Annotated in this window: 48 protein-coding genes and 1 tRNA gene (1 of these 49 only partly in view); 23 read left to right on the top strand and 26 right to left on the bottom strand. The window is 66.2% G+C overall.

Annotation, left to right across the window (positions count from 1 at the left end):
- Positions 1-22: 22 nt before the first annotated feature.
- On the top strand, positions 23-211 hold the full coding sequence (locus ACZ9BC_RS08240) for a YegP family protein (RefSeq protein ID WP_476245502.1): 189 nt from the start codon (positions 23-25) through the stop codon (positions 209-211).
- 91 nt (positions 212-302) lie between these two features.
- Here the strand turns inward: ACZ9BC_RS08240 and ACZ9BC_RS08245 are convergent, their stop codons facing one another.
- The 3 genes from ACZ9BC_RS08245 to ACZ9BC_RS08255 all read right to left on the bottom strand — a co-directional run bounded on the left by ACZ9BC_RS08245 (position 303) and on the right by ACZ9BC_RS08255 (position 3204).
- Positions 303-980, bottom strand: coding sequence for an NUDIX hydrolase (locus ACZ9BC_RS08245; RefSeq protein ID WP_476245503.1), 678 nt, complete (start codon positions 978-980; stop codon positions 303-305).
- Positions 977-1771: an endonuclease III gene (gene nth, locus ACZ9BC_RS08250; protein ID WP_476245970.1), complete on the bottom strand. Its 795-nt coding sequence runs from the start codon at positions 1769-1771 to the stop codon at positions 977-979. The genes ACZ9BC_RS08245 and nth overlap by 4 nt, the downstream gene beginning before the upstream one ends.
- A 62-nt stretch (positions 1772-1833) precedes the next feature.
- Positions 1834-3204, bottom strand: coding sequence for an energy-coupling factor transporter transmembrane component T family protein (locus ACZ9BC_RS08255; RefSeq protein ID WP_476245504.1), 1371 nt, complete (start codon positions 3202-3204; stop codon positions 1834-1836).
- A gap of 410 nt (positions 3205-3614) precedes the next feature.
- On the opposite strand from ACZ9BC_RS08255, the gene acs reads away from it, so the two are divergent.
- Together acs and ACZ9BC_RS08265 are read left to right on the top strand one after the other, a co-directional pair.
- Positions 3615-5615, top strand: a complete 2001-nt coding sequence (gene acs, locus ACZ9BC_RS08260) for an acetate--CoA ligase (RefSeq protein WP_476245971.1) — start codon at positions 3615-3617, stop codon at positions 5613-5615.
- Between the two features lie 92 nt (positions 5616-5707).
- A complete protein-coding gene (locus ACZ9BC_RS08265; RefSeq protein WP_476245505.1) occupies positions 5708-6496 on the top strand; it encodes a DeoR/GlpR family DNA-binding transcription regulator in 789 nt (262 codons plus the stop codon).
- A 9-nt stretch (positions 6497-6505) separates the two neighbouring features.
- Here ACZ9BC_RS08265 and ACZ9BC_RS08270 read toward each other — a convergent pair whose 3' ends face one another.
- Together ACZ9BC_RS08270 and ACZ9BC_RS08275 are read right to left on the bottom strand one after the other, a co-directional pair.
- Positions 6506-7525 (bottom strand): LacI family DNA-binding transcriptional regulator, encoded by a 1020-nt coding sequence (locus ACZ9BC_RS08270; protein WP_476245506.1) that lies wholly within the window; start codon positions 7523-7525, stop codon positions 6506-6508.
- 10 nt (positions 7526-7535) lie between these two features.
- Complete coding sequence (locus tag ACZ9BC_RS08275; RefSeq protein WP_476245507.1) at positions 7536-8741, bottom strand: Gfo/Idh/MocA family protein; 1206 nt, start codon at positions 8739-8741, stop codon at positions 7536-7538.
- Positions 8742-8950: 209 nt separating this feature from the next.
- On the opposite strand from ACZ9BC_RS08275, the gene ACZ9BC_RS08280 reads away from it, so the two are divergent.
- From ACZ9BC_RS08280 to aroQ, 5 genes are all read left to right on the top strand, one after another.
- Positions 8951-9892, top strand: a complete 942-nt coding sequence (locus ACZ9BC_RS08280) for a carbohydrate ABC transporter permease (protein WP_476245508.1) — start codon at positions 8951-8953, stop codon at positions 9890-9892.
- A 9-nt stretch (positions 9893-9901) separates the two neighbouring features.
- Entirely contained in the window at positions 9902-10828 is a 927-nt protein-coding gene (locus ACZ9BC_RS08285; protein ID WP_115524850.1) for a carbohydrate ABC transporter permease, read from the top strand.
- A 48-nt stretch (positions 10829-10876) separates the two neighbouring features.
- Positions 10877-12217: an ABC transporter substrate-binding protein gene (locus tag ACZ9BC_RS08290; RefSeq protein ID WP_476245509.1), complete on the top strand. Its 1341-nt coding sequence runs from the start codon at positions 10877-10879 to the stop codon at positions 12215-12217.
- Between the two features lie 162 nt (positions 12218-12379).
- Positions 12380-14590 carry an alpha-galactosidase gene (locus ACZ9BC_RS08295; RefSeq protein WP_476245510.1) on the top strand — a complete coding sequence of 737 codons (2211 nt, stop codon included), beginning with the start codon at positions 12380-12382 and terminating at the stop codon, positions 14588-14590.
- A 75-nt stretch (positions 14591-14665) separates the two neighbouring features.
- Positions 14666-15130 carry a type II 3-dehydroquinate dehydratase gene (gene aroQ, locus ACZ9BC_RS08300; protein WP_079597573.1) on the top strand — a complete coding sequence of 155 codons (465 nt, stop codon included), beginning with the start codon at positions 14666-14668 and terminating at the stop codon, positions 15128-15130.
- On the opposite strand, the gene ACZ9BC_RS08305 is transcribed toward aroQ, so the two are convergent.
- On the bottom strand, positions 15127-16254 hold the full coding sequence (locus tag ACZ9BC_RS08305) for an acyltransferase family protein (protein WP_476245511.1): 1128 nt from the start codon (positions 16252-16254) through the stop codon (positions 15127-15129). The genes aroQ and ACZ9BC_RS08305 overlap by 4 nt on opposite strands.
- Positions 16255-16507: 253 nt before the next feature.
- Between ACZ9BC_RS08305 and ACZ9BC_RS08310 the strand changes: the two genes are divergently transcribed.
- A complete protein-coding gene (locus tag ACZ9BC_RS08310) occupies positions 16508-17290 on the top strand; it encodes a polysaccharide deacetylase family protein (protein WP_476245512.1) in 783 nt (260 codons plus the stop codon).
- A gap of 21 nt (positions 17291-17311) precedes the next feature.
- Here ACZ9BC_RS08310 and ACZ9BC_RS08315 read toward each other — a convergent pair whose 3' ends face one another.
- Positions 17312-18496: a MarP family serine protease gene (locus ACZ9BC_RS08315; RefSeq protein WP_476245513.1), complete on the bottom strand. Its 1185-nt coding sequence runs from the start codon at positions 18494-18496 to the stop codon at positions 17312-17314.
- 251 nt (positions 18497-18747) lie between these two features.
- On the opposite strand from ACZ9BC_RS08315, the gene ACZ9BC_RS08320 reads away from it, so the two are divergent.
- On the top strand, positions 18748-19425 hold the full coding sequence (locus ACZ9BC_RS08320; protein WP_009359192.1) for a Crp/Fnr family transcriptional regulator: 678 nt from the start codon (positions 18748-18750) through the stop codon (positions 19423-19425).
- 174 nt (positions 19426-19599) lie between these two features.
- Positions 19600-19776, top strand: coding sequence for a hypothetical protein (locus tag ACZ9BC_RS08325; protein ID WP_476245514.1), 177 nt, complete (start codon positions 19600-19602; stop codon positions 19774-19776).
- 19 nt (positions 19777-19795) lie between these two features.
- Here ACZ9BC_RS08325 and ACZ9BC_RS08330 read toward each other — a convergent pair whose 3' ends face one another.
- From ACZ9BC_RS08330 to ACZ9BC_RS08340, 3 genes are read right to left on the bottom strand one after another with little or no spacing between them, the layout of a single operon-like run.
- Positions 19796-20707 carry an NUDIX hydrolase gene (locus ACZ9BC_RS08330; RefSeq protein WP_476245515.1) on the bottom strand — a complete coding sequence of 304 codons (912 nt, stop codon included), beginning with the start codon at positions 20705-20707 and terminating at the stop codon, positions 19796-19798.
- 15 nt (positions 20708-20722) lie between these two features.
- A complete protein-coding gene (locus ACZ9BC_RS08335; RefSeq protein WP_476245516.1) occupies positions 20723-21256 on the bottom strand; it encodes a RidA family protein in 534 nt (177 codons plus the stop codon).
- 2 nt (positions 21257-21258) lie between these two features.
- Entirely contained in the window at positions 21259-21414 is a 156-nt protein-coding gene (locus ACZ9BC_RS08340) for a DUF4177 domain-containing protein (protein WP_009359196.1), read from the bottom strand.
- Positions 21415-21451: 37 nt separating this feature from the next.
- Between ACZ9BC_RS08340 and ACZ9BC_RS08345 the strand changes: the two genes are divergently transcribed.
- The 6 genes from ACZ9BC_RS08345 to ACZ9BC_RS08370 all read left to right on the top strand — a co-directional run bounded on the left by ACZ9BC_RS08345 (position 21452) and on the right by ACZ9BC_RS08370 (position 29401).
- Complete coding sequence (locus ACZ9BC_RS08345; protein ID WP_476245517.1) at positions 21452-23758, top strand: transglycosylase domain-containing protein; 2307 nt, start codon at positions 21452-21454, stop codon at positions 23756-23758.
- 6 nt (positions 23759-23764) lie between these two features.
- Positions 23765-24709 carry a metallophosphoesterase gene (locus tag ACZ9BC_RS08350; RefSeq protein WP_476245518.1) on the top strand — a complete coding sequence of 315 codons (945 nt, stop codon included), beginning with the start codon at positions 23765-23767 and terminating at the stop codon, positions 24707-24709.
- A gap of 141 nt (positions 24710-24850) precedes the next feature.
- Positions 24851-26659, top strand: a complete 1809-nt coding sequence (locus tag ACZ9BC_RS08355) for an ABC transporter ATP-binding protein (RefSeq protein ID WP_476245519.1) — start codon at positions 24851-24853, stop codon at positions 26657-26659.
- A complete protein-coding gene (locus tag ACZ9BC_RS08360; protein WP_476245520.1) occupies positions 26656-28482 on the top strand; it encodes an ABC transporter ATP-binding protein in 1827 nt (608 codons plus the stop codon). The genes ACZ9BC_RS08355 and ACZ9BC_RS08360 overlap by 4 nt, the downstream gene beginning before the upstream one ends.
- A gap of 76 nt (positions 28483-28558) precedes the next feature.
- Positions 28559-29248, top strand: coding sequence for a GntR family transcriptional regulator (locus ACZ9BC_RS08365; RefSeq protein ID WP_476245521.1), 690 nt, complete (start codon positions 28559-28561; stop codon positions 29246-29248).
- A gap of 76 nt (positions 29249-29324) precedes the next feature.
- Positions 29325-29401, top strand: a tRNA-Pro gene (locus tag ACZ9BC_RS08370).
- 144 nt (positions 29402-29545) lie between these two features.
- On the opposite strand, the gene ACZ9BC_RS08375 is transcribed toward ACZ9BC_RS08370, so the two are convergent.
- On the bottom strand, positions 29546-29767 hold the full coding sequence (locus ACZ9BC_RS08375) for a hypothetical protein (RefSeq protein WP_476245522.1): 222 nt from the start codon (positions 29765-29767) through the stop codon (positions 29546-29548).
- A gap of 140 nt (positions 29768-29907) precedes the next feature.
- Here ACZ9BC_RS08375 and ACZ9BC_RS08380 point away from each other — a divergent pair, with 140 nt between their 5' ends.
- Positions 29908-31173 carry a helix-turn-helix domain-containing protein gene (locus tag ACZ9BC_RS08380; RefSeq protein ID WP_476245523.1) on the top strand — a complete coding sequence of 422 codons (1266 nt, stop codon included), beginning with the start codon at positions 29908-29910 and terminating at the stop codon, positions 31171-31173.
- 36 nt (positions 31174-31209) lie between these two features.
- On the opposite strand, the gene ACZ9BC_RS08385 is transcribed toward ACZ9BC_RS08380, so the two are convergent.
- Together ACZ9BC_RS08385 and purD are read right to left on the bottom strand one after the other, a co-directional pair.
- A complete protein-coding gene (locus ACZ9BC_RS08385) occupies positions 31210-32148 on the bottom strand; it encodes a phosphoribosylaminoimidazolesuccinocarboxamide synthase (protein WP_476245524.1) in 939 nt (312 codons plus the stop codon).
- 1 nt (position 32149) lies between these two features.
- Positions 32150-33466: a phosphoribosylamine--glycine ligase gene (purD, locus tag ACZ9BC_RS08390; RefSeq protein ID WP_476245972.1), complete on the bottom strand. Its 1317-nt coding sequence runs from the start codon at positions 33464-33466 to the stop codon at positions 32150-32152.
- Between the two features lie 99 nt (positions 33467-33565).
- Here purD and ACZ9BC_RS08395 point away from each other — a divergent pair, with 99 nt between their 5' ends.
- Entirely contained in the window at positions 33566-35140 is a 1575-nt protein-coding gene (locus ACZ9BC_RS08395; RefSeq protein WP_476245525.1) for a molybdopterin-dependent oxidoreductase, read from the top strand.
- Positions 35141-35177: 37 nt separating this feature from the next.
- Positions 35178-36194 (top strand): asparaginase, encoded by a 1017-nt coding sequence (locus ACZ9BC_RS08400; protein ID WP_476245526.1) that lies wholly within the window; start codon positions 35178-35180, stop codon positions 36192-36194.
- A gap of 32 nt (positions 36195-36226) precedes the next feature.
- Here ACZ9BC_RS08400 and ACZ9BC_RS08405 read toward each other — a convergent pair whose 3' ends face one another.
- From ACZ9BC_RS08405 to ACZ9BC_RS08420, 4 genes are all read right to left on the bottom strand, one after another.
- Positions 36227-37642 carry a UDP-glucose dehydrogenase family protein gene (locus tag ACZ9BC_RS08405; protein ID WP_476245527.1) on the bottom strand — a complete coding sequence of 472 codons (1416 nt, stop codon included), beginning with the start codon at positions 37640-37642 and terminating at the stop codon, positions 36227-36229.
- A gap of 63 nt (positions 37643-37705) precedes the next feature.
- A complete protein-coding gene (locus ACZ9BC_RS08410) occupies positions 37706-38779 on the bottom strand; it encodes a right-handed parallel beta-helix repeat-containing protein (RefSeq protein WP_476245528.1) in 1074 nt (357 codons plus the stop codon).
- Positions 38776-40638, bottom strand: coding sequence for a right-handed parallel beta-helix repeat-containing protein (locus ACZ9BC_RS08415; protein ID WP_476245529.1), 1863 nt, complete (start codon positions 40636-40638; stop codon positions 38776-38778). Before ACZ9BC_RS08415 ends, ACZ9BC_RS08410 begins: the two co-directional genes overlap by 4 nt.
- Positions 40635-41951 (bottom strand): glycosyltransferase, encoded by a 1317-nt coding sequence (locus ACZ9BC_RS08420; protein ID WP_476245530.1) that lies wholly within the window; start codon positions 41949-41951, stop codon positions 40635-40637. The genes ACZ9BC_RS08415 and ACZ9BC_RS08420 overlap by 4 nt, the downstream gene beginning before the upstream one ends.
- Before the next feature lie 299 nt (positions 41952-42250).
- Here ACZ9BC_RS08420 and ACZ9BC_RS08425 point away from each other — a divergent pair, with 299 nt between their 5' ends.
- The gene (locus ACZ9BC_RS08425; RefSeq protein WP_476245531.1) at positions 42251-42628 is read left to right on the top strand and encodes a sterol carrier family protein; all 378 of its coding nucleotides are present in this window, start codon (positions 42251-42253) and stop codon (positions 42626-42628) included.
- Between the two features lie 61 nt (positions 42629-42689).
- Here the strand turns inward: ACZ9BC_RS08425 and ACZ9BC_RS08430 are convergent, their stop codons facing one another.
- The 3 genes from ACZ9BC_RS08430 to ACZ9BC_RS08440 are packed head-to-tail and all read right to left on the bottom strand — an operon-like array spanning position 42690 to position 45838.
- Positions 42690-43451: an SDR family oxidoreductase gene (locus ACZ9BC_RS08430; protein WP_476245532.1), complete on the bottom strand. Its 762-nt coding sequence runs from the start codon at positions 43449-43451 to the stop codon at positions 42690-42692.
- A 23-nt stretch (positions 43452-43474) separates the two neighbouring features.
- Entirely contained in the window at positions 43475-44218 is a 744-nt protein-coding gene (locus tag ACZ9BC_RS08435) for an aspartate/glutamate racemase family protein (RefSeq protein ID WP_476245533.1), read from the bottom strand.
- A gap of 51 nt (positions 44219-44269) precedes the next feature.
- Positions 44270-45838, bottom strand: coding sequence for an NCS1 family nucleobase:cation symporter-1 (locus ACZ9BC_RS08440; protein ID WP_476245534.1), 1569 nt, complete (start codon positions 45836-45838; stop codon positions 44270-44272).
- Positions 45839-46145: 307 nt separating this feature from the next.
- Here ACZ9BC_RS08440 and aceE point away from each other — a divergent pair, with 307 nt between their 5' ends.
- Positions 46146-48887 (top strand): pyruvate dehydrogenase (acetyl-transferring), homodimeric type, encoded by a 2742-nt coding sequence (aceE, locus tag ACZ9BC_RS08445; protein WP_476245535.1) that lies wholly within the window; start codon positions 46146-46148, stop codon positions 48885-48887.
- 81 nt (positions 48888-48968) lie between these two features.
- Positions 48969-49649: a nicotine blue oxidoreductase gene (gene nboR, locus ACZ9BC_RS08450; RefSeq protein WP_476245536.1), complete on the top strand. Its 681-nt coding sequence runs from the start codon at positions 48969-48971 to the stop codon at positions 49647-49649.
- Positions 49650-49711: 62 nt separating this feature from the next.
- Here nboR and ACZ9BC_RS08455 read toward each other — a convergent pair whose 3' ends face one another.
- The 6 genes from ACZ9BC_RS08455 to ACZ9BC_RS08480 form a co-directional block, all read right to left on the bottom strand.
- On the bottom strand, positions 49712-51235 hold the full coding sequence (locus ACZ9BC_RS08455; RefSeq protein ID WP_476245537.1) for an HNH endonuclease signature motif containing protein: 1524 nt from the start codon (positions 51233-51235) through the stop codon (positions 49712-49714).
- A 95-nt stretch (positions 51236-51330) separates the two neighbouring features.
- Positions 51331-51687 carry a DUF5655 domain-containing protein gene (locus ACZ9BC_RS08460; protein WP_476245538.1) on the bottom strand — a complete coding sequence of 119 codons (357 nt, stop codon included), beginning with the start codon at positions 51685-51687 and terminating at the stop codon, positions 51331-51333.
- Between the two features lie 29 nt (positions 51688-51716).
- Complete coding sequence (locus ACZ9BC_RS08465) at positions 51717-52364, bottom strand: uracil-DNA glycosylase (RefSeq protein ID WP_476245539.1); 648 nt, start codon at positions 52362-52364, stop codon at positions 51717-51719.
- A gap of 85 nt (positions 52365-52449) precedes the next feature.
- Positions 52450-53430: an aldo/keto reductase gene (locus ACZ9BC_RS08470; protein WP_476245540.1), complete on the bottom strand. Its 981-nt coding sequence runs from the start codon at positions 53428-53430 to the stop codon at positions 52450-52452.
- An 87-nt stretch (positions 53431-53517) separates the two neighbouring features.
- Positions 53518-56349, bottom strand: coding sequence for a molybdopterin-dependent oxidoreductase (locus tag ACZ9BC_RS08475; RefSeq protein ID WP_476245541.1), 2832 nt, complete (start codon positions 56347-56349; stop codon positions 53518-53520).
- Between the two features lie 2 nt (positions 56350-56351).
- A protein-coding gene (locus ACZ9BC_RS08480; RefSeq protein ID WP_476245542.1) for an FAD binding domain-containing protein crosses the window boundary here: on the bottom strand, positions 56352-56812 show its final stretch. Its footprint extends 478 nt past the window's final position; only the last 461 of its 939 coding nucleotides appear in the window; the start codon falls outside the window, past its right edge; it ends in the stop codon at positions 56352-56354.

Below are 56812 nucleotides of genomic sequence, written 5' to 3' on the forward strand. Positions count from 1 at the left end.
ATACCCAGGGGAGGTCCGACATATGGCGGGCAGGTTTGAAATTCATCGAGTAGGAGACGAGTCGTACCGGCTGCGGCTCACAGACGCTGAAGGCAACATTGTTGCCGTTTCACCCAACTTCAAGTCGCTGAACACACTGGTCGACGGCATCAAGGCGATGCGGGAGAACGCAGCAACAGGCGTAGTGGTGGACCTGCGGCAGCAGGCCTAAGCCTTGAGTTTTACGGGCGCCCGGCACCAAAACGGGCGCCCGCACCAGACCGGGCAGCCGCGCTCAAAGGCGCGCGTGGCTCCCTTACTCTTTACACCCCCATCGGATGCAGGCGGTTCCGGTCCCACGGAACGGACCAGCCAAGCTGGTCGAAAAGCCCGCTCAGGACAATCCCGGTAAACCCCCATACCACCACGCCGTTGACGGTGAAGGCGGGGCTGTCGAAGATTCGGCCGGCCCGGTGGACGGTAGCCATCACGCGGTTGTCCGGGTCCAGCAGGTCCCGGACGGGAATCCTGAAAACCTGCGCGGATTCCGCATAGTCCACCACCCGCACAGGTGACGGGGACCGCCACCAGCCCAGCACCGGGGTCACCAGGAAATTGCTGTGCGCCAGGCCGAGTTGCTGGAGCGTTCCCAGGACTTCGACCCCGCGTGAGTCAAGCCCGGTTTCCTCTACTGCTTCCCGGAGCGCTGCCTCCACGGCAGTTTCGTTGGCATCGATGCTGCCGCCGGGAAACGCCACCTGCCCCGGGTGTGATCCCAAAGTGTGGGCCCGTTCCAGGAGCAGCACATCGAGGTCGGCGGGCGCCAGCGGCTTGCCGGAGGCAGCGGGAACATCGTCCAGCGCGCCGAAGAGCATCAGGACGGCGGCCCTGCGCGCCCGCTCCTCGTCCACCGTCAGGGCAGCCCACCGGGGATCAGGGGCGGCGGCTGACCCGGATTCGGCCCGGCGGGCCAGTTCCAGCAGGTCTTCGCGGGCGCTCACAGGGCCCGCTTCCGGGAGGCCATCCGGATTTCGGCGGCACGGTGGGTTTCAGCCCGCAGCTCCGCCAACAGCCCCTCACTGCCGGGTGCGAGCTCGTACTTGAGGAGTTTGGCCGCCTTCACCGGATCCGTTTCGCCCATGCCGTAACTGGGGCACCAGTTGGCCACCGGGCACGCCCCGCACGCCGGTTTCCGGGAGTGGCAGACCCTCCGGCCGTGGAACACCACGCGGTGCGAAAGCATGGTCCAGTCCTTCGGCTCGAAGAGTTCGGCCACGTCAGACTCGATCTGCACGGGGTCTTCCGATTGCGTCCAGCCGAACCTGCGGGCCAGCCGTCCGAAATGGGTGTCCACCGTGATGCCGGGGATGCCGAACGCGTTCCCGAGCACCACGTTGGCGGTCTTGCGCCCAACCCCCGGAAGGGTGACAAGGTCCTCGAGCCGGCCGGGCACCACGCCGTTGAACTCGTCCACCAGCCGGGTGGCCAGTGCAATGAGGTTCCGGGACTTGGCCCGGAAGAAGCCGGTGGGCTTGATGATCTCTTCCAGCCGGGAGGGATCGGCCTCGGCCATGGCCCGCGCATCCGGGTAGTTCTGAAAGAGCAGCGGCGTGATCTGGTTGACCGTCACATCCGTGGTCTGGGCCGAGAGCACGGTAGCCACCAGCAGCTCGAAAGGGTTGGTGAAATCCAGCTCCGCGTGCGCGTACGGGTACTTTTCGGCCAAAGCCCTGTTGATGCGCCGCGCCCGCCGCTTCAGGGCGAGCACCGACTCGGAGGAAACCACCGGCATGCCGGCGGCCTGGCCGGCAGCCTTCCCTCCGCCGGCCTTGGCCCGGGGCGCGGCCATGGGCGTTAGCCGCGCTCGATGTTGCTGAGGTCCCGCAGGACGCCCAGCCGCCCGTCGGTGTGCTGGACCAGGAACTCGTGGCCGCGGTCCTCAAGGGCAAGGACCCACCCGCCCGGTTCAATGACGAAGGCCGGGGCCCCGGTGCGGGGGTCATAGGCGGTACGGTGCTGGGCGACAGCGAACCAGAACGCCTCATGGATGGGCAGTTCGTCCGATGCGTCGTGCCGGCTGGCAGGGTCCACGGTGGCCCCAATGGGTTCCTCGGAGCGGACCTGCTGGTGGACGGCAGTTGCCGCCGGCGGTTCCCACGTGCTCCTCGCCGCGGAGGCAGCCGGCTGCGCGCCGCCGTCGTGATGGGACGTCGCGGACGAACCGCCCGCCCCCGCACCTACGTGCACATCCCCGAACTGCGTCTCTTCTGCGGCAGGCGCGGAGGCGGGACGGACGACGTCGGCTGCCTGGGTTGGCGGACCGGCGTCAACCTCGGGCGCCCGGTCGGACACTTCGGGGGCGGTGGATACAGGACCACCGGCGGCGGGCCCGCCGGCCGCAGCGACGCCGGTGGATGGGACGTTGGCGGATGGGACGGCGGCTGTAGCAGGTGAATGCGGCGCGGCTGCCGTGGGGACGGCCGCAGTGGCCGGCGCGTGGTGGGAGGGTCCGGGCTGGACCGCCGAGGATCCGGCGCCGGCACCGCCGAACAGCTTTCCGCCGGCAGCGCCCAGCAGCTTCCCGCCGCCGGGCTTGGATGCGGACTCGGGCTTGGGCTGCTTGGGTGCACGGGGCTTCTGGACCGGCGCGGCCGCCTCACGGGCCACCACATGCGCCGGCACTTCCGTGCGGTCCTTGAAGTCACCCGAAAGATACGGCAGGAAGCGGCCCAGGACCGTTGCAGCGAACAGGATCAGGGAGCCGATCAGGCCCGCCAGCAGGCTGGGCACGTACGCGCCTGCCACGGACAGGAAGAAGAAAGCGACGGCGAAGCAGGCCACTACCGACGCGAACTGGTCGATGGAGAGGGAGCCGATACGGATTTTGGTGGCGGGGGCCAGCCTGCGCGCGGCGAAAAGGGCGCTGACGATGAGGGGAAGGATGATGCCCAATCCCAGGAAGAAAAGGTTGTTCAGGTTCCACAGGTTGTAGCGGCCGCCGAAGATGGGCAGCAGCGAAGCGATGAACAGGATGAGGGTGGCGGCAAACACGGCCAGGTCCCGCACAGTGAACGGACCGAGCACTGCCTGGTTGGCGTCCTTGGCAAGGCCTGCCGGCTTCCCTGCGAACGTGGCCTGCTCGCCTGCCCCGGTGGCGGTTCCGGCGGCGCCGGAACCTGCCGCGGTATCGGGGCCGGTCTTCTGGCCAAAGCTTTGCTGGTTCATTCTGTTCTCCTTAGCGTGGCGGCACCGGGGCCGGCATGGCCCCGATATCGTGCCGTCGTAACACCGGTTCCGCCGCGGCCACGCGCAGTTGCGCCTGCCCGCAGCGGTCCGAAGTGAAGTCACAATTCCATTTCAGCCTAGTCAACAGCCGGGCTGATCACTAGCTGAACGGCGCCGCCGGGGGCGTCCTCCCGACGGCGGGCCCAACCATTCACCGCTTAATGGACGCCGCTCGCGGGTACGTCTGTGACAGGGCACACATGTATGTCCGGGCAAGCATTAGTCTTGATTCCGGAACAGCTCTTTGCGGTATGTCCGTGATCGGCCGGTGCCCAACGTCGTGCGTGCGGCGGAGCCCGGCCGGCAGCCAACATGCCGCGCAGCAAAGATCGATGAATGATGAGGTTCATATGTCCCAGGACACTCCAAGCTCCACGGCCACCGTTCCCGCAGGCTCGGCACAGCAGGGCGATGCCTTTGAAAACCTGCTCCATGAGACCCGGACCTTCCCGCCTTCGCCGGAGTTCGCGGCCAACGCCGTGGTCACCGCGCAGGAGTACCAGGAGGCCGACGCCGACCGGCCGGCTTTCTGGGCGAAGCAGGCGCGGGAGCTGCTCACCTGGAGCAAGGACTTCGATGAGGCGCTGGACTGGTCCAACCCGCCGTTCGCCAAGTGGTTCGTGGGCGGCGAGGTCAACGCGGCCTACAACGCGCTGGACCGGCATGTGGAGAACGGCCGGGGCGACCGGGTGGCCATCCACTTCGAGGGCGAACCCGGCGATACCCGCTCCTACACCTACGCGCAGCTGACCGAGGAGGTGAAGAAGGCAGCGAACGCCTTCGAATCCCTCGGCGTGACCAAGGGCGACAGGGTGGCCGTCTACCTGCCGATGATCCCCGAAGCCGTGATCACGCTGCTGGCGTGCGCCCGGATTGGTGCTGTGCACTCGGTGGTGTTCGGCGGCTTCTCGGCCGACGCGCTGCGGTCCCGCATCGATGACGCCGAGGCCAAGCTCGTGGTCACCGCCGACGGCACCTACCGCCGCGGCAAGCCCAGCGCCCTGAAACCCGCCGTGGACGAGGCCCTCGCCAAGGCCGGCCACACGGTGCAGAACGTGGTGGTGGTCAAGCGCAACGGCCAGGACGTGGACTGGACCGAGGGCCGGGACCACTGGTGGGCCGACACGGTCGAGGCAGCCTCCACCGAGCACACCGCCGTCGGGCATGACTCCGAGCACCCGCTGTTCATCCTCTACACCTCCGGGACCACCGGCAAGCCCAAGGGCATCCTGCACACCACCGGCGGCTACCTCACCCAGACCGCCTACACTCACAAGGCCGTGTTCGACCTGCACCCCGAGACGGACGTGTACTGGTGCACGGCCGACGTCGGCTGGGTCACCGGCCACTCCTACGTCACCTACGCCCCGCTCATCAACGGCGCCACCCAGGTCATGTACGAGGGCACCCCGGACTCCCCGCACCAGGGCCGCTGGTGGGAGATCATCGAAAAGTACAAGGTCTCCATCCTCTACACCGCGCCCACCGCCATCAGGACGTTCATGAAGTGGGGCCGGGAGATCCCGGACAAGTACGATCTCACCTCCCTCCGCGTGCTCGGCTCCGTTGGCGAACCCATCAACCCCGAAGCCTGGATGTGGTACCGGAACGTCATCGGCGGGGACGAGACCCCCATCGTGGACACCTGGTGGCAGACCGAGACCGGCGCCCAGATGATCGCCCCGCTGCCCGGCGTCACCGCCGCCAAGCCCGGCTCGGCCCAGGTGCCCCTGCCTGGCATCGCCGTGGACGTGGTGGATGAGATGGGCGAATCGGTGCCCAACGGCCACGGCGGGTTCCTGGTGATCCGCGAACCCTGGCCCGCCATGCTCCGCGGCATCTGGGGCGACCCGGAGCGCTTCAAGGACACCTACTGGTCCCGCTTCGAAACCATGTACTTCGCCGGCGACGGCGCCAAGAAGGACGAAGACGGCGACGTCTGGCTGCTGGGCCGGGTGGACGACGTCATGAACGTCTCCGGGCACCGGCTCTCCACCACCGAGATCGAATCGGCCCTGGTCTCCCACCCCGCCGTGGCCGAAGCCGCTGTCGTCGGTGCCGCGGACGAAACCACCGGCCAGGCCGTCGTCGCGTTCGTCATCCTCCGCGGCGACGCGGTCAACGGCGGCGACGACACGGTCCAGGAACTCCGGAACCATGTGGGCAAGGAAATCGGGCCCATCGCCAAACCGAAGAACATCCTAGTGGTCCCCGAACTGCCCAAGACCCGGTCCGGCAAAATCATGCGCCGCCTCCTCAAGGACGTCGCAGAAGGCCGCGATCCCGGCGACGCCACCACCCTCTCCGACCCGACGATCATGCAACAGATCGCCCAGTCGCTCAGGAAATAGAAGCCCGCGACGACGGCGCTGCCCACTTGGTGGGCGGCGCCGTCGCCGTATGCTGGGAGCAGCCCCGTCACCTGCCCGAAGGAACCGCCCAGATGCTCGCCGTCGCACGCCACCAGGCCATTTTGGACGCCCTCCAGCGCGAACGGGTGGTCAGGGTCTCGGACCTGGCCCAGCAACTCGGCGTTTCCCTGATGACGGTGCGCCGCGACATTGAGGTGCTTGAAGAGGGCGGGCGCCTTGAGCGCATTCACGGCGGAGCTAAGGTCCCGGGCGACACCAGCACCCATGAGCCGGGATTCGACCTGAAGTCCACCCAGTTGACCGACGAGAAAAAGGCCATCGCAGTTGAGGCGGCCGGCTTGGTGCAGGAAGGCATGGCGGTGGGCCTGAGCGCCGGAACCACCACGTGGGCGCTGGCCAAGGAACTCACCGTGGGGCCTCGAATCACTGTTGTCACCAACTCGGTACGCATCGCGGACCTGTTCCACCACGCCGCGTCCGCCGGCTCCGCCCGCTATGCCTCCACAGTCATCCTGATAGGCGGCGAGCGAACGCCGTCGGATGCGCTGGTGGGCCCCATCGCCACGGGCGCGCTGAAGCAGCTGCACCTCGACGTTTTGTTCCTCGGCGTCCATGGGATGGATGCCGACGCCGGGTTCACCACTCCCAACCTGCTGGAGGCGGAAACGGACCGCGCCTTCGTAGCGGCTGCGCGCAAGACAGTGGTCCTGGCCGACCACACGAAGTGGGGCCTGCTGGGCATCAGCTCCATCGCTTCCCTGGAGGAAGTCGACGAAGTCATCAGCGACGAAGGCCTGGGCGTGGAGGCCCAGCGCATCCTCGAGGAACGGGTGGGCCGGCTGAGGCTCGCCGGCCTCTGACGAAAACCTTCAGGGGCAGCCGCAGGATTGGCGGATGTGCAGTTTCGTAGGGAAGATCCGGTGCTGCGGCTTTTCCCCGCGGCTGGCTCCCACCAGTGCCGCCACCGCGGCTTCCGCCATCACGGCCACCGGCTGCTCCACCGTGGTCAGCGGGGGCCAGGAGTATTCGGATTCGGCGGAACCGTCGAAGGAGGCTACCGCAATGTCGCCGGGGATGGACAGCCCTGCTTCGTGCACTGCCCGCAACAGGCCGATCGCCTGCATGTCGGACGTGGCGAAGATCGCCGTCGGCCGGTTGACGGAAGCCAGCAGCCGCTGGCCGGCGAGATAGCCGCCGGGCCGGGTGAAGGCATGGTAGACAATCGGCCCTTCGGGCAGGCCCGCGTCCTGCAGAGCCTCCCGCCAACCCACTTCACGGCCGTCGGTATTGCCGGAAACGTTGGTGCCCATGGCCAGGCCAATATTGGTGTGCCCGTGGCTGATCAGGTGTTCAACGGCCATCCTGGCGCCCGCCGCGAGATCCACTCCGATGCTGTTGAACCCCGGCGCATCCCGCTCCTGGTTGAGCAGGACCGAGGGAATGTCCGCCGTTTCCAGGACCTCCAGGTCCGGCTCGAAGAGGACGCTGGCCAGGAGCACGCCGTCCACTTGCCGGGCGGCAAGGTTGCGGATATTCCGCCGCTCCTTGGCCAGGTTCCCGTCCGAGTTGCTCAACACCAGGGCGTATCCCAGTTCTGCCGCGGCATCCTCCACGGCATGGGAGAAAAGCGAGAAGAACGGGTTGGAAATATCCGGAACCACAAGCCCCAGCGTCTCGCTGGAGCCCAGCTTGAGCGCACGGGCCGCCGCGTTGGGACGGTAGCCCAGGACGCGGATGGCGTCCTGGACCTTGGCTTCGGTGGCAGGCGCCACCTTCTTGGGCCCGCCGTTGACAACGTAACTGACGACGGCGGTGCTCACGCCGGCGTATCGCGCCACGTCCTTACGGGTCACGGGGCCCCGTGTGGCCTGCGCTGCCGGAGAAGTCATGCTGTCCATGTTAGGTACAAGTACCCGGCGCATCGCCGAAGTCACGGATGGGAAGCCGTGCGCCGCTCTGCAAAGCTGACTGGTGCGCCACGATTCCGGGGAGGGTGAAGCGGGCCGCCACCCAGGCGTTCACCGGCGGCAGGGTGCGGTGGTTGACGGCTGTGACGAAGTCATCCACCAGGAAGTGGTGGCTTCCCTCGTGCCCGTTCGGCGCGCCGCGGAACTCCTGCGGAAGCCGTTCCGGGTCGTGGACCGGTGCCAGGCCGGAGACGAAGGCATCCCTCAGCTCCGGCGCCACATTGGCGAGCGAAGGATCGTCCAGGGAAATGCTGGGCCGGGTCTCGAGTTGCTCGGAGATGTCGTGGACGTTGCGCTTGTCCTGCCACACAGTGACTTTTGCGAGCTGTTCGAAGCTGGCTTCAGTGCCGAAGAAACGGAACCGCGACTCCCGGATGTGAGAGGGGTAGCCCACCCGGCGCATCTCGTTGGTGCGCATGACCCCGCCGTCGTTCAGCTCAAACAGGGCCGTGGCGTTGGAGAAGTCATTGCCGAACATGCTGACGTCCTTGTCAAAGACGCCGTCGTTGCGGTCATCCTTGACTCCGACGCAGCTGACGCTGACGGCATGGGCGGGAACGGCACCGAGTACTCCGCCCACGGCGTGGGTTGGATAGAGCATGGGCGGGTAGCTGGCCGTTTCCTTCCAGCGGTCCCCGCCGCTGTACTGGTAGGCCTCGTAGAAGCCCAGGTCCATGTCGTGGACGTAGTCGCCTTCGGCATAGAAGATCCGGCCGAACTTCCCCTCAGCGAGTTGCTTGCGCGCGTAGACGGTGGCGGGGTTGTAGTAGCTGGTCTCCCCCATCATGTAGACCAGCCCGGTGTCACGGACAGCCTCGATGATGCGGGCAATCTCGTCCTCGGAAACAGCCATAGGGACCGCGGAGTACACGTGCTTGCCGGCGCGAAGCGCCTGCTCCACCAGGGGACCGTGCGTCCAGCGCTGCGTAAAGATCGCAACGGCGTCGACGTCGGAGGCCAGCAGCTCTTCAAAGCTCGCCTGTGAACCCGCCAGCCCATAGCGGTCCACCGCTTCCGCAGCCCGCTCCGGAAGCTCGTCCACCACGTGCACGGCACTGACGCCGGGGTGCAGGTTGAACAGGTGGGCGAACTGGCAGCCAAACTGGCCGGCTCCTACTACGCCGATTGAGAACGTCATTGTCTTCCTTCCGGGAAGTCCTGGCAGCGCCGGGCAAGCGCTGTCCTTCGGGAAGGCAAGTGTTTCACCCGGATCTACTCGAGTCAACAGACCATCGAATGGAAAATTCCTCTTACTTCCGAGAAAAAACAAAAGCTTGCCCCTCCAAATCTACTCGTGTAGATTACGTGGCAGTTGTTACTCACATCACAGTCAGGAAAGGGTCGAAGATGACCACCCTTGCCAAACACCCCAGATCGGCGTCGCCAGCATCGGCTTCGCCCAAGCCGCAAGGCAGCTACCGCCGGTTCGGGGACCTCAGGATCGCGCTGCTCTTCATCGCCCCGGCATTGATCGGCTTCGTCTTTTTCTACGTTGTGCCAACCATCCGCGGCATCTACCTGAGCTTCACGGAATACAACATCCTCGGTGATCCGGAATGGATCGGCCTGGACAACTACACGGGCATCGCCAAGGATCCGCTGTTCTGGAATTCACTGGCCGTTACAGGACAGTACGTCTTCCTGAACATCCTCCTCCAGACGGCCCTGGCCCTGGGCCTGGCCCTCCTGATGCACCAGGTGGCAAAGTCCACGATCATCCGCGGGGCACTGCTGCTGCCCTACCTGATGTCCAACGTCATCGCCGCACTCTTATGGTTCTGGATGCTGGACTACCAGATCGGCGTGGTGAACCAGTTCATCGAGTGGAGCGGGCTGCCCCGGGTCGCCTTTTTCGGAAGCGAAGGGTGGGCCATTCCCACCCAGGCCCTGATCAATACCTGGCGCCATATGGGCTACACGGCGCTGCTGATCTTTGCCGGGCTGCAGGCCATCCCGGGCCACGTTTATGAGGTGGCCAAACTGGACGGCGCCTCAGCATTCCAGACCTTCCGGAAGATCACCATCCCGCTGTTGCGCCCGGTCCTGGTCCTGGTCCTCGTGGTGACGGTGATCGGTTCGTTCCAGGTCTTCGACACCGTCGCAGTGACCACCGCGGGCGGCCCTGTCAACGCGACCCGCGTCATCCAGTACTACATCTACCAGCGCGCCTTCACTGAGTCGGACTTCGGCTACGGATCCGCCATCGCCGTCATTCTCTTCCTCATCCTCGCCCTGGTGGCCTTCATCCAGATGAAGTTCCTCAAGGGCAACGAATCGGACCTGGACTAGGAGTCCCGCATGACCACCACCGCAAGCCGCGCAACGCTGCCGGCCGGAACCCGCCGCCGTCGTCCGTTCAACGCCCGCCGCGCCGGCGCCTGGGCCCTCCTGGTCCTCGCCATCGCCGTCTCCGTCCTGCCCTTCCTCTGGGTGCTGAGGACAGCACTGTCCACCAACAATGCCCTGGCTTCCAGCGCCGCCAGCCTGCTGCCGGCGGAGTTCACCTTCGGCGCCTTCAAACGGGTCTTCGGGCTGCAGTCACCGGCGGAAGCCGTGGCCGAAGGCGGCTCCGGTGCCGCCATCGACTTCTGGCTCTACCTACGGAACTCGATCATCTTTTCCTCCATCACCACCGCCGGCGCCGTGTTCTTCAGCGCGATGGCCGCCTACGCCTTCGCCCGGCTGCGCTGGAAGGGCCGCAACGCAGTCTTCAGCCTCTTCCTCGGTACCATGCTGGTCCCGCCGATCTTCACGGCGCTCCCCAACTTCCTGCTGATCAAGAACCTGGACCTGCTCAACACGATGCTCGGCATGGTCCTGCCGTACGTCTTCATGACGCCGTTTGCCATCTTCTTCCTGCGCCAGTTCTTCCTGAACATGTCCCGCGAGGTGGAGGAAGCGGCCATGCTCGACGGCGCCAAGCACCTCCGGATCTTCTTCCAGATTGTGCTTCCCAACGCCGCCGCCCCCATCGCCACGCTTGCCCTCCTCACCTTCATCGGCCAGTGGAACGAATACTTCTGGCCCCTGCTGGTCGGTTCCCAGGATGACGTCCGTGTCCTTCAGGTGGGGCTCGGCGTGTTCAAGTCCCAGTCACCGCAGGGCGCACCGGACTGGTCCGGACTCATGGCGGCAACCCTCATCTCAGCCCTGCCGGTGCTGATCCTGTTCGCGGCCTTCGGCAAGAAGATCGTCAACTCCATTGGATTCTCCGGCATCAAATAAGCACTCCCCCGATCCCGCAAGTAACCTCCCCGAACGGAAAGTAGAACCATGAAGAAATCCCTCGGCGCCGTTGCCGTCGCCGCAGCCGTGGCACTCTCCCTGTCCGCCTGCAGCGGATCCTCCTCCTCCGAAGAAAGCGCCAAGGGCGAGATCAGCTACTGGCTCTGGGACGCCAACCAGCTCCCCGCCTACCAGCAGTGTGCCGACGACTTCACAAAGGCGAACCCGGATATCCCGGTCAAGATCACCCAGCGCGGCTGGGACGACTACTGGAGCACCCTCACCAACGGCTTTGTCGGCGGCACGGCCCCGGACGTCTTCACCAACCACCTGGGCCGCTACGGCGAGCTGGCCGAGAACAAGCAACTGCTGGCCATCGATGAGGCCGTCGAAAAGGACAACGTGGACCTTTCCGCCTACAACGAGGGCCTCGCTGACCTCTGGGTCGGCCAGGACGGCAAGCGCTACGGCCTTCCCAAGGACTGGGACACCATCGGCCTGTTCTATAACAAGGCCATGCTGGCCGGCGCCGGGATCACCGAGGACCAGATGAAGGACCTCACGTGGAACCCCGAAGACGGCGGCACCTACGAGAAGGTCATCGCCCACCTCACCGTGGACAAAAACGGAAAACGCGGCGATGAGCCAGGCTTCGACAAGAACAACGTCGACGTCTACGGGCTGGGCCTGAATGGCGGCGGCGACTCCTCCGGCCAGACGGAGTGGAGCTACCTGACGAACACCACCGGCTGGTCCCACACGGACAAGAACCCGTGGGGCACCAAGTACAACTACGACGACCCCAAGTTCCAGGAGAGCATGGACTGGTTCGCCGGGCTGGCCGAGAAGGGCTATATGCCCAAGCTTGAGACCACCGTGGGCGCGGCCATGGCGGACACCTTCGCAGCCGGCAAGTCCGCAATCAACGCGCACGGCTCCTGGATGATCGGCCAGTACACCGGCTACAAGGGCATTGAGGTGGGAATCGCTCCCACCCCCGTTGGCCCCGAAGGCGAGCGCGCGTCGATGTTCAACGGCCTGGCCGATTCCATCTGGGCCGGGACCGAGAAGAAGGACGCAGCCATCAAGTGGGTCGAATACCTCGCGTCCGCCGACTGCCAGGATGTCGTCGCGTCCAACGCCGTGGTCTTCCCCGCACTCAAGGCGTCCTCGGACAAGGCCGCCGAAGCTTTCAAGGCCAAGGGCGTGGATGTCACCGCGTTCACGGAGCACGTCAAGGACAAGACCACGTTCCTGTACCCCATCACGGACAACACCGCCAAGGTCAAGGGCATCATGGAGCCCGCCATGGACGCCGTGGTCTCCGGCAAGGCGCCGGCCAGCTCCTTGACCGCAGCCAATGAGCAGGTCAACGCCCTCTTCAAGTAAGCCCTCCCCCGAAGCGTGGCTGCGTTTGTGGTCGCAGCCACCGGGCCGGATGCCGCCGTCCCATCCTCGCGGCGGCGGCATCCGGCCACCCCTTCCCGGCTACCAAAACACTCCGTACCGCGTCTTCCGGCGCACAGCACAACGACGAAAGAGACTTTCCCTATGGATCCCCTGCACCTCCGTTCCGCCGGCACCAGCCTGGTGATCAGCTTCGACAGCGGGGAGGCTGAGGTCATCCATTGGGGCGCGGACCTCGGCGCAACCCTGCCGGACCTGGCCATCCTCACCAGCCCCGTTCCCCACTCCGCCATCGACGCCCGTGTCCCCGCCGGCCTCCTCCCCCAGGCCTCATCCTCCTGGCGCGGACGTCCCGCCTTCCGCGGCTCCCGGATCACCGACGGCGGCTCCGGCCTGGACTTCTCCTCCCGCCTCCGCACCATGTCAGTCACCGCAGAAGGCGCCCGTGCACAGATTGTCCAGGCCGACGCTGATACCGGCATCAGCGTCTCGTCCAACCTGACGCTGCACGACGGCGGCCTGCTGGAACTGCGCCACACCGTCACCAATGACGGCACTACCCCCTTCCAGGTGGACGAACTGGCCACCGTCCTCCCGGTTGCGCCGGACGCGGTCGAACTCCTTGACCTGACCGGCCGCTGGTGCCGCGAGCGCCACCCGCAGCGGCGGGCCATCCAGCAGGGCACCTGGGTCCGCACCGGCCGGCACGGCCGCACGGGCCACGATTCCTCCCTGCTGTTCGCCGCCGGCACACCGGGCTTCGGCAACCGCCACGGCAAGGTGTGGGCCACCCACCTGGCCTGGAGCGGCAACCATGAGCAGTTCGCGGACACCATCGGTGACGGCCGGACCATGATCGGCGGCTCGGAACTCCTGGGACCCGCCGAGGTGGTCCTTGCACCGGGCGGCAGCTACACCACCCCGGCACTGTTCGCCGCCTACTCGGAATCAGGGCTGGACGGGATCACCGAAGCCTTCTATAGCTGGTTCCGGTCCCGCCCGCACCACGTGCTCCCCGCCGCGTCCACCGGCCTGCCTGCAGGCAAGCCCCGCCCGGTGGTGCTCAACACCTGGGAAGCCGTCTACTTTGACCACAACCTGGACACGCTGATCGAGCTGGCCGAATCCGCGGCCGATCTTGGCGTGGAGCGCTTCGTCCTCGACGACGGCTGGTTCCGCGGCCGCCGCGACGACCAGGCCGGCCTCGGCGACTGGTACGTGGATGAAACCCTGTGGCCGAACGGCCTGACGCCGCTGATTGATGCGGTGACCTCCCGCGGGATGGAGTTCGGCCTGTGGGTGGAGCCGGAAATGATCAACCTGGACTCGGACATTGCCCGGGCGCATCCGGACTGGATCGTTGGCCCCTCAGCCATCCAGCACAAGGACGGCGGCCGGCTGCCCCTGGAATGGCGCAACCAGCACATCATCGACCTGGTCAACCCTGAGGCCTGGCAGTACATCTACGACCGCATCGACGCCCTGCTGGCCGGCAACAACATCAGCTACCTCAAATGGGACCAGAACAGGGACCTGCTGGAGCACGGCCACGCCGGCCGCTCCTCGGTCCACGAACAGACCCTCGCCGCGTACCGACTGTTCGATGAGCTCCGCAAGGCGCACCCCGGCGTCGAAATTGAAAGCTGCTCCTCCGGCGGCGCCCGGGTGGACCTGGGCATCCTGGAACGGACCGACCGGATCTGGGGGTCGGACTGCAACGATGCCCTGGAACGGCAGACCATCCAGCGCTGGACCGGGGCCGTGGTCCCGCCGGAAATGGTGGGCAGCCACATCGGCCCCACCACGTCCCACACCACTGCCCGCACGCACGATCTGTCCTTCCGCGCCATCACTGCCCTGTTCGGCCACTTCGGCATGGAGTGGGACGTCCGCAGCGTGCAGGGCGAGGAGCGTGAGGAACTGCGGCGCCTGGTGGGCCTGTACAAGGAGCACCGGGACCTGATCCACAGCGGCCGCCGGGTCCACGCCGACGTCGCTTCCGACGCGCTTCTGCTGCACGGCGTTGTTGCGGGCGCACCTGCCACAGAAGGCACACCTTCTCCTGAAGGCACGACGGCGGCCCTGTTCGCTTTGGTCAGCACCGGCACCTCCGCGGCCGAGGAACCCGGGCGGATCGGCCTCCCCGGCCTCGACGCGGAACGCAGCTACCGGGTGGAGGCAATCTTCCCCGCGCCGGGCGACGTCGACTACGTGCACACCTTCACCCAGGTCCAGCCGCCGGCGTGGCTGTCCGACGGTGCGGCGGCAAGCGGCAGGTTCCTTGCCGAGGTGGGCCTTCCCATGCCCATCCTCAACCCTGAGCACGCACTGCTGTTGAAGGTCACCGCCCTCTAGATGTTGGCACCGCCTGCCGGGCGTTCTGGACGTAAGAATGCGCGGCAGGCGGACCCAGCCGATAGATTTGCCTCCATGACTGAAGCCTCCTCCGCCGTCGACGCCGGCCGCGGCACCATCCTTGTAATCAATGGCCCCAACCTGAACCTCCTGGGCACCCGCGAGCCGGAAAAGTACGGCACCTCAACCCTCGCAGACGTGGAGCAGCTGGCCGCCGCCGCAGCGAAGGCCCATGGCTTCGACGTGGAATGTGTCCAGTCCAACCATGAAGGCGTCCTGCTGGATGTCATCCACGCGGCCCGGGGCACGGCCGCGGGTATCGTGATCAACGCCGGCGCTTTTACCCACACGTCCGTGGCACTCCGTGACGCCCTCGCCGCCGTGCAGCTTCCCGCCGTCGAGGTGCACATCACCAACGTGCACCAGCGCGAGGAATTCCGGCACCATTCGTACCTCTCGCCCGTGTGCGCGGCGGTCATCGTGGGGGCAGGCGTCACCGGGTACCGGCTGGCCATCGACTACCTGGGCGAAGTCCTCTAGCTGCGTGTTGCGGTCCGTGCGGGCCAGAGCCGTGGTGTCCTGCCGGCGGCGAGGTCTTCCACCCAGCCCACGCACAGGATGGCCACTCCCAGGAGCGGCCAGACCATGAGGAACAGCAGCCAGTCGCTTTCCAGCAGCCAGGGAAAGGCCTCGCTGAGGACCGGGTTTTCCCAGCCGAGGTCAATGAGCGGGACCGCGGCGACGAGCAGCAGGTTATGCCACAGGTAGATGGTGATGGCCCGGTTGTTGAGGAGCGTTACGACGCCGTCGAGGATCTTCATCCGCCCGGGCAACGCCGGCCACACCGGGGAAAGCCGCAAAAGCACCGCGCAGTACCCCAAGGACCACAGGGCCTGGGCGAGCGGGATCTCGTTCAGGTTCCAGCCTTCCTCACTCGGGTGGGTGGCCGCCCAGGCGAGTCCGAGCACCATGAGGGCCAGGGCAAGGACCACCACGACAGGGAACCGCAGTTTGCGCAGCAGGCCATCGTGGTGGGCGAAGCCGAGGATCCAGCACGAACCGAAGGTGATGAAGTCGGTGACGGGATTGTTCGCCCATTCCGGCAATGCCGCGTTTTCAAGGGTCAGGACAGCCAGAAGTCCAAGCGGGGCCAGCAAGGTAACCCAGGGAAACCGGCGGAACGCCTTGAGCAGCAGCGGCGAGAGCAGCATGAACCAGAAGTAGGCCCGGATGTACCACAGGATCTCCTCGGCCTGGAAACCCCATGTGGAGTCCGTCAGGACATCATTTGTTCCCGCGCTTTCCGGGAACGGCGGGGTGCCCACCGGGACGAACCACAATGCAAGGTCCAGCCAGTAGCCTTCCTCCTCCTGCCATGGCCGCCAGCCCGTGAGGAACAGCAGGCCCAGCACGGTGACGGCGTAGAGCCAGAGCGGAAGCAGCAGCCGCCGGGCCCGGCTTTTCAGGACCCCCGCAGCCGGCCGGTCCAGCGAACGGGCCATCAGGGCCCCTGCCAGGGCGAACATCACGCCCATTGAGGGAAACACGAGGCTCATCCACACGGCACCCGAGAAGCTGTGGAAGGCAACCACCCGGGCCAGTGCCACCGCACGCAGGGTATCCAGGTACCGGTCCCGCCCGGGTGCCTGGATACCAGTTGACATGGGTTCCTTCCTCCCGGTTGCCACCTTGCCTCCGCACAACAGTAGAAGCACCGGCGGACACGGGCATCTGTAGGAAGTACTCGAAGTTTTCCCTTGCCATACCTGCATCTCCGGCCATGCGGCGCAGGCGGGCGGGAACTCCCCTTCTTTGGGATTGGGTAGCCCAGGCCCTCGATCCCAAAAGCACGTGCAGAATACTATTTGTTTACGCCGGGCAGCCGCCGGTGCACATGTCAGGCCTTCGGGGTACCCCATGCGAAAACTGCTTGTTCTGCTGACGTCCGTGTTTTTGGTGCTGACCCTCGGCGGCTTCACCGGGGATGCCGGCTTCAGCCGCGGCATGGTCAGCGTCACGTTCGACGACGGCTGGGCCAGCCAGCACCGGAATGCGCTGCCCATCCTGGACAAGTATGGAATTCCGGCCACCATGTACATCCACTCCGGAGCCATTGACGAACAGCCCACGTACATGACGCAGGAGCAGATCCAGGACTTTGCGGACCGGGGCCATGAGATCGCGTCCCACTCGGTGACGCACGCGCACCTTCGAGAGGTCCCGGCCGGCCAGCTCGACGCGGAGCTGAGGGAAAGCCAGGCTACGCTGCGGCAGTTGTTCGGACCGGCGGCGGCCACCAGTTTCGCCTCGCCCTATGCCGAATACAACGACGCCACCTTGGCGGCCATCAGGCAGGTCTACTCCAACCAGCGGGCCTATGACGACGACGGGACGGACGACTCCGGCTTCAACACCCGCCTCAACTATGACCCCTATAACTTGAGGGTGAAGTTCGTTGACGCCACCACGACCACGGCAACCGTGCAGGGGTGGATCGATTCCGCCAAGTTCTACAACGCCTGGCTGATCCTGGGCTACCACGAAGTGGGCGAGAACATCGGCGGCGGCGTCTACACCACGGACACCGCCGTACTCGATGCCGACATGAAAGCCGTCAGGGATAGCGGCCTTGGCATCGTCACGGTCGCTGATGGCGCCGCCGAAGCCTTGCCGCAGGCATCAGTAAACCTACCAGGCTGACCCGCCACCTGCGCGGGCTGGCTATTTCTGGATGCACTGCCCGGAGGAAACAGGCGACGTCAGCGCCGAGGCCTGCGCGACGACCGGATTCAGGTCATCCATGGTGATGGCGAAACCCATGTCCGTGTCCGAGGTGGCCTTGGCGAAGATGACGCCCGCCACCTGGCCCTCCGTTGTGAGCAGCGGTCCGCCGGAATTACCTGGCTGCACGTCGCCGGCCAGCCGGTAGATCTCCTCCGGGGTCGGGTTGCTGCCGTAGATGTCCGGGACCAGCACGGTGGTGATGTCCTGCACAGTGGCCGGCTTCGATTGGAAGGGACCGCCGTGCGGGTAGCCGGCGAAAGCCGCCGGGCTGCCGCCGGGCAGGTCGGTGCTCAGGGGCAGCGGCTGCGACGGCAGGTCCTCCACGGCCAGTACCGCGAGGTCATGCTTGGTGTCGAAGTAGACCACGCGGCCCGGCATCGCGCCGCCGTCGGGCAATTCCACCACCGGCTGCGACACGCCCGCCACAACGTGCGCGTTCGTCACCACGCGATCCTCGGAAACCACGAAGCCCGTGCCGGTCTGGTTTTGCCCGCATTCGTAGGCCGTGCCCGCAATTCTGAGGACGGACTCGGCCGCCCTATTCAAGGCAGGGGTGTCGGTGCTGGCATTGGGCACGGGAACTACAGGGCCCTGTTCCAGCCCCTCAATGAGGGTGGGAATTCCGTTGCCAATAACTGCCGAGCGCAATTGCGCCATGGTTGCCTTGACCGGGGTGGGGGTCAGCCCGTCGATGAACCGGATGACCTTGGATTCCGCCAGCTGCTGGGAAACGAGCGGCACACCCAGTGAACTGATGCTGAACGCGAGCATGGACATGACCAGCGCGGAAACCACAACATTGGCGGCGCCGCCCACCAGCCGGTCCGCTGCCCGCAGGGGCCGGATCCGCATGGCGCCGCGGATTTGCCGGCCCACCATGGTGCCCAGGCCATGTCCCAGGACCACCAGGACGACGGCGGCCGCCACGATGGCGGTCAGCCTCCATCCGGAGTCCTCAACGAAGCCGCTGACCAGGGGAACAGCGAAAAAGGCCGCCACGGCGCCGGCAGCAAAACCGGCGATGCCGCCCGCCGTCACGAGGAAGCCGTTGCGGAGGCCGTAGACCAGGTAGGACAGCAGGGCCAGGATCAAGATCAGGTCCAGGACAGTCAAGCCGACCACGAAGGCTCCTTATAAACAGTTGAAACCTCATTCTAATGGCGGTGGCTGACAATCATCTGTGGGTTCGCTTCTGCTGCCGGGCACCCGCATGGCGCTCCCGGACGGGCCGTAACGGGTCAGTGAAAAGCGTCCGCTCGCACCGTTTGAGCCCGTCATAGGGGCGTTTCGGCTGCCAAGTTCGTCACAGAACCTTGAAAATTCTGAAACAATGGCACAAGCGCCACAGCCGATACTTTTACTCAGGAGATTTTATGGACATCGAGGTACTGCGCCGAGCACCCCTTTTCGCCACGCTCGACGACGACGCATTCCGTCTGCTGACGGACGAGCTCACCGAGGTGGACCTTTCCCGCGGCGCATCCGTCTTCCGCGAGGGCGACCAGGGTGACCAGCTTTACTTCATCGTTTCCGGCAAGGTGAAGCTGGGACGCACCTCCCCGGACGGCCGCGAATCACTCCTGGCCATCCTCGGCCCGGGTGAACTGTTCGGCGAAATGGCGCTGTTCGATCCCAGCCCCCGCACCGCCACGGCAACCGCGGTCTCCGAGACCCGGCTGGCCGGATTGAAGAACGAGAGCCTGAACAACCTGCTCCGCACGCGCCCCGAGGTTTCGGCCCAGCTCCTGCAGGCTTTGGCCCGCCGCCTGCGCCGCACCAACGACTCCCTCTCGGACCTGGTGTTCTCCGACGTTCCCGGCCGCGTCGCCAAAGCACTGCTGGACCTGGCCGACCGCTTTGGCCGCCCCGCCACCGACGGTGTCCTCGTGGCCCACGAGCTTACACAGGAAGAGCTGGCGCAGCTGGTGGGCGCCTCCCGCGAAACCGTGAATAAGGCCCTCGCCGAGTTCGTCCAGCGCGGCTGGCTCCGCCTGGAGGCCCGCGCCGTAGTCATCCTGGACATGCAGCGCCTCCGCCAGCGCTCCCGCTAAGCACCGCAAGAAGGCCGCCCCTCGGGGCGGCCTTTTGCATGCTGTTCGGTGGTTGAGCCTGTCGAAACCCAGAACCGGTGGTTGAGCCGACAAGCTCAACCACCGGAACGTACTTCGGTTTCGACTGCTCAGCCACCGAAGGGGCGGTAAAATTGAGCCTAGAGGTGCATGGCGATGTCTGTGGCTCTGGCGGTCTTCCTGATCCTGCTGGGCCTGGCGTCCCTGGCTGCCATTGCCGGGACGGTGGCCCTGGTGATCCGCGACGGCCGCGGGCAGATTCCGCTGGAGCCTTCTATCCGGCCCTGGACTGCGGGGGGTGCTTCCCAGCCGCCCCTACTCCACGCTCCCTAAGATCTAGCCTCGGCGGGACCTAGCGTTCGCGTTGGGGATCGCCGGGCGTGGTCTTCGCGGCCTCCACCTCCAGGAGGAGCCTGCCGTCCTCCTGGACAAGGCTGGGCTGGTACACGTGGGCTTTGCGCTTGTAGCTCAGGTAGGCGATGCAGCCGTTGGCCGAGGCCATCTTTTCAAGCATGATCTCGGAGCCCGGCACCAGGAGCTCGCCGAGGGTCCTGCGCACCGTGTTCTCCTGGCCCACTTCATCGCCCAACGCGGTGCTATCACGGTCTTCGATGATCCTGGCGGCGTTCACCCACCTGCCCCAGACGCCCTTGCCTTCCAGAAGGGTGGGCTCCTGGCTCAGCGGCACGGTGGCCGCGAAGTAGCGGGTGTCGAACCTGCGGTGCGCGAAGTCCGGGCTGCGCCAGTTGACCAGGGACTTCAGCAGGTCGGTCCGGAGCAGGAGGCCCCGCTTTTCCAGGACCTGCGCGAGCGTCTTCTCCTGTTCGGCGACGGCGATGCGGGCACGCATCCAGTCAGCCGTGGATGTGGCTTCGACGGTACTGGACATGTCCGGCCCCGCCAGCAGCACGCCCGTTTCTTCGAAGAGTTCCCGGATGGCGCCCACCACGTGGCGCCGCGCCAGCCCAACGTCGTCCGTTCCCATCTGCTCAGCCCAATGCTGCGGGGACGGGCCCAGCCAGCCGATGGGGTCGTCGTCGGCGGCGTCAAGCGAGCCGCCCGGGAACGCAAGAACCCCCAGCGGCGAGGAACCGGGCCGGTAGGCCAGCCAGGTTTCCAGGCCCGTGGGGGAATCCCGCAGCAGGACCACGGAGGACGCGAGGCGCGCAGCCCGCGGGGTCCGTTCGCCGTGTTCAAGCCAGCTGTGCGCTGCCCCTTCGAGATCCTGGGGAAGTGCAAAAAGGCGTCGGGCGAGTTGAGGCAAGGGAAGCGACCGGCCTTAGCTGAATTCGGCGATCAGTTCGACTTCCACAGGAGAGTCGAGCGGAAGGACAGCAACGCCGACGGCGGAACGGGCGTGCTGGCCTGCGTCGCCAAGGACGCGTCCCAGCAGTTCGGAGGCGCCGTTGATGACGGCGGGCTGGCCGGTGAAGGACGCCTCCGACGAGACGAAGCCCACTACCTTGACGATGCGGGTGATGCGGTCCAGGTCCCCGATCACGCTCTTGACGGCGGCCAATGCGTTGACGGCGCACACGGCGGCGTAGCGCTGGGCGTCTTCCGGGGAAACAGTGGGCTCGTCGGCGAAGGCCTCACTGCCCGCCGAGACCTTGCCGGTAGCTTCGAGTTTGCCGTTAATAAAAGGCAGCTGCCCGGAGGTGTAGACATGGTTGCCGGAGATCACCGCCGGGACGTAGGAGGCCACCGGGGCAGCCACCTCGGGAAGGGTGATTCCGAGTTCGGCGAGGCGCTGCTCAACAGCGGAAACGGGGGCTGCGGCTGTGCCGGACTGGGCTTCTGCGGGCGTGCTCATTACTACTGCTTCTCCCTCTTAAGGTAGGCAACCAGGCCGTTTCCATCAGGGCCGGGGACAACCTGGACGAGCTCCCAGCCGTCCTCTCCCCACTGGTCCAGGATCTGCTTTGTGGCGTGAATAATGAGCGGAATCGTCGCGTACTCCCATTTGGTCATGAGAGAAAGACTAGTCCTTGCCGGTAAAGTGGAAAACATGGCGACTCGTAAGAACCCCTTATTCGATACTGCCACCACCCTCGGAAAGATCCTCGTTTTCCTTGGCGTGAGTGCGATTTGTGGTGTCCTGGTAGCTGGCCTGCTGGTCCCGGCGGCCGCCGTTTCGGGCAGCGCAGCAAGCGGTTCCATCGAGTTCTTCGACACACTTCCGGCCGAGCTGAAGGTTGATCCGCCCAACCAGACCACCAGGATCCTGGCGGCTGACGGAAGCGAGATCGCCAGCGTCTACACGGAGAACCGCACCAAGGTTGCCCTGGACCAGATTTCGCCGTTCGTGAAAGAGGCTGTCATCGCCGTCGAGGACAGCCGTTTCTATGACCACGGCGGTGTGGACACCACGGGTATCCTCCGTGCACTGGTGAGCACCGCGCGCGGCAACCGGCAGGGCGCCTCCACCATCACGCAGCAGTACGTGAACAACGTCCTCAACGCCAACCTCGCCGCCGAGGGCAACGAGGACCAGATCAAGCTCAACGGCGTCAACAAGGGCGTGGGCGACAAGCTCCGCGAGATGAAGCTGGCCATCGCCCTGGAGAAGGAGTTCAGCAAGGAGCAGATCCTTGAGGGCTACCTGAACATCGTGTTCTTCAACCGTGACGCCTATGGCATCGAAACCGCCTCCAGGTTCTTCTTCAGCACCTCCTCCAAGGACCTGACCCTCCCCCAGGCTGCGCTGCTCGCCGGCCTGGTCAACAGCCCGTCCGCATTCGACCCCATCAACAACCCGGAGAGCTCCAAGCAGCGCCGCGACCTGGTGCTCGGACTCATGCGGGACCAGGGCAAGATCACCCAGGCGGACTACGACGCCGCGGTTGCCACCCCCGTCGAAACCAAGGTGACGCAGCCCAAGCAGGGCTGCGCATACGCTTCCACCGCCCCGTACTTCTGTGACTATGTGCTCCACCTCCTGGAGAACAACCCCGCCTACGGCGCGGAACTGGATGAGCGCAAGCGCCTCATCTACGGCGGCGGCCTGACCATCACCACAACGCTTGACCCGAGCGCCCAGGCTGCTGCCCAAGAGCAGGTCAACGCCTCCGCCGGCGCCAACCCGGACAAATGGGGCGCGGCCATGGTCTCCGTACAGCCCAACTCGGGCAAGATCGTCTCGATGGCCCAGAACACCACCTTCCTGCCGGCCGAAGGCTCCTTCGACTCGCAGGTGAACTTCAACGTGGACAAGCTGGACAAGGACGGCAACGACCTCAACGGACTGGGCGGCGCACAGCCGGGCTCCACCATGAAGCCGTTCACGTTCGCCCAGTGGCTCAATGAGGGCAAGTCCATGAACACCGTGGTCAACGCCGCGCAGCGCAAGTACCCGCTGAACTTCCGCTGGCGCAACTCCTGCGGCGTGGTGACGGGCGCTTACAACACGGCCGAGAAGGGCCTCGGCGCCGCTGACGACCTGCAGAACGCAGAGCCGCAGTGGTACCGGCCCCTGTCCGTCCTTGAAGGCCTTTACAACTCCATCAACACCGTGACCTTTGCGTCCGCGGCCCAGCTGGACTTCTGCGGCATCCAGAAGATCGTGGACGCTGTGGGCCTGCATGGCGGCCTCCCGGCTGACGGCGACCCGAACCCGAAGATCAACATGTCCACGCTGGCAAACCTGCTGGGCTCCACGCAGACCGCACCGCTGACCATGGCGAGCGCCTTCGCCACGTTCGCCAATGACGGAAAGTACTGCGAGCCCATTGCCATCACGTCGGTGACGGACCAGACCGGGGCAACCCTGCCCGCCCAGTCCACCAACTGCCGGGATGCGATCAAGCCCGAGGTGGCCCGCGGCGTCAACTACGCGCTGCAGGAGACGCTGAACCGCGGCTCCGGCTCGCTGATCCAGCCCAGGATCTCCACCCGCACCAGCTTCCCCATCGGCGCCAAGACCGGTACGTCCAACAACAACGGCTCCACCTGGGTTGTTGGCCACACCACCGGCCTGGCAACCGCTGCCTGGTTCGGTGACGCCCTGGGCTCCCAACAGCGGCCAGGCCAGAACGTCACCGTCAACGGCAAGTTCTACCAGGGGATCGATGGTTACATGATCGCCGGGCCCATGTTCTCGAACTTCATGACCCGGATTGCCCCGGCGTACGGTACCGAGCCGTTCCCGGCACCGCCGAGCAACTTGCTGGGCGGCGGCGGAACCACGCGGAACACCACACCCGCCACCACGGCTCCCCAGGCCACCCAGGCGCCGGCACCCTCCTCACCGGCCGCCACGCAGCCCGCCCCTGAGCCCAGCAGCAACGGGAACGGCAACGGAAACGGGAACGGCTAGCCGCCGATGACCATGACCACCTTGGCCAGCCGCGTCCGCACCGTCGGGCGCGGCTTTGCCGTCACCGCAGGAGCCGGTACAGCCGCCGGTATGGCCGCATTCGGCTACGGGCTCTGGGAAAAGAACCAGTTTGTCCTCCGGGAAGAGACCCTGGACATCCTGCCTCCCGGCCGGAATCCGTTCCGGATCCTTCACCTGAGCGACATCCACTTCGTACCCGGCCAGAAGAAAAAGGCGGCCTGGCTGGAGTCTTTGGCCGGCCTGGAACCGGACCTGGTGGTGAACACCGGAGACAACCTCAGCCACGCCCAGGCGGTGGATCCCCTCCTGGCCGCTCTCCGCCCGCTGCTGGAGTTTCCGGGCGTTTTTGTCCCCGGCTCCAACGACTACTTCGCGCCGAGCCTGAAGAACCCTGCCACCTACCTGCTTGGCCCGTCGAAGGTGAAGCCAAAGCCCGTCCCGCTGGACTGGCCGCGGCTGCGTTCGGGATTCGGGATGGGCGGCTGGGTTGACCTGACCAACCGCCACCAGTCGCTGGTCCTGAACGGCATGCGTTTCGATTTTTCCGGGGTGGATGATCCGCACCTGAACCGTGAGCGCTATGCAGGGTGGCCCCGCGGAACCATCAACCAGGACTCCAACGACCACCTCAAGGTGGCCGTCATCCACGCGCCCTATCAGCGGGTGCTGGACCACTTCACCGAGAACGGGGCGGACCTACTGCTCGCCGGTCATACGCACGGCGGCCAGTTGTGCATCCCGGGTTACGGTGCCCTCGTATCCAACTGCGACCTCCCCACATGGCGCGCCAAAGGCCTGAATGATTGGCAGAACAACGGACGCACGACGCCGGTGAACGTCTCGGGCGGCATCGGCACCTCCCGCTTCGCCCCGGTAAGGATCGCCTGCAAGCCCGAAGCTGTCCTGCTGACCCTCACCTCCCCCAGCTAGCGCCGGGCCGCAGGACAATTACGGACTGCAATAAGTGGGCAAGCACCCAAACCCGGTTCGATCCCTGTGAATCGTCTCACCCCATGGCATAGGGTAGTTGCTACGGGAAACTACATTCGATTTAGAGCTTGAGAAGCGGGCATGGCCAAGCAAACTCCATTCTTCAGATCCATCAGCCGTATCTACCCCCATGTCCGCCCCATCATTCCCCGGCTCCTGCTTGGGCTGCTGTGCGCGCTCCTGGCCAGCGTTGTTGCCCTCGCCATCCCCCAGGTGTTGCGGGTCCTGGTCAATGAATCGCTGAAGTCCGGCGGCGCCACCGAGGCGGTCTGGATCTCCGCGGGCATCATCCTGGTCCTGGGCGTGGCCGAAGCCGGACTCGTCGCCCTGCGCCGGCAGTTCGTGATCAATCCCGCCACAACGGTGGAAACCCGGATGCGGGTGTCACTTTACGGCCATTTGCAGGACCTCACGGTCTCCTTCCACGACCGCTGGGGCTCCGGCCAGCTGCTCTCCCGCGCCATGACGGACCTGAACTTCCTGCGCCGCTGGATGGCCTTCGGCGCCATCATGCTGGTGGTCACCACCCTCACCGTCATCATCGGCATCTCCGTCATGTTTGCCATGAGCTGGCAGCTGGCCCTCATCTTCCTGGCCGCTGCCGTGCCCATCATGGCGTACAGTTTCCGCTTCCGTACCCGCTTCAGCAAGGTTGCCCGCCGCAGCCAGGACCAGGCCGGCGACCTTGCCACCACGGTGGAGGAATCCGTCCACGGCATCCGCGTCCTGAAGGCCTTCGGCCGGAGCAGGGAGGCGCTGGAAAACTTCAACGAACAGGCCGAGGAACTGCGGCAGACCGAGATTGAAAAGGCCCGCCACCAGGCCATGTTCACCCTGGTGGTCACGCTCCTGCCCGAGCTCGCCCTCGGCGCCGGCCTGGTGGTCGGCGTTATGCTCTGCGCCAGCGGCCAGCTGGACATCGGCGCCCTGGTGGCGTTCTTCGCCACCGCGGCCGTGATGGCCTCCCCCGTGGAATTCTCCGGGATGCTGCTGGCCATGGCACTCACCGCCAAGACCGCCGTCGACCGCCACTACGAGGTGATGGACTCGGAAAACACCATCACCAGTCCCCCGGCCCCGCGGCGTCCCGCCCGGCTGGCTGGCTCCCTGACGTTCCGCAACGCCTCCTTCGCGTTCGACGATGCACCGGACAAGCCCATCCTGAAGGACATCACCCTTGACGTCCGGCCCGGCGAGACCATGGCCCTGGTGGGCATCACGGGCAGCGGCAAGAGCGCCCTGATCCAGCTGGTGCCCCGGCTCTATGACGTGACCGAAGGTGCCATCACCATCGACGGCGTGGACCTGCGGGACTTCGACGTGGAGGAACTCCGGCAGATCGTGGGCGTGGCCTTCGAGGACACCACGCTGTTTTCCAGTTCGGTACGCGACAACGTCCTGCTGGGCGCCCGCGAACGGAGTGACGACGTGCTGGAAGAAGCACTCGACGTGGCACAGGCGCACTTCGCCTACTCGCTGCCAGAGGGTGTGGACACCCTGATCGGCGAGGAAGGGCTCAGCCTTTCCGGCGGGCAGCGGCAGCGGATCGCCCTGGCACGTGCCATCGCGGCCCGCCCGCGGGTCCTGGTCCTGGACGATCCCCTGTCCGCCCTGGACGTCCACACCGAGGAACTCGTGGAGACCCGCCTGAGGGAAGTGCTGAAGGACACCACCACCCTCATCGTGGCCCACCGGCCGTCCACCGTGGCCCTCGCCGACAGGGTGGCGCTGCTTGAGGAAGGCCGGATCACCGCCGTCGGAACCCATACGGAACTGCTGGCAAGCAACCACCATTACCGCTACGTCATCGCCAGCCTGGACCGGGAACCCCGGGACCTGGACTCCGAACTGTCGGCGCTTGAGGACCAGACAGAGGAAGTCACCCGATGAGCACGGCAACGTTCGGCACGGCCAATGAAGACAACGCCCACCTCAGCAAAAGCGACAGCAGGGCAGTACGACGGCGGTCGCTCGCCTTGCTGCGCTCCCTCATCCGTCCCGTACGGGTGCGGTTCTGGCTGACCATCGCCATGGTGGTCCTCTCCCAGGCCGCGCGTGTTGCCGGGCCGGCGCTCATCGCCTTCGGCATCGACCACGCCCTGCCGGCGCTGCAGGCCGGGGACAACCTTCCGCTGGTCTTCACCGGCGTCGCCTACCTCCTGGCAGCCATCGCGACGGCGGGGCTCACGGCCCTCTATGTCACGTCCACCGCCAGGCTCAGCCAGTCCATGCTGCTGGACCTCCGGGTCAGGGTATTCCGCCATACGCAGCGGCTCAGCCTGGAATTCCACGAAAAATACACGTCTGGGCGGATCATCGCCCGGCAGACCTCCGACCTTGAAGCCCTTCGTGAGCTCCTTGACTCGGGCGTGAGTTCGCTGGCATCGGGCCTGCTGTTCATGATCTTCACGGCCGTCACCGTTTTCGCCCTGGACTGGCGCAGCGGGCTGCTGGTCCTGGCCGCCGGCGTTCCCATGTTCTTCCTGGCCCGCTGGTACCAGAAGCACTCCCAGATTGTCTTCCGGGAATCCCGGGTGGTGTCCGCCCGGCTGATCGTGCATTTTGTGGAGACCATGACCGGCATCCGCGCCGTCAAGGCGTTCCGCAAGGAGAAGGAAAACGCGGAAACCTACGGGCAGCTGGCCGAGGAATACCGGCAGGTGACCGTCCGGTCCATCAACCTCAACGGCATCTTCCAGCCCGGGCTGGTCCTGACCGGCAACGTGTGCGTGGCCGTGGTGCTGCTGTTCGGCGGCTTCCGGGTGCTCACCGGGGACCTGGCGGTGGGTGTGCTGCTGGCACTGATGCTTTCCACCAAGCGCTTCTTCCAGCCGGTGGACCAGATGGCCATGTTCTACAACTCCTTCCAGAGCGCCCAGGCCGCCCTTGAAAAAGTCTCCGGCCTCCTCGAGGAGGTTCCCACGGTGCGGCCGCCGAAGAACCCTGTTGCGTTGAAGAGCGCCCGGGGAGAAATCGACTTCCGTGGCGTGGAGTTCCGCTACGGCGACGGGCCAGTCGTCGTCCCCACCCTGAACCTGCACATTCCGGCTGGCCAGACCGTGGCACTGGTGGGCCAGACGGGTGCCGGCAAGTCCACGCTGGCCAAGCTCATTGCCCGCTTCTACGATGTGACATCCGGTTCGCTCACCCTTGATGGCGTGGACCTCCGGAACCTCAACACCACGGACCTCCGGCGGAACATCGTGATGGTCACCCAGGAAGCGTTCCTGTTCAGCGGCTCAGTGGCGGACAACATCGCCCTTGGACGCCCGGAGGCGTCCCGCGCCGAAATCGAGGAAGCCGCCAAGGCGGTGGGTGCCCACGAATTCATCCTGGAACTTCCCGAGGGCTATGACACCGACGTGAACAAGCGCGGCGGCCGGGTGTCCTCAGGCCAGCGGCAGCTCATCAGCTTTGCCAGGGCCTTCCTGGCCCGCCCGGCCGTGTTGATACTGGACGAGGCCACCTCCTCCCTGGATATACCCTCGGAGCGGCTGGTGCAGAGCGGGCTGGCCCGCCTGCTCGCCGGCACCGATACCGCCGGCAGGACTGCGCTGATCATCGCCCACCGGCTGTCCACCGTGGAGACCGCGGACCGGGTCCTGGTGGTCCACGACGGTCGTATCGTGGAGGACGGCAGCCCCGCAGACCTTATCGGCGGCGGCGGCCGCTTCGCCGACCTGCACGGCGCCTGGAAGGATTCGCTGGTCTGAGCCTGCAGGTCACGCGCAGGCAGACATGCAGGCCCCCGGTTAGGCTATGAGAAACCTGCCTGTCCAAGGAGCACCCATGGAGTCACCCAGCCCGCTGCTGCCGCGCGGCCCGCTGTCCGAAAAGGTGGCCGAGGTCCTGCGCGAGCGGATCATCTCGGGCGAACTCCCGCAGGGCGGGCGGCTAAATGAACGCGAGCTCGCCGCGGAATTCGAGGTATCCCGGATCCCGCTGCGCGAGGCCCTGCCCCTGCTCGAGGCTGAAGGCTTCATCACCACCGCTCCCCGGCGCGGGGCAGTGGTCCATACTTTCACCCTGCGGGACGCCGAGGAAGTGTTCGACCTTCGCATGCAGCTGGAGCCGTTGGCCGCTGCCTGCGCCGCCAGGAAGGTGGCTGCCGGAGCCGATGCTTCCCCACTGCTTGAGGCCCTGGAGTATGCGCGCAGCGGGACACCCGGCGAGGAATCGTCCGGCCGCAACTCCGACCTCCATGAACAGATCGTCCTGCTGGCTGACCACCACCTGCTCCGGCGCATGACCAGCCTAATGAACGGGCGGGTCCGCTGGCTGTTCCGGCTGACACACGAGCGGGACACCCGGGCCATGTGGCGGGAACACGAGGAACTGGTCCTCGCCATCACCTCCGGCCAGGTGGCGCTCGCTTCCGCACTGGCCACCGCCCACGTCGAGCGCGGCCGCTCCGCGTCCCTCCCCGGCCTCGCCGAACGGCTGCCCAAGGAGCCGGTGGCGCGACGCCGGCGCCGCTGATGCGAGTGGCTGCGGCCAGGATTTCACATCGGGACCCGGGATCGGCTATCCTTGTAAAGTTGCTTTCGCAGCGGATCGGGATGTAGCGCAGCTTGGTAGCGCGCTTCGTTCGGGACGAAGAGGTCGCAGGTTCAAATCCTGTCATCCCGACCATAACGAAAAGAGGGTCTCCCTGCGGAGGCCCTCTTTTGTGTCTCGCTTTGGTCTCGGTCCAGCACCGTGACTGGCCCTTTGACCAAAAATAACCCCGGAGCAGAAGCTCCGGGGTTATTTTCACGCCTCCTGTTTAAGGGTGCTTTACATCGGGTCGGGCCAGATTCCCGTGTACGTGGTGTAGGTGGTGTCGCTGCTCTTCTTGTCCTTGCCCTGCTTGGAGGACATGGGATCGGGCCAAATACCTGTTGCTGACGAGATACCCGAGGTGTCGGAAATGGAACCTGCGGACAGGGTGGCCGGAGCCACCGCGGAGAACGCCAAAGCCCCAGCCAAGACAGCCGCGGCGGCAATCTTTTTGAACATGTGAGTTCCTTAATGCGAGTCGGATTCGTTACTAAGCCAGCACAGCCCTTGTTGACATACATTGTAAAATGTTTTCCACAGGGCTTGTCAAGCCTTGTGAAAGGAATCGTCCCCATCAGGACCAGAAGAGGAGGAGTGCCGTGGGCAATGGATTCGGGGAGAAGCTCCGTGCGGAACGACTGGAACGTGGACTAACTCAGGCCGAGCTAGGCAAGGACCTTTATTCCCCCAGCTACATCTCGCTTCTCGAAACCGGACGTCGGGAGCCGACAGCCGAGGTCATCGAGGAACTCGCCCGTCGCCTGGATCTGGCACCCAAAGCGCTGGAAGCCTGGAGCCAACCCATTTCAGTCAGCGATGCCGAATATGTCCTGGCAGGCCTCTACGCCCGCCAGGCTTGGGACCTTCGTGACTATCCGCTGGCTGCAAGCCATGCTGCTACGGCTGCACAGATCGCCCTCGAAGGCCGCAACACCAGCGCCTGGTGGAACATGACGTACATGCAGGCAGAATGCCTGCTGAAACACGATGACCTGCAGGAATGCCAGCAGATCGTGGAACGTCTGCTGGAACACCCCATGGCAAGGGAGTCCGCAGGACTGGGTGTCCGGGCCCGCCAAATGCTGGCCACGGTTTTCCAACGTCAAGGCAAGCTGTCACTCGCAGTGGACCAGGCCCTGGAAGCAGTGCAAATTTCGGAACAGCTTCCCGGAAATTCCACAATCATCGTGGGTGCCCTCCGTGCCCTGATAGCAGCCCTGGCGGAAAGCGGACGGCTGGATGACGCTTGGCGCTACTGCGAGATCATGAGTGACAAAGTGGATGAAGCGTCCATGTCGCAGCTGGCCGGTGAAGTAGCCTGGGTTATCGGAAATGTCGCCTTCATCCGGCACGACTATGCGGAAGGCGTCAAACACCATGAGCGTGCAGCCAAGCTGCTGTCGCCGGCGAACGACATTGAATTGTGGGCCCGGTTCAACAAGGCTTCGGCCACTGTGAGGCTGACGGCAGGCATCGTGGAACCGGAAACGCTCTCTGCCATCGAGCGTGCTGAACTCGCTTTTTCGATCGTCAGCGGCACTAAGGGCGACGCACTGGAAGTTGCCTTCATCCGCGCCAGGTGGCTGTACCTGACCGGGGACATCGTTGCCGCCGTCGAGAAGCTGCGCGAGATCCACGCTGAACGCAGCGCCCTCGCCAAGCACACCGCGGGTGAAGTTTCACTCCTCCTGGGCAAGTCCCTCAAGGCAGCAGGTGAGCCGGAGGAAGCCCTGGTGCACCTGCAGGAAGCGCAGAAAGCCTTCAGCGCAGCCGGCGCCGGGGACCGCGTCCAGCAGGCACTGGACGCGGTCCTGGAAATAAAACTGGCCCAAAAGCGCGCGGCAGCAGCCGCGAAGGCCAGCTAGCTACAACGCCGTTCGACGGGAGCAGCTGGGGCTCCGTCAGGCGAAGGTTTTCCCGGTGATTTTCTCGTAGGCCTCGACGTAGCGGCTGCGGGTACGCTCAACAACCTCAGCAGGCAGCGCCGGTGGCGGCGTATCAGAGGACCTGTCCCAGCCCGATTCTGCCGATGTCAGCCAGTCCCGGACATACTGCTTGTCGTAGGACGGCTGCGCCTGGCCCGGCTGGTAGGTGGCGGCATCCCAGAACCGTGAGGAATCCGGTGTCAGCACCTCGTCGCCGAGGGTAATTGAGCCGGAGACGGCGTCGTAGCCGAACTCCACCTTGGTATCGGCGAGGATGATGCCGCGCTGCCGCGCAATGTTTTCGGCCGTCGTGTAGATCTTAAGCGTCAGCTCCTTGATCCGGCCGGCAATATCGTCGCCCACTATGGCTGCCACGGCATCGTAGGTGATGTTCTCGTCGTGTTCGCCCACTTCGGCTTTTGCCGACGGCGTGAAGATGGCCTGCTCCAGCCGCGAACCGTCAACCAGGCCCTCGGGCAGCGGGATGCTGCACACGGTTCCGGACGCCTTGTATTCCTGCAGGCCGGAGCCGGTGAGGTAGCCGCGTGCGATGCATTCCACCGGGAACATGTCCAGCTTCTTGCAGATCATGGCACGGCCCTCAACCTCGGCCGGGACCCCGTCCTCCACGGTGGAGGCCAGCACATGGTGTTCCACGTCCAACTGGTCGAACCACCAGAGGCTCAGCTGCGTGAGGATGCGTCCCTTGTCCGGAATCTCGCTGGCCAGCACATGGTCGTAGGCGCTGATGCGGTCGCTGGCGACCACCAGGACGCATTCCTGGCCAATCCGCTCCTGGATGGACTCGTCGGCCGGTTCGTAGAGGTCCCTCACTTTGCCCGAGTAGACGTGCTTCCAGCCCGGCAGGTCGAGTGCCGTGGTGCTGAAGCCGCGGGGGGCTGGTGTTTCCGTCATGCTAGGCCTTCGCTTTCGTTACGGGCAGGGAAGCGGTGACCGCGGAAGGAACCTTGATCTCCCCGCGCGCCGCCTTGCCGCCGATGTCGCTGCGGAACTGCGAGCCCTCCAGCTGCACCAGCTCCACGCCGTCGTACGCCCTTTCGCGCGCTTCCACCAGGTCGCTGCCGAGCGCAACGACGGCAAGCACACGGCCTCCGGCGGAGACAACTTTGCCTTCCTCGTCAAAGGCCGTTCCGGCATGGATTACATGCACGCCTTCGAGCGCTTCCACCTTCTTCAGCCCGCGGATCCGGTCGCCCGTGCGGGGAGTGTCCGGGTAGTTTTCGGACGCGACGACGACGGCGACGGCTGTTTCCTTCGCCCAGCGCAGCTCCTCTGCCTTGTCCAGTTCGCCTTTTGCGGCTGAGAGCAACAGGGAACCGAGTGGCGTTTTGAGCCGGGCGAGGACGGCCTGTGTTTCGGGGTCGCCGAAGCGGACGTTGAATTCGATGACGCGGGTGCCGCGGGAGGTCAGGGCAAGTCCTACGAACAGGACGCCCACGAAGGGAGTGCCGCGGCGGGCCATCTCGTTGACCGTGGGCTGGGCGACGCGGTCGATGACCTCCTGGACCAGGCCTTCGGGGGCCCATTCAAGGGGCGTGTAGGCGCCCATGCCGCCGGTGTTGGGGCCTTCGTCGTTGTCGAAGATGCGCTTGAAGTCCTGCGCCGGTGACAGGGCAACCGTGTTGTGCCCGTCGCAGAGCACAAAGAGGGAGACTTCCGGCCCGTCCAGGAACTCCTCGATGACCACGGAGCCGCCGGCGTCAAAGCAGGACTGCGCGTGGGCGAGCGCTTCCTCGCGGTTCCTGGTGACCACCACGCCCTTGCCGGCAGCGAGGCCGTCGTCCTTCACCACATAGGGGGCGCCGAAGGTGTCCAGGGCGGAGGCTGCTTCGTCGGCGTTGGTGGCCACCATGGCCATCGCCGTGGGAACTCCGGCCTCTGCCATAATCTCCTTGGCAAACGCTTTGGAGGCTTCCAGCTGGGCGGCGGCCTTGCTGGGCCCGAACACGGGGATTCCGGCATCACGGACGGCGTCGGACACGCCTGCGGCGAGCGGAGCTTCGGGGCCCACCACCACCAGGTCAACGGTGAGCTTGGTGGCGAGCGCAGCCACGGCGTCGGGATCGTTGCCGTTGATGTTGTGCGTGGGGACCAGCTTGCTGATGCCGGCGTTGCCGGGCGCCGCATGGACTTCGGACACGTTGGGGTCGGCGAGCAGGGAGCGGACAATGGCGTGTTCGCGGCCTCCGGGGCCAATGACGAGTACCTTCACAGTCTCCAAGGGTACTTTGTGCACCCTGCCCGCTCCTAAGCTGTGTCCCTTCCAACCTGCAGTGACAATCCGCAGCCCTTCCCGCTCCGAACAACAACCATGAAAAAGCTCCGAAACTGGCTCCAGGGTCCCACCGCTTCGGCCGCGCTGGCCGGCGTGGTGGCGGCCGCCGTCGTCCTCGCCGTTGCGGAGCTGATCGGGGCGTTCTTCACCGCGCGGGCCACCCCGCTGTTCGCCCTGGGCTCGACCTTCATCGATTTCACCCCGTCCTGGCTGAAGGATTTCGCCATCGCCACGTTCGGCACGAATGACAAGGCCGCACTGTTTGCGGGCATGGGACTCACCATCGCCGCGCTCGCGTGTGTCCTGGGCGTCGTGGCCTACCGCAGGTGGGCCCTGGGCGTCCTGGGCGTCCTCCTTATGGGCACGGTCATCGTGGCGAGCGTGGTGACCCGCGCCGGCGTGGACCCGGTGGATGCGCTCCCCAGCGCGCTCGGAACGCTCGCCGGCCTCGTAGCCCTGCGGCGTTTGACGGGGCCTTTGCGGACCATGAAGGCGTGGCCGGAGGCGCCTGCGGACAGAGCAGCCGATGAGATGCGTCCGGGAACCAGCCGGCGCCGTTTTTTTGCCACGGCCGGCATCACCGCGGCGGCCGCCGGGATCGCGGCAACGGGGGGACGGCTCCTCGGTGCCGCGAGGAGCAATATTGCCCAGGCGCGGGAGGCCCTCAAGCTGCCGTCTCCGGTCAGCGCCGCACCTGCCGTACCCGCCGGCGTCCAGGCCGCAGTGCCGGGCGTTCCGTCGTGGGTAACGCCCAACGGCGACTTCTACCGCATCGATACTGCATTGAGCGTTCCGGAAATCAACGTTGACGACTGGGAACTGCGGGTCCACGGACTGGTGGAGGAGGAAGTGCGGCTCACTTTCCAGGACCTGCTCGACGCCGACCTGATCGAATCGCACGTAACCCTGACCTGTGTCTCCAATCCGGTGGGCGGCAACCTGGCCGGCAATGCCAAATGGCTGGGCCTGCCCCTCCGCGAAGTCCTCAAACGGGCCCGGCCCAAGGACGGTGCGGACATGGTGCTTTCCACGTCCATTGACGGCTTCAGCGCCTCCACGCCCTTGGAAGTGCTCCAGGATGACCGGGACGCCATGCTGGCCATCGGCATGAATGACGAGCCGCTGCCGCTGGAGCACGGCTACCCCGTCCGGATGGTGGTTCCGGGGCTGTACGGCTTTGTCTCCGCCACCAAATGGGTGGTTGACCTGGAAGTCACCCGGTTTGCCGACAGCAAGGCCTACTGGACCGAGCGGGGCTGGGCCGAACGCGGCCCCATCAAAACGATGGCACGGGTGGATGTTCCCAAGTCCTTCGCCAAGGTACCGGCCGGACAAGTTGCCGTCGGAGGCACCGCCTGGGCCCAGACCCGCGGCATCACCAAGGTGGAAATCCAGATTGACAACGCAGACTGGGTAGAGGCCGAGCTTTCCACCGAGGCGTCCCTGGTCACCTGGCGCCAGTGGTCCTACCAGTGGAATGCCACCCCCGGCGCCCACTACATCAAGGTCCGGGCAACCGACGGAACCGGCGAGGTGCAGACGGACCAGCGCGCTGATCCTGTTCCCGACGGCGCTTCCGGCTGGCAGTCCGTGATGGTCACGGTGGAGTAGCGCCGGATTCCGAGGGGCGGCCCCTAGACTGGGCAGCATGCCGCACAACCCGCATGCCACCTTCACCGTGGACTCCGCCGTCGAACTGGCCGTGATCGAGCGCAGCGGTTTTGTTGAGTCACGGCACATCGGTTCAGCCGTCCTCCTGTCCGCCGACGGTTCCGTGGTGACCGAACTGGGCGACATCAATACGCCCATTTACGGCAGGTCAGCCCTGAAGCCGTTCCAGGCCCTCGCCGCCATGCAGTCCGGTGTCCCGCTGCGCGGAGCCCAGGTGGCCATCGCGTGCGGCAGCCACACCGGCTCGCTGGACCATATGGACGTAGTGGCCGGGATGCTCAAGGCAGCCGGCGTCCGCGAGGACCAGCTGCAGTGCCCCGAGGCGTGGCCGCAGGACGAGACGGCCCGGAACTGGCTGGTGCGCTCGGAAAAAGGCAAGTCCCGGCTGGCGTTCAACTGTTCAGGCAAGCATGCGGCCTTCCTCTGGGCCTGCACCGAGAACGGCTGGGACACCCACAGCTACCTGGAGCCCAACCATCCCCTGCAGCAGCGGGTCCGCACGGTCATCGAGGAGTACACGGGCGAGAAGATCGCGCACCTGGGCATCGACGGGTGCGGGGCACCGGTGGCGGCGGTTTCGCTGAAGGGCCTGGCCAGGGGTTTCTCCCACCTCGCAAAGGCTCCGGGCGACCAGAGTTTCAGTGCCCGCGCCGCCACGATCGCCACATCGATGCTGGATTATCCGTGGGCTGTGCAGGGCCGCGGCGAGGCCAACACGCTGGTGATGGATGAGCTGGAGATCATTGCCAAAATCGGGGCGGAAGGCGTCCTGGCCATGGCCACCCCGCAGGGTGTCTCTGTGGCCATCAAGATCCTGGACGGCAACGTCAGGGCCACCTCACTGGTGGCCCTGACGCTCCTTGCCGCTGCCGGCGCGGTGGAAATCCCCGGTGTTGCCAGCGTCCTGGAAAAAGTGGTGGAACCGGTGACGGGCGGCGGACGGCCGGTGGGCAAGATCCGCCTGGGCCCGGCCGTTTCCGCGCTCCTTGACTGAGGCGCCTTGATTGACGCGCAGGCTGCGCCTGGCTAGGCCGGCCGCTTCAGCTCCGCGTCCGCGACGGCAGCCTGCCCCGCAGGCGCCGTCCCGTAGGGCGCAGCCTGGTAGGGCCGGCCCAAGGCCCGGTACTCCCAGCCGGACGAGACGTACAGTCCGGAATCCAGGGCATGCCTGCCGTCAACGATCCGGCGGTGCCGCACCAGTCCCCCCAGATAATCCGGGCCTGCTGAGCGGAATTCATCCCACTCGGTCAGGAGCGCCACCACGTCCGCGCCCTCCACGGCCGCGGCCAGGGAGTCGACATAGTTCAGGTCCGGGTACAGCCGGTGGGCGTTGGCGTTCGCTTCGGGGTCGTACACCGTCACCACCGCCCCTTCCAGGTAGAGCATGCGGGCCACGTCCAGGGCCGGAGCGTCCCGCACGTCGTCCGAGTTCGGTTTGAAGGCCGCGCCCAGTGCCGCCACCCTGACCCCGGCAAGGCTTCCGCCCGCCAGTTCCCGCACCAGGTCCACCGTGCGGACGCGCCGGCGGTTGTTGATGGAGTCCACCTCGCCCAGGAAGCTGACGGCCTGGCCCACGCCCAGCTGTTCAGCACGGTGCTTGAAGGCCCGGATGTCCTTGGGCAGGCAGCCGCCGCCGAATCCCAGGCCCGGCTTGAGGAACCTGCCGCCAATCCTGTCATCCAGGCTCAGTGCCTTGGCCAGCGTGCTGACGTCCGCGGCGGTGGCCTCGCACACTTCGGCCATGGCGTTGATGAAGGAAATCTTGGTGGCCAGGAAGGAGTTGGCCGCCACCTTGACGAGTTCCGCCGTCGGCATGTCCGCCACGATCAGCGGTGTGCCGTCCGCCAGCAACGGCTCAAACGCCCGCCGCAGCATGGACTCGGACCAGGCTGATGCCACACCGAACACCAGCCGGTCCGGGTGGAGCGTGTCCTGCACGGCATACCCTTCGCGCAGGAATTCCGGATTCCATGCCACTTCGAGGTCCGTCCCGAGCGGTGAGATGTCCGCCACCATGCCGGCCAGCCGTGCCGCGGTGCCGATGGGCACCGTGGACTTTCCCACCAGCAGCGCTTTCCGGGTGATCCGTGCGGCCAGCCCGGCAAAAGCCGCATCCACGAAGGTCAGGTTGGCAGCTGTCGAGTTGGGCGCCTGGGGTGTTCCGACGCAGATGAAATGCACGTCGCCAAACTGCGCCACCTCGTCCAGGTCAGTGGTGAACCTCAGCCGTCCCGAGGCCAGCGCCTCGTGGAGTTTCTCCGGGAGCCCCGGTTCGTAGAACGGTACCTCGCCGGCTGAGAGCCGGGCAATTTTCCGCTCGTCAACGTCGAACCCCAGGACGTCGAAGCCCATGACCGCCATGCAAATGGCGTGTGTCGCGCCGAGGTAACCGGTCCCGACCACCGTGATTTTGGGCGCGTTGAAGGAAGGAAGGTTGTTCATTGGTTTCTCGATTCCGTCTCTAGTGGAGGAGTGAGCAGTCCGCCGGATGGCCGGCGTTGTCCTCTAGCTGGTACAGGGGATGTTGGAGAGGCCCTGTTCCGCCTGCGAGGCTGTGTTGCTGCAGTCGACCACGTTGTCGCGCGCGGGTTTCAGTGAGTAGCCGAGTCCGGGTCCGTTGACTTCCGCGGTGTTCCGGCGGAAGACGTTCTCCGTGCCCCAGCCATCTACGATCTCGTGCGTCTGGAACCCGTCCTGGGGTGAGTTCCTGCCGGTGTTTCCTTCGATCCGCCAGCCCCTGCCCTTGACGTCCACCCACGAGTCGGCCTCGGTGATGCCCGAGCCGTCGAAGATGTTCTCCAGCAGGAGCCCGTCCGAGGTTCCTTCCTTGATGTCGATGCTTTCCGCGGTGGTGTCCGAGACGGTGTTGCCCCGGATTTCGTTGCGGTCGCTTTTGTCAGGTTCGCAGGCGCTGACGTCGCACCAGTTGCTCTCCGCCGTTCCGATGTAGATCCCCTCGCCGAACTTGGGTTTCCGGAGCCCGGCGCCGCGGATGGTGTTGCCGGTGACCTTGTTGTCGGAGCTGAACCTGCGCAGGTGGATGGCTTCGTCGCCGGTGTTTTCAACAGCCAGGCCCTGGAACAGTGAGAACGTGGTTTCGTCCGCCATGATCCCTTTTTGCCCGTTCCGGACGGTGAAGCCCTGCACGGTCCAGTAGGACGCCTGGTCCAGATGGAGCACGTAGCCGTCCTCGGTGCTGCCGCCGTCCAGGACCGCCCCCGGACCGCCGCAGAGCGTGATCGGCTGGCTTGCCGTCCCGGCCCCGGTTGCCCGGAAGTTGCCGACGTAGACGCCGTCCGCGAGCCGAATCACGGCACCCGGACCGGCTGCTTCCAGCGCTGCGGTCAGTTCGGCCGCCGTCGAGACGGCGGTACCGGCCGGGCACGCCGCTGGTGCCGCCCCCGCGGCAGGAGGTGGCGCAGCACCGGGTTCCGTTGCTGCGGGCGTTGATGATGGCACGGTGCCCCCTTGGGGCGTCTCCTCCTGGAAGCCCATCACGGCAAAAACTCCCATCAGTAAGGCAACGATCACGACGGCGAGCACGGCCCAGGCGCCCAGGCGGATCCGGCGGCCGGTCACCGCAGCTGCCTCTCGTCGTCGTACGCCACCACTCCCCTGCCCAGGGAGGTGAGCGGGACGTGGTCCGCGTAGGGGCTGCGGATAACGCCCTGGGCGTTCCTTCCCCGCGCGACGGCGGTGATGAGCAGCAGCGCGGCGAGCACGAACCAGATGAACGTCAGGGGCTGGAACACGGACTTGACCACCCTTTCCACTGTGTAGGCGGGGACCCAGGAGAGCTCGTCGTTCTCGCCAAGGATGGCACCGGTTGATGCCTCGGTCCAGATGGCGCTGGACCCGTTGCCGCCCACGGTGTTGCCGGCCACGGACGTTTCGTTGACTGCGCCCAGCAGGGTGATGCCGTGGTTGGAGATCCTGTCCAGGGTGTTCGCGCTGACGTCGGCCGTGGCGTCCCTGACGTAGATGCCGGTGTCACCGCCGGTGATGGAGTTGCCGCTGACCCGGGCCGTGGAGCCGTCGCCGCGCACCGCGATGGACTGGCGGGCGTTGTCCAGCAGGGTGTTGCCGGTGATGGTGACGCCCTTGGCGCCGTCGGCGGCCACGATCCCCACCTCGTTGGCCTTGACGCGGTTGTCCCGGACGGCCAGCGACGTGCCGCCGATGACCTCGATGCCGTAGCGCTCGTTGTCTTCGACAGTGCCCCCGGCCACCGTGTTTCCGCCATAGGCGTTCACGGCGGTCCCGACGGCGTTTGGCCCGTCCGCGAGCGGGCGGCCGTCCATTGATACCCCGTTGCGCCCGTTGGCCACGGCTTTGATGCCGTCCAGCGTGACCCCCTGCGTTGACCGCCCCACGCTGAAGCCGTCCACTGCATTCCCGGAGGAATCGGTCCGCGTGATGGTGGCGTTGGAGACGAACCGGTGGAGCACCAGCCCGTCCACCAGGCTTCCCGTGATGGTGGTGTCCCGCACGGCGATGTCCCGGGCGTTGGTGACGAAGAGCCCGAAGGCGTTGTTGCGCAGGCGGACGTTCTCGATGCCTGCCGTGACCAGGCTGTAGTCCTGCGCGGATTCCTGGGTCAGGGCTGCCAGTTCCGCTTCCGGAAGGAGGCGGGCGCCGCCGCTTGCCGCCTCCGTCTCCCCCGGCGTCGGCTGTTCATCGCTGAAGGTGCCCACTGCCTCGGTTCCGGTCAGCGACAGGCCGCCGGTGTTGCCGCTCCAGAAACCCAGCTCGGAGATGTCCGAGTGGCTGAAGGAGGCGTGGCCGCCCACCACCCTGATGTAGGCGCGGCCGTCCACCGTGGTCCGGTCCGGGCCGCCCTTGGTGCTGTCCCAGCTGGTGACACTGACGCGCGCTGCGTCCGTGCCGCCCAGCGTGAGCGACCCGCCCAGGGCCACCAGGGAGACGAATGACCGGGCACCGCTTTCCAGCCTCAGGTTCAGCGGCCGGGCAGGGTCCGGCGAGGCCAGGGACAGCGTGGCGCCGGCCAGGACCGCGATGGACTCGGACAGCAGGTAGTTCCCGTTGTCCTGCTGGCTGTCCAGACGCCGGAAGGCGTTGGGGGCCAGGGCCAGCAGGTCCGCCACGGTGTAGGCCTCGGCCCGCGCGGGCAGGACCAGCGTGTAGCTGGAGCCGGTCCTGATCCGGTAGGGGCCTTCCAGTCCTTCCACGCGCCAGCGGGCCGCGGAGGCGATGGTGCGCACGTAGACCAGGCGCTCGTCCTCCTGCTCCACCAGCCTGGCCTCGCTGGCCGGATTCCCGGGGTAGAGCCGGCCCTGCACATTGCCGTTGGCTGCGATCTCGTTCCGGCCCAGGGCTTCGGCCCCGGAACCGTCCTGGATGCTGCCGGCGTAGAGGAAGCCGGCGGTCCCCAGCACGGCGGTGAGGACGGCGGCCGCGATGGGGCGGGCGGCCCTCATGCCGCCACCTCCCCTGTGCTGAGGTTGTCCCCTGCGGTGAGGTTGTCCCCGGCGCTGAGGGTACGGGCGTCCTGGCCGTCCCCGCCCGTCTGGTGGGCGTGGCGGGTGAGCCAGCCCTGCTTGTTCATGGTGGCGAAGGCGTACATCTTGATGGGCAGCGCCACCAGGATCACGGTGACGGCCAGGACCGGGAGAATCAGGAAGTCCTTGGGGTGGCGCCGGAGGTGCGAGACGCCGCGGATGCCCCGGCCCAGCAGCAGCCAGCAGACCGCGGCCCCGATTCCGAAAGGGGTGGGATCAAGGCGGTGGAAGACCAGGTACACCAGCGTGAGCCCCATGGTTACTGGGGTCAGGAGGATCTGGAGCACGGTCACCTTGGTGACGAACGGAACCTTCCACAGCCAGCCCTTGGCAATGGCGGTGAGGTAGCAGCGGTACGAATTCCGGCTCCAGCGGACCCGCTGCTTCATGAAGGCCCGGAAGCTGGAGGGAAACATGGACAGCGCCCGCGCGGATGACTGGTGGACCGTTTTGTAGCCGGAGGCCAGCACCAGCCAGGTGAGCCTGCCGTCGTCGCCGGAAATGCAGCGGCGGCCCATGAAGTACTCGTTTTCCAGGTGCTCGATAACGTCCATCACGGCGCTTCGGCGGTAGACGGCGGTCCGGCCCGAGATGCAGGGGACGGCTCCCGCCCGGCCCATGGCCGGCACGTAGTCCAGGTACCTGACGTTGACCAGCCAGTCCGCGATGCGGCGCCAGATGCTGGTATCCCGCTGGTACACGTTCTGGTGGGTGCCGACGGCTCCCACCATCGGGTCTTCGAAGGGCATCCGGACGTTGGCGAGGAGCCCGGGCTGCCACCAGGTGTCCGAGTCGGTGAGCACCAGGATCTCGTGCCGGGCCATCCGCATCCCGACGCCCAGCGCGGACCTCTTGCCCATGTGGTGGAACAGGACGGGGCGGATGGTGTCATCGCCCAGGGCATTGATCCGGTGGTAGGCGTCCAGGTCCTCGACGTCCAGGACGATGATGATCTCGTCCGGCTTCTGCTGCCGCCAGGACTCCAGGGCGCTCATCAGGATGTCCGGGTCCTCGTGGAAGGACGGGACCACCACCGAGGTGGATGTCCGGAATCCGGTCACGATGGGCCGGGCCCGGTGGGAGAGGATGAACCGGTACAGCCAGAGGCCCCAGACAATGACGCCTGCCACGGCGAGTGGGAAGTAGGGGGAAAATTCGGTGTAGAACTCGTTGAGGCTTCGGGCGGTGAAGGCCCCGAAGACGTCGTCGACATCAAGGAATAGGGCAGTCATGGGCAGTCCTTCGCTGGGGTGGATTTCAGTGAGGGAACTGCCGGCGCACGGCCGGCGGCGTGATCCTTCCCGCCACCGGAGCCGGTAGCGGGGCCCTGTTGCCCCTGCTGAGGGGGCCGGGCTTCTCACTGCTGCCGACTCTGCGATGAGCCTTGTAAGCAGCATGCTTGGCAAATTCTTCTTCCACCAGCGTGCGCGATACTCTAATTGCCTTTGCCACTACCCGTCTTTTCAGCGAGCCCCTACTCGTAATTCTGAGGGGCCATACTGAGAATATTTACCGGAAAGAAGCCCGAAACATGGCTGTAGCCCGCCGTCGTATTGACGTGGAGGAAGGCGCAACGGCGCTGGCCGCATGGCGGAAAGCTGCCGAACCGCCGTCGGACACTCCCCTGCCGCGGGCCGTCCTTGCCACTGCCGTGCGATATTCCCTGGAGGAAGTCACCGCGCGGGCACCGGGGAACTCGGTGGAGGTCCGGGTGCCACCCTTCGGCGTTACCCAGTGCGTGGAGGGGCCACGCCACACCCGCGGCACCCCGCCGAACGTTATTGAGTGCGACGCCGCCACCTGGCTGGCGATGGTGACCGGCCAGCTGGGCTGGGCGGACGCCGTCGCGGCCGGCAGGGTGGCAGCTTCAGGCCTGCGCGCGGACCTCTCGGAACTGCTCCCGCTGTAGCTCCTTGCCCGCCAGCCGGCCGCCCGGCCACTGGACGTCCGGCCGGCTTGCGCTGGTGCTTTCAGCCGCGGCCGATGAACGGCATGCCCGCGGCCGTCACCACCACCGAGCCCACACTGGCCGTGGCAGGCATGTCCGCCATCATCAGCACCGCGCGGGCCGCGTCCGCCACCGGGAACATCGGCTCCACACGGCGGCTGCCATCGGCCTGCAGGGCCCCGGAGCCGACGCCGATGGTGTCCATGATGTCGGTGGCCGTGTTGCCGATATCGATCTGGCCGCAGGTGATCCCGAAGCCGCGCCCGTCCAGCTCGATGCTTTTGGTAAGGCCCGTCATCGCGTGCTTGGTGACCGTGTAGGCCACCGTCCGGGGCCGCGGCGAATGTGCGGAAATGGAGCCGTTGTTGATGATCCGCCCACCCCGGGGTTCCTGCTCCTTCATGGTCCTGACGGCGGCCGCGGCGCACAGCATGGAGCCCGTGAGGTTGACCGCCACAGTGGCATTCCAGTCGTCCACGCTGATCTCGTCCACGCTGGCTGCCGGCCCGAACACGCCCGCGTTGTTGAAGAGTACGTCCACCCGGCCCCACTGCTGCCGCGCGGTTTCGAAAAGCCGCGCAACGTCGTCGGGCCGGGTGACGTCGCACGGCACCACGAGTGCCTCCGGGTGGCCGTCCGCGGTCTCCTGCAGCTGCGTTTCGCGGCGTCCGGCCAGCGCAACGCGGTACCCCCCGGCCAGCATCTGCCGTGCCACTTCCCGCCCGATGCCGGAGCCCGCTCCGGTGACCACTGCGACGCGTCCGGCGGGTTGGGGATTGTCCAAAGCTGTTCTCCTGGAATGTGGTGCTAGAGCGAGGCGGGCACTGCGGTGCTGTTCAGCGGCCAGCCTATGACGGTCTTGGGCCGCGGCGCAGCGTAGGTCCGGACTTTGGAGGTGGAGAGGCGCATGCGGACCAGGGATTCTGCAATGGTCACCGCCGATGCCACGCCGTCCACCACGGGCACACCGGCCCGCTGCCGGATCTGCTCGTCCAGCCCGGCCATCCCTCCGCAGCCGAGCACGATGACCTCGGCCTTGTCCTGCGTGACCGCCAGCAGTGCCTGGTTGATGATGGCCTCCACGGCCCGCTCCGGTTCCTCCTCGAGCTCCAGGACCGCCATCCCGCTGGCCCGCACCGAGGCGCACCGGGCATCCAGCCCGGCGAGCTTAAGCCGGTCCTCGATCAGGGGGACGGTGCGGTCCAGGGTGGTGACCACGGAGTACTTGTGGCCCAGGAACATGGCCGTGCTGGCTGCCGCCTCGGTGATGTCCACCACCGGGACGTCCAGGAGTTCCTGGAGACCTTCACGGCCGTGCTCGCCGTAACCGGCCTGGATGACGGCGTCGTACGGTTCAGGGTAGGAGGTGATGGCGTCCATGACGGCTATCGCTGCGAGGTAGCTTTCGAAGTTCCCTTCACAGGAGTCGGCGCCGAAGCGGGGTGTCACCCCGATGATCTCGGTGCCGGGGGCCGCAACACTGCGGGCTGAGGCTGCGATGGAATCCGTCATGGAGGCGGTGGTGTTCACGTTTGCTACAAGGATGCGCATGGAAGTCCTTTGGGGTTTGCTGGTGCATTCGCGGCGGGCGCGGGTGGGCCGTCAGTGGGTGCTGGCGATGGCGATGGACTCGCCGTCGTGGTCTTCCAGCTTCTGCGTGCGGTCGGCGATGAAGAAGTACACCACTGCGGCAATGCCCGCCGCGAAGAACCAGGCGAAGGGCGCTGCGGATGCCAGGGCAGGCACAAACGCGATGAGGAGGGCAAGGACTGCCGCCGGGACCATGGCGATGATCGCCCGGGGGTTGACGCCGTTTTTGTAGAAGTAGGCACCCTCCGGCGAGGCGGTGTACAGCTCCGGGACGTTAACCTTGCCGCGGCGGATGAGCCAGTAGTCGGCCATCACGACGCCGAACAGTGGGCCGAGCAGGGCGCCGAGGCCGCCGAGGAAGTACACGATGACGAGCGGGTTGTTGTAGAGGTTCCACGGCAGGATGACCAGGCCGATAACGGCGCTGACGATGGCCGCGCGGCGGAAGTTCAGCCGCTTGGGGAACAGGTTGGTCAGGGCGTAGACGGGAGCCACGAAGTTGGCCATGAGGTTCACGGCGATGGTCAGGATCAGCAGTGCCAGGCAGGCCAGCACCAGGAAGAGGGTGTTGGGGATGGTCTGGACGATGTCCGAGGGGCTCTCGATGATGGTGCCGTTGATCTTGAACTGCCCGCCGGCCATCACCACAACGATGGCCCCGAAGACCAGCATGTTGATGGGGATGCCCCAGAAGTTGCCGCGGACCACGGCCTTCTTGGAGACGGCGGAGCGGGTGAAGTCGCAGAAGTTCAGGACGAAGGTTCCGTAGATGGAGACCCAGAGGGCGCCGCCGGCGAAGATGGTGAGCCACATTTCCGGCCCCTCAAGGGCGTTGTCCGAGGACCAGGCGATGGCGCCGCCGGCCTCGGTGAAGATCCAGATGGCGATGGCGGCCATCGTGGCCAGGATGACCGGGCCGGCAAATGCTTCGTACTTGCGGATCATTTCCATGCCGAAGCTGACGATCACCAGCTGGACAACCCAGAGGATGATGAAGGCGATCCAGCCCAGGGTGGAGAGCCCCAGGATGGAGTCCTTGTCCATCTCCGCGAGGGTGGGGAACATGGCCACAAGCATCACGCGGAAGACGACGGACGCGAGGTAGGTCTGGATGCCGAACCAGGCCACGGCCACTGCGCCGCGCAGCAGGCTGGCGATTTGTGCGCCCCTGATCCCGAAGCTGATGCGGCTCATCACCGGGAAGGGAACGCCGGTTTTGACGCCCATGAAGCCGGAGAGGTTGAGGAGGCCGAACAGCAGGGCCGCCCCGATGCCGAGTGCCAGGAGGATCTGCCATCCGCCGAGGCCCAGGGCGAACAGCCCGATGGCGAAGGCGTAGTTGCCGAGGCTGTGCACGTCATTGGCCCAGAGGGTGAAGATGCTGTAGCCGGACCAGCTGCGGCCGGCGCGCTTGGTGGGGGCGAGATCCACGTTATAAAGGGTGGGGCTGATGCTCTGGCCGGATGCTGTGCTGGCAGATTCGCACAGGGCTTCGATTGTAACGGAGGGGTGTGCGGCGGCAACTGACGACGCTGTCAGGTCTGGGGCCGCGTCAACACCCACCGGTGGAGGGGTCTGCATAAGGGTCTCAATTCTGGGAGGATCCGCGGTGGTGAGACCGGCGCTGATGGCCGTTTCTGTTATTCCACAATGCGGAATCGAGATATTGAATAGTGAAATAAGAGTATGACCTGCGTCACCCGCAGTCAAGGGCGGACTGTGGCCGGCCGCAGTCACAATCGGTTCGCAGGGACCCCCGCCGGCGGGGAGGGCGCTGGCCGCGCCGCCGATGTTGACCCTTCCGCCATCGCCTCGCTAATCTCATATAGCAAGAATGTTTTCTCACAATACGAAAACATGAGCCATTCGACGATGAAATGAGGCTCCCGTGGCTGCAGGAGAAGATACCTCCCATATCCTCAGCGGGTTGACTAACCAGCTGCCTGATCGTGATCCGGAAGAGACTGCCGAGTGGGTTGAGTCCCTGGACGCGCTGATCAGGGAACAGGGCACCGAGCGTGCCCAATACATCATGCGGAGCCTGCTGCAGCGCGCCGGCGCGCAGAGCGTCGGGGTGCCGATGGTGACCACCACCGATTACGTGAACACCATCCCGGTGGACCAGGAAGCACCGTTCCCGGGCAACGAGGAATACGAACGCCGCTACCGGGCGTACATGCGGTGGAACGCCGCGGTGATGGTGCACCGGGCGCAGCGGCCCAACATCGGCGTCGGCGGGCACATCTCCACCTACGCGGGAGCTGCAACCCTGTACGAGGTGGGCTTCAACCACTTCTTCCGCGGCAAGGACCACCCCGGCGGCGGGGACCAGGTCTTCTTCCAGGGCCACGCGTCCCCGGGCATGTACGCCCGGGCGTACATGGAAGGCCGGCTCTCCGAGGAGGACCTGGACGGGTTCCGGCAGGAAAAATCCCGGGAAGGCCACGCCCTCTCCTCCTACCCGCACCCGAGGCTGATGCCCGCGTTCTGGGAATTCCCCACCGTGTCCATGGGCATCGGGCCGATGAACGCGATCTACCAGGCCCAGTCCAACCGGTACCTGCACAACCGCGGCCTGAAAGACACCTCCGACCAGCAGGTCTGGGCGTTCCTGGGCGACGGCGAAATGGACGAGCCCGAATCCCGCGGCCTGCTCCAGCTCGCCGCGAACGAGAACCTGGACAACCTGAACTTCGTCATCAACTGCAACCTCCAGCGCCTGGACGGGCCGGTGCGCGGCAACGGCAAGATCATGCAGGAACTCGAAGCGTTCTTCCGCGGCGCCGGCTGGAACGTCATCAAGGTCGTCTGGGGCCGGGAATGGGATGACCTGCTCACCCGCGACACCGACGGGTCGCTGGTGAAAATCATGAACGAAACCCCCGACGGGGACTACCAGACCTACAAGGCCGAATCCGGCGGGTTCGTCCGCGAACACTTCTTCGGCAAGGACCCCCGCACCAAAGACCTCGTCGCGGACCTCACCGATGACCAGATCTGGAACCTCAAACGCGGCGGCCACGACTACCGCAAGGTCTACGCCGCCTACAAGGCAGCCACCGAATTCAAGGGCAAACCCACCGTCATCCTCGCCAAAACCGTCAAGGGCTACGGACTCGGACCCCACTTCGAAGGCCGCAACGCCACCCACCAAATGAAGAAGCTGACCCTCCAGGATTTGAAGGAATTCCGGGATTATTTGCGGATCCCCATTTCCGATGCCCAACTGGAAGAGGATCCCTACAGCCCGCCGTACTACCACCCCGGCGCGGAAGCCCCCGAGATCGCCTATCTCCTGGAGCGGAGAAGGGTGCTGGGCGGCGCCGTTCCGGAACGCCGGCCAAACCATCAGGCGGTCGAGTTGCCTGAAGCCAAGACTTTTGAGGTCGCCAAGCGCGGCTCCGGAAAGCAGCAGGCAGCCACCACCATGGCGTTCGTCCGCCTGCTCAAGGATTTGCTCCGGGACAAGAAGTTCGGGCACCGGATTGTGCCCATCGTGCCCGATGAGTCCCGCACCTTCGGCATGGACGCGTTTTTCCCCACCGCCAAGATCTATAACCCCGGCGGCCAGAACTACCTGTCCGTGGACCGGGACCTGGTCCTGGCCTACAAGGAATCCGCCCAGGGCCAGCTGATCCACCCCGGCATTAACGAAGCCGGCGCCGTGGCAGCCTTCACCGCCGCCGGAACCGCCTACGCCACCCACGGCGTACCCCTGGTCCCCGTTTACGTGTTCTACTCCATGTTCGGCTTCCAGCGCACCGGCGACGCCTTCTGGGCAGCCGCGGACCAAATGACCCGCGGCTTCATCATCGGCGCCACCGCAGGACGGACCACCCTCACCGGCGAAGGCCTCCAGCACGCCGACGGCCACTCCCCGCTGCTGGCCTCCACCAACCCGGCAGTGGTCACCTACGACCCCGCCTACGGCTACGAGATGGGCCACATCATCCGCGACGGCCTGGAACGGATGTACGGGCCGGACTCGGACGACCGGAACCTCATGTACTACCTCACGGTCTACAACGAGCCCATCACCCAGCCCGCCGAGCCCGGGAACCTGGATGTCGAAGGTATCCTGAGGGGCATTTACCGGGTATCGCCGTCGAATACAGAAGGACCTAAAACGCAGATCCTGGCCTCCGGCGTCTCGGTTCCGTGGGCGCTGGAAGCCCAGCGGATCCTGGCCGAGGACTGGTCCGTCTCCGCCGACGTCTGGTCCGTCACCTCCTGGAACGAACTGCGCCGCGACGGCCTCGCCGCCGAGGAAGAAGCGTTCCTGAACCCCGGCGAGCCCGCACGGACCCCGTTTGTGGCCCGGCAGTTGGCGGACGCGCAGGGCCCGGTGGTGGCGGTCTCGGACTATATGAAGGCCGTCCCGGACCAGATCCGCCAGTTCCTCCCGCACCAGTTCGCCTCGCTCGGCGCGGACGGCTTCGGCTTCTCCGACACGCGCGCAGCGGCCCGCCGCTTCTTCAAGAACGACACCCACTCCATCGTGGTGAAGGCTTTGCAGATGCTCGCGGCCAGGGGCGAGGTGGAGGAGGGCGCACCGCAATACGCGATGGACCGCTACAAACTCCTCGACGTCAACGCGGGGACCACCGGCGGGGCTGGCGGCGACGCCTGATTTCCTGACCGACATGCCGGCAGTCGGGACGGTTTCCGGGGGGAGACCGCCCCGGCTGCCATTTTCATTTAGGGTGCAACTATGGGCAATCATGGCGCGGACAGCACGGCCGGCCGCAGGGCGACGGGCGTAGTCCTGGCGGCCGGGGCCGGTACGCGCTTGGGGCTCGGCCCGAAGGCGTTGCTGCCATACCACGGGCGGCCGCTGGTGGAAGTGATCGCCGGGAGCCTGCTCGACGGCGGCTGCCGCGAGGTAGTGGTGGTGCTCGGTGCGGGGGCGTCCGACGTCGCCACGATCGCAGACCTGGACCGTTACCGGGTGGCCATCAACCCTGCTTGGCGTTCGGGAATGGGCAGCTCTTTCCTGCTGGGTGAGCAGACGGCGGACCCGGCAGACCACTTGCTGATAGCCCTCGTGGACCAGCCAGGGCTGACCCGGGCAACAGTTGGGCGCCTGCTGGCACGCCACCGTCCCGGCCGGATCACCGCTGCCGCGTACCGCCGCAGTGATACGTCCGACGGCGACACGTCGGCTGGGCATCGGGCGGGGCGGGAAAGCGAGCAACAGAACATGCTGCTCCGCGGCCATCCGCTGCTCATCGACGCTTCCCTGCGGCAATCGGTCATCGCGACCGTGACGGGCGACGCCGGTGCGCGACGGTTCCTGCAAGCCCACCCGGAACTCGTGGACGAGGTCGATTGCAGCGACCAGTCCACCGGCGAGGACATCGACACTCCGGACCAGCTGGGACTTCTCGGCTAGGAGACCGCTTAATGAGGGCGCGGATCCACACGGCAAGTGAGGGGGTGCTCAGCCGCGGGAGTTCAACCGCGGGAGTACAGGATTTGCTCCAAGGCGTCTTCTCCCGGGGACAGCCCAAGCTGGACCAAGTCCGGGTAGCCGCCGACGGCATCACACCGTGCGGGGTGTGACCGGTCCGCATTTGAAGTCGGCACCGGTTTCGGCTCCGCGCTCAGATTCCCGGGCCATTGCGGTGGTTCCCAGTCCTGGTGTTCGCTCTTGTACCGTCGGCCTGAGGGTGAGATCCAGCCGGGTGGTTCATTCTTAGTCGCCGGGGTGGGTGTCCAACCGCTGGTGTGCCTGAGGCGGTGGTGCTTCGGGCAGGGCTGGCCCAGGTTACTGATCCCGGTGGTCCCGCCCTGATGCCACGCCAAAAGGTGGTCCGCCTCGTTGTCCAGGGAGTTGTTGCTGCAGCCGGGAAAGGGGCATTTGCCGTCCCGCATCCGCAGCCAGCGGCGGATGGCCTTCGTAACCCGGTAGCTGGTGCGGCCGATTTCCAGCGGCGCCCCGTCCCGCGGATCCACCAGCACCCGGTAGAACGAGCCGGCACCGTCCGCCACCAACTTCCGGGCCATTGACGCCGGGATGGGGCCGTAGCCGTCGAGCATCGCCGGTTCATCCGTCAAACCCATGAGCGAGAACACGGGCACCGTAACCAGGACCTCCGCGTGCGGAGTGCGGACCTCCGCAACCGTACCGCCGGAACTCTGCCCGTCCTGACCGTTATGCCCGTCCTGTCCGTTGCTGAGGACGGCGTCGGCGAAGATGTCGGCGCAGAGCTGGGTCAGGGTCCGGGACTCGTCCGGGCCCTGCAATCCCCGGGCCAGCGCCCTGGTCCGGTTCCACATCGCCGACGCCGTGTCCGCCGGCAGGTAAGCGTGGAACCAGGCCATCCCGTCCACGTCCGGACGATGCTCCACCCGCCGCTCCGCCACACTCCTGGCATGGCGCCTCTCAAGGGATTCGGGGTGGTGGCGTTCCCGCCAGATCCGGGCCTTATGCCGGAACCGGTGCGGCACCAACTCCCCCGGCGCCGGCGCGGTGGCCGGACTGGGTGCGTCCGGGCCCAGGAAATGCGCCTCCAACGCGGCGGCCCCGGCCCGATCCAGCGTGGCCGTTTCCTCAACCACCGCCTTCGCGTGCGCCCACGACAAGCTTCCGTCCTGCAACCCCGCCAAGGTCAACGGCAAAACATTCGCCAGCACCTGCGACTGCTCCAGCAGCACACCGGCAGCCCTCGCACCAATGGTCAACACACCCGCAACCTCGGCGACCACCGCCATCTCCTGCGCCTGCGCTGATACAGCGGCAGGCGTCACCGCCCGGTCGCTCTCCGCATAGGCCGCCACAGCCTCGGCCTTCAACCCCGCCAGCCGCGCCTCACACCCCGCAACACCGGCAAGGATGTCCAGGCACCCATCCGCCAAACCACGCAACGGATCAGCCACCGAAAACGGCTCCACACCCGCCCCAGCCACCTCAGCAGCCAGCACAGCAAGAGCGCCATCGATATCCGCAAATGCCCTCACCACCGCTGCGCTTCCCATAAAAACATCATCCCGCGAGGGTCTGACATTCCACGCTGACTTCCTCTGCGCAGCTCGTTATCGCCAGCAGTCGGAGTCCTATGCCAGTTGTTCGATCACCGCTGCTTCCGGCCCCAAGCTGCTGACTCCTCGAACCAGCCGAGTGCGGCCACAACCTCGATGTCGGCTGCCGAGCGGACTTCGATCTGGTGGGTGTACTTGTCGTGACGGAATCGCATAACGTCGCGGAGAAACGACCCGTGGTGCTCATCCCACATGTCCACGGTCAGAAGCGCTTTGGTCTTCGTGACCGGGGTGAGCCACACGAACTTCCGGGCCGCACCGTAACTCACCTGGGTTTTCGAGAACTCTTCTACGATTTCGTCACCCAGCCCGAGCACCCGGGTGGAAAGAGCATCATAGATCTCCCTAAGGGCGCCGGGAAAAAGCTGTTCTGCATCCACAGTCACCATGGTGGCCCACTACGACTGGTTCACTCGCTTCAGGCATGCATCCCGGCGCTCAGAAGCTGTTCCAGACCCCGCTTGAATCCGGAGCGTCCGCCATGGGAAGGATGCCTCACCTTAGGCACCTCGAGTCCGCTCCGCTCCAGGCTTTGACGCGCCACATTGCCCACGGCCACCACGCTTTGGATTTTGAACAATTCCACCAGTGCCTGCCAGAAAGGTGCCCCGAGGGCTGTTTCCGCCGACGTCGGAGCCCGGTTGGACCGGGGCTGGCCGGGCAGGTGCGGGTGCCAGGGGAAGGCACTCCACAGCAGGGGCAGGAACTCGAGCTCGGTGAGGACCTGCCACATCACCGTTGCGGTCGGTTCGGCAGGAACACCAGCCGCGTCGGGCGGCAGAACGTAGCCTTTCCCCGGACCAAACAAACCAAAGGCGTTGGCGGGCCCTTCAAGGATGCTGCGGTTGGTGAATGGCACCCCGGTGATCCGCATTCCCCGGAAACCCGGCGCCTCCCCCACCAGCAGCACCTTCGGGGCGCGGCCCAGCATCTCTTCGAGGTAGATCGAAAGGTTGTCCCGACGCTGAGCATTTACCGGGACGCTGCGATCGAAGAAATTGGTGCACGCAGGCCCTGTTTCCACCGCCGCGAGCCGGTCCACGAAGTCGTGGACGGAGGCAGTCACCGACGTGCTCCCACGCTGAGTGCGGAAGAGAGCCGCCCGGGGTACCCGTGGCGAGCGGAGCGAGGCATGGGGCAGGCGGCGAACGCTACCAGCGGGGGTGGATGGCCTCGCGGAAGTAGTGGTCGTAGATCCAGCGGACGCCGCCGTCGAACTCCTCATTGACGGTGACGGCAGCGGCGGCAGCGTTCGCCGCAGCCTGCTCCACGTTGCGGGCGCCCGGGATCACGGTGGTGACGCCGTCCTGCGCGGCAATCCACGCGATGGCGGCCTGCGCGGTGGTTGCGCCGGAGGGGACCAGTTGCTCGAACTCCGCCACGGCCTTCAGGCCCAGCTCGTAGTCCACCCCGGAGAACGTCTCGCCCACGTCGAAGGACTCGCCGTTGCGGTTGTAGTTCCGGTGATCGTTCTCGGCGAAGGAGGTTTCCTTCGAGTACTTTCCGGTCAGCAGTCCGGAAGCGAGCGGTACCCGCGCGATGATGCCCACGCCGGTTGCCTTGGCGGCAGGAAGGACTTCGTCGAGCGGCTTGAGCCGGAAGGCGTTCAGGATGATCTGGACCGAGGCGGTGCCTTCATGGCTGATCGCTTCGAGGGCTTCGTCCGTGCGTTCCACGCTGACGCCGTAGTTGCGGATGGCGCCTTCGGCCACCAAGGTGTCCAGGGCGTCGTAAACCTCTGCGTTGCTGTACACGGGGGTGGGCGGGCAGTGCAGCTGGACCAGGTCCAGGGCGTCCGTTCCAAGGTTCTTCCGCGAGCGGTCCACCCACTGGCGGAAGTTGGCCAGCGTGTAGTTTTCCGGCAGCTGGTCCATCCGGCGGCCCATCTTGGTGGCCACGGTGATGTCCAGCCCCGGGTTGTCCGCGAGGAACTTCCCGATGGCCTGCTCGCTCTTGCCGTCCCCGTAGACGTCGGCGGTATCAAAGAAGTTGACACCCGCTTCCACGGAGGCCGCCAGGATTGCCTGGGCCTGGGCAGGGTCCACGTGGCCCCAGTCAGCGCCGAGCTGCCAGGTTCCCAGCCCAACGACGGACACATTCCGTCCGGTCTTGCCTAAAATCCGCTGTTCCATCCCCCGACTATATGCAACGATGCAACGCGGGGTCAGCTTAGGCCCGCTGAACGCGCCTAATGGGGCATTGTGTGACCCCGCGTTGGCCTAGGACAGGAGATGCTCCAGCTTCGGCGCCAGCCCGGCCTCCTTGAGTCCCAGGTAGATCTTGTCGCGGGCAATCGGCAGCGAAGAAAAACGCACCCCGGTGGCATTCCGGATGGCGTTCGCCAGGGCCGGCGCCACGGGATTGAACGGGCTTTCGCTCATGGACTTGGCGCCCAGCGGACCCATCGCATCGTTGGTGTCCGCGAAGTACACCTCGCTGCGCGGGACGTCCGCGAAGGTGGGGATGTGGTACTGCCGCAGGATGTCCGTGGTGACCTTCCCGGCGTCGTTCACCACCACTTCCTCGTACAGGGCGGCGCCAATCGCTTGGGCGATTCCGCCTTCAATCTGGCCCCGGCACTGGCGCGGGTTGACCACCACGCCGGCGTCAGCTGCCTGCACGCTCTGCAGGATTTTCAGCTCCCCCGTGCCGCGGTTCACGGCCACCCGGAAGCCATGGACGTTGAACGCGACCGAGCGCGGCGTGCCGCCCCAGCGCCCTTCGGCAGCGAGTTCGACGCCGGCATCCGCGGCCGCCTGCGCCAGTTCCGCCAGCGGCACGGGGGTCCCGTCGACAACCACCGCATCACCTTCAAGGACGCAGGCCGCAGCCTGGGTCTGCCGGATACCGGCGGCGAAAGCCCGGATACGAACTGCCAGTTCCTCGGCCGCGGCCAGGGTGGCCTTTCCAGCCACCACTGTGCCGGCCGAACCGAACGCGCCGGTATCGTGCTCGATCAGGTCCGTGTCCGACTGTCGCACCACAACCCGCGAGGCGTCCGTGGACAGGGCAGTGGCCGCGAGCTGGGCATGGACCGTGGTGGTGCCGTTTCCGAATTCGGCGGTCCCGACGTCGGCCTGGTACGTTCCGTCCGGCAGGAGCCGGAGCTTCGAATGGGCGAAGTGGCCGCGTGGCGGCACAGTGTCGATCATGGACAGCGCCGCACCTTCGCCGGTCATCCACTCCGGGCCCAGTTCGTCCAGCCCGGCGGCCCGGTAGCGTTCCCGGCCCCGGTCCAGGGCATCCCGGACAAGGTCCAGGCACTGGTCCAGCCCGTAGCTGCCGTAGTGGACGTCCTCCTCGGGCTGCGGCTGCGTGGACAGCATGTTGTCCCCTTCGCGGACCATGTTCCGGCGCCGGAACTCGAGCGGGTCCATGCCAATCCCCACGGCGAGCTCGTCCATGGCGGATTCGATGGCGAAGATCATCTGGCTCAGCCCGTACCCGCGGAACGCCCCCGCCGGCACGGTGTTGGTGTACATCGCGTGGGCATCCACCTTCTTGTTGGCGCACTTATACACAGCCAGTGACTCGCCGCAGCCGTGGAACATCACGCCCGGGCCGTGGTTGCCGTACGCGCCGGTGTTGGTCAGGACATCCAGTTCCAAGGCAGTGAGGCGCCCGTCCGCACTGGCGCCGGCGCGAAGCTTGATGGTGAAGGGGTGCCGGGTAGTGGTGGCGGTGAACTGCTCAGTGCGGGTGAGTTCCAGCTGGACCGGACGCTGCAGCTTAAGCGCCGCGAGCGCCACCAGGTCCTCCGTGAGCACTTCTTGCTTGCCGCCGAATCCCCCGCCAACCCGGCCCGCGACCACATGCACCTGGTCCTCTTCCAGCCCGAACACCCGGCACAGGGTGCGGCGGACCAGGAAGGGGACCTGGCTGGACGTCCTGACCTGGAGGCGGCCCTCCTCGTCCACCGATGCGATGGCAGCGTGCGTTTCCAGGGCGACATGCTGGACGCGCTGGGTGCGGTACGTCTGTTCGTGGATGAAGTCGGCGGCAGCGAAGCCCTCGGCCACGCTGCCCAGTTCGGAATGGAGCTCGGCCACCACATTCCGGTCCGGCCGCGAAATCCGCGAGGCGGTGCCGTCCTTGCCGGGGTGAACCAGCGGCGCGCCCGGCAGCAGGGCCTCCTGCGGCGTGAAAACGGCGGGCAGCTCCTGGTACTCCACCTCCAGGGCACGGACGCCGGCTTCGGCGGCACCCACTGATTCGGCCACGACGGCGGCAACCCGCTGCCCGATAAACCGCACCACGTCATCGAGCACACGGGTGTCATCCGGATCATCAGTGAAGAGCTCGTGCTGGGCGGTGGAGAACAGCTGCGCAGGGGCGTCCTCGTGGGTGAAAACGGCCACCACACCGGGCACCTTCAGCGCTGCCTCGGTGCTGATGGAGAGGACGCGGGCGGATGCATGCGGCGAGCGCAGGATTTTCAGGTGCAGCAGGCCCTGCTGCTGGTCCCGCGGGATGTCGAGCGTATAGCGGGCGGTACCGGTGACCACGGCCCGGCTGGCCGGCGCGGGAACGTCGTCGCCCAGCTGCCCGGGTTCGGGATCCGGCTGGCTTTCCCCGGCGATGCCCGAGCCCGGTCCCTGCGGATCCGGGTGGCCGGCGTGCCCGCAGACGGCATCGGCGATGGCACGGTATCCCGTGCAGCGGCAGAGGTTGCCCTTAAGGTTGCGCGGCAGGTTGTCTTTTTGTTCGTCGTCAAACGTGGCGGCCGTCATCAGCATGCCCGCGGTGCAGAAGCCGCACTGGAAGCCCTGCCGTTCCATGAACTGCTGCTGCACGGGGTGAAGCTGGTCACCGCTGCCGGAGGCGGCCGCCAGGCCCTCGATGGTGGTGACCGCGTGTCCTTCGGCCCGCACGGCCGGGTAGATGCAGCTGTGTACCGGCGTTCCGTCCACGTGGACCGTGCAGGCGCCGCAGTCGCCGCCGTCGCAGCCCTTCTTAACGCCAAGGTTGCCTTGCTCGCGGAGGAAGGTCCGCAGGCACTGGCCTGGCCGGGGTGCGGCGTCAGCAGGATTTCCGTTGATCTCGATGGCCATGCTCAGGCCCCTTTCGAACGTGTGGTGTGCCCCGGCGGCTGGCTTGGTGCCGCGGCCTGGGGCGGCCAGAAGTCACCGGATACCGGGAGCCCGGGTGCCCCTTCAGGGGCGCCAAGCTCCGCGCGGATCTCCTCCGCGAGCCGGTAGGTCATGTCCCGCCGCCAGGCCGGCAGGCCGTGGATGTCATCGTGGTACAGGTCCCCCGGGATGCCGTCATCCAGGGCGGCGGCAAGTTCGTCAGCGTCCGGAAGCCCGGCGAACCGCAGCTGCACCGGCCGTTTGGTGGCGGCGGTGACGGTCAGGACCAGGGAGGTGCCGCCGTCGAGCCTTCCAATGAGCAGCACCCCGGACCTGCCGAGGTTGCTCAGCGAGAGGCGGCGGAACGCCGCCCGGGAGGCAAGGGCCGACGCCGGGAGGTGGACGCTGCGGAGCAGCTCGCCGGGTGCCAGGGAGTTGGCGGCGT

It is taken from the genome of Pseudarthrobacter sp. TE3704 (genome assembly GCF_056279405.1).

Bases quoted from the DNA above. Each gene is read 5' to 3' on its own strand.
- ACZ9BC_RS08240 (WP_476245502.1), top strand. From the start codon at position 23: ATGGCGGGCAGGTTTGAAATTCATCGAGTAGGAGACGAGTCGTACCGG.
- nth (WP_476245970.1), bottom strand. From the start codon at position 1,771: ATGCCGGTGGTTTCCTCCGAGTCGGTGCTCGCCCTGAAGCGGCGGGCG.
- ACZ9BC_RS08255 (WP_476245504.1), bottom strand. From the start codon at position 3,204: ATGAACCAGCAAAGCTTTGGCCAGAAGACCGGCCCCGATACCGCGGCA.
- acs (WP_476245971.1), top strand. From the start codon at position 3,615: ATGTCCCAGGACACTCCAAGCTCCACGGCCACCGTTCCCGCAGGCTCG.
- ACZ9BC_RS08265 (WP_476245505.1), top strand. From the start codon at position 5,708: ATGCTCGCCGTCGCACGCCACCAGGCCATTTTGGACGCCCTCCAGCGC.
- ACZ9BC_RS08270 (WP_476245506.1), bottom strand. From the start codon at position 7,525: ATGACTTCTCCGGCAGCGCAGGCCACACGGGGCCCCGTGACCCGTAAG.
- ACZ9BC_RS08275 (WP_476245507.1), bottom strand. From the start codon at position 8,741: ATGACGTTCTCAATCGGCGTAGTAGGAGCCGGCCAGTTTGGCTGCCAG.
- ACZ9BC_RS08280 (WP_476245508.1), top strand. From the start codon at position 8,951: ATGACCACCCTTGCCAAACACCCCAGATCGGCGTCGCCAGCATCGGCT.
- ACZ9BC_RS08285 (WP_115524850.1), top strand. From the start codon at position 9,902: ATGACCACCACCGCAAGCCGCGCAACGCTGCCGGCCGGAACCCGCCGC.
- ACZ9BC_RS08290 (WP_476245509.1), top strand. From the start codon at position 10,877: ATGAAGAAATCCCTCGGCGCCGTTGCCGTCGCCGCAGCCGTGGCACTC.
- ACZ9BC_RS08295 (WP_476245510.1), top strand. From the start codon at position 12,380: ATGGATCCCCTGCACCTCCGTTCCGCCGGCACCAGCCTGGTGATCAGC.
- aroQ (WP_079597573.1), top strand. From the start codon at position 14,666: ATGACTGAAGCCTCCTCCGCCGTCGACGCCGGCCGCGGCACCATCCTT.
- ACZ9BC_RS08305 (WP_476245511.1), bottom strand. From the start codon at position 16,254: ATGTCAACTGGTATCCAGGCACCCGGGCGGGACCGGTACCTGGATACC.
- ACZ9BC_RS08310 (WP_476245512.1), top strand. From the start codon at position 16,508: ATGCGAAAACTGCTTGTTCTGCTGACGTCCGTGTTTTTGGTGCTGACC.
- ACZ9BC_RS08320 (WP_009359192.1), top strand. From the start codon at position 18,748: ATGGACATCGAGGTACTGCGCCGAGCACCCCTTTTCGCCACGCTCGAC.
- ACZ9BC_RS08325 (WP_476245514.1), top strand. From the start codon at position 19,600: ATGTCTGTGGCTCTGGCGGTCTTCCTGATCCTGCTGGGCCTGGCGTCC.
- ACZ9BC_RS08335 (WP_476245516.1), bottom strand. From the start codon at position 21,256: ATGAGCACGCCCGCAGAAGCCCAGTCCGGCACAGCCGCAGCCCCCGTT.
- ACZ9BC_RS08340 (WP_009359196.1), bottom strand. From the start codon at position 21,414: ATGACCAAATGGGAGTACGCGACGATTCCGCTCATTATTCACGCCACA.
- ACZ9BC_RS08345 (WP_476245517.1), top strand. From the start codon at position 21,452: ATGGCGACTCGTAAGAACCCCTTATTCGATACTGCCACCACCCTCGGA.
- ACZ9BC_RS08350 (WP_476245518.1), top strand. From the start codon at position 23,765: ATGACCATGACCACCTTGGCCAGCCGCGTCCGCACCGTCGGGCGCGGC.
- ACZ9BC_RS08355 (WP_476245519.1), top strand. From the start codon at position 24,851: ATGGCCAAGCAAACTCCATTCTTCAGATCCATCAGCCGTATCTACCCC.
- ACZ9BC_RS08360 (WP_476245520.1), top strand. From the start codon at position 26,656: ATGAGCACGGCAACGTTCGGCACGGCCAATGAAGACAACGCCCACCTC.
- ACZ9BC_RS08365 (WP_476245521.1), top strand. From the start codon at position 28,559: ATGGAGTCACCCAGCCCGCTGCTGCCGCGCGGCCCGCTGTCCGAAAAG.
- ACZ9BC_RS08375 (WP_476245522.1), bottom strand. From the start codon at position 29,767: ATGTTCAAAAAGATTGCCGCCGCGGCTGTCTTGGCTGGGGCTTTGGCG.
- ACZ9BC_RS08385 (WP_476245524.1), bottom strand. From the start codon at position 32,148: ATGACGGAAACACCAGCCCCCCGCGGCTTCAGCACCACGGCACTCGAC.
- ACZ9BC_RS08395 (WP_476245525.1), top strand. From the start codon at position 33,566: ATGAAAAAGCTCCGAAACTGGCTCCAGGGTCCCACCGCTTCGGCCGCG.
- ACZ9BC_RS08400 (WP_476245526.1), top strand. From the start codon at position 35,178: ATGCCGCACAACCCGCATGCCACCTTCACCGTGGACTCCGCCGTCGAA.
- ACZ9BC_RS08405 (WP_476245527.1), bottom strand. From the start codon at position 37,642: ATGAACAACCTTCCTTCCTTCAACGCGCCCAAAATCACGGTGGTCGGG.
- ACZ9BC_RS08415 (WP_476245529.1), bottom strand. From the start codon at position 40,638: ATGAGGGCCGCCCGCCCCATCGCGGCCGCCGTCCTCACCGCCGTGCTG.
- ACZ9BC_RS08420 (WP_476245530.1), bottom strand. From the start codon at position 41,951: ATGACTGCCCTATTCCTTGATGTCGACGACGTCTTCGGGGCCTTCACC.
- ACZ9BC_RS08425 (WP_476245531.1), top strand. From the start codon at position 42,251: ATGGCTGTAGCCCGCCGTCGTATTGACGTGGAGGAAGGCGCAACGGCG.
- ACZ9BC_RS08435 (WP_476245533.1), bottom strand. From the start codon at position 44,218: ATGCGCATCCTTGTAGCAAACGTGAACACCACCGCCTCCATGACGGAT.
- ACZ9BC_RS08440 (WP_476245534.1), bottom strand. From the start codon at position 45,838: ATGCAGACCCCTCCACCGGTGGGTGTTGACGCGGCCCCAGACCTGACA.
- nboR (WP_476245536.1), top strand. From the start codon at position 48,969: ATGGGCAATCATGGCGCGGACAGCACGGCCGGCCGCAGGGCGACGGGC.
- ACZ9BC_RS08455 (WP_476245537.1), bottom strand. From the start codon at position 51,235: ATGGGAAGCGCAGCGGTGGTGAGGGCATTTGCGGATATCGATGGCGCT.
- ACZ9BC_RS08460 (WP_476245538.1), bottom strand. From the start codon at position 51,687: ATGGTGACTGTGGATGCAGAACAGCTTTTTCCCGGCGCCCTTAGGGAG.
- ACZ9BC_RS08470 (WP_476245540.1), bottom strand. From the start codon at position 53,430: ATGGAACAGCGGATTTTAGGCAAGACCGGACGGAATGTGTCCGTCGTT.
- ACZ9BC_RS08475 (WP_476245541.1), bottom strand. From the start codon at position 56,349: ATGGCCATCGAGATCAACGGAAATCCTGCTGACGCCGCACCCCGGCCA.